49 protein-coding genes (2 of these 49 only partly in view) are annotated in these 57,182 nt (G+C 62.1%); 22 read left to right on the plus strand and 27 right to left on the minus strand.

Going from position 1 to position 57,182, the window contains the following annotated elements; translation table 11 throughout:
- Nucleotides 1-446, minus strand: partial view of an alpha/beta hydrolase gene (locus tag ACSSVQ_RS02915; protein WP_454180754.1) — the 5' portion only. It extends 211 nt beyond the left edge of the window; 446 of the gene's 657 nt are visible here — the first part of the coding sequence; it begins with the start codon at nt 444-446; the stop codon falls past the left edge of the window.
- Nucleotides 447-481: 35 nt separating this feature from the next.
- Here ACSSVQ_RS02915 and ACSSVQ_RS02920 point away from each other — a divergent pair, with 35 nt between their 5' ends.
- Nucleotides 482-1,108 carry a hypothetical protein gene (locus ACSSVQ_RS02920; RefSeq protein WP_454180755.1) on the plus strand — a complete coding sequence of 209 codons (627 nt, stop codon included), beginning with the start codon at nt 482-484 and terminating at the stop codon, nt 1,106-1,108.
- 10 nt (nt 1,109-1,118) lie between these two features.
- On the opposite strand, the gene ACSSVQ_RS02925 is transcribed toward ACSSVQ_RS02920, so the two are convergent.
- A complete protein-coding gene (locus ACSSVQ_RS02925) occupies nt 1,119-2,297 on the minus strand; it encodes an aminotransferase (RefSeq protein WP_454180756.1) in 1,179 nt (392 codons plus the stop codon).
- A gap of 344 nt (nt 2,298-2,641) precedes the next feature.
- On the opposite strand from ACSSVQ_RS02925, the gene ACSSVQ_RS02930 reads away from it, so the two are divergent.
- Entirely contained in the window at nt 2,642-2,980 is a 339-nt protein-coding gene (locus tag ACSSVQ_RS02930) for a P-II family nitrogen regulator (protein WP_293329084.1), read from the plus strand.
- Nucleotides 2,981-3,175: 195 nt separating this feature from the next.
- Complete coding sequence (gene glnA / locus ACSSVQ_RS02935) at nt 3,176-4,585, plus strand: type I glutamate--ammonia ligase (protein WP_293329085.1); 1,410 nt, start codon at nt 3,176-3,178, stop codon at nt 4,583-4,585.
- A gap of 87 nt (nt 4,586-4,672) precedes the next feature.
- Here glnA and ACSSVQ_RS02940 read toward each other — a convergent pair whose 3' ends face one another.
- The 4 genes from ACSSVQ_RS02940 to ACSSVQ_RS02955 form a co-directional block, all read right to left on the minus strand.
- On the minus strand, nt 4,673-5,470 hold the full coding sequence (locus ACSSVQ_RS02940; protein ID WP_454180757.1) for an N-acyl homoserine lactonase family protein: 798 nt from the start codon (nt 5,468-5,470) through the stop codon (nt 4,673-4,675).
- Nucleotides 5,470-6,237 (minus strand): VOC family protein, encoded by a 768-nt coding sequence (locus ACSSVQ_RS02945; protein WP_454180758.1) that lies wholly within the window; start codon nt 6,235-6,237, stop codon nt 5,470-5,472. The genes ACSSVQ_RS02940 and ACSSVQ_RS02945 overlap by 1 nt, the downstream gene beginning before the upstream one ends.
- Before the next feature lie 522 nt (nt 6,238-6,759).
- Nucleotides 6,760-8,259 carry an SLC13 family permease gene (locus tag ACSSVQ_RS02950; RefSeq protein WP_454180759.1) on the minus strand — a complete coding sequence of 500 codons (1,500 nt, stop codon included), beginning with the start codon at nt 8,257-8,259 and terminating at the stop codon, nt 6,760-6,762.
- Between the two features lies 1 nt (nt 8,260).
- Nucleotides 8,261-9,571 (minus strand): NADH:flavin oxidoreductase/NADH oxidase family protein, encoded by a 1,311-nt coding sequence (locus ACSSVQ_RS02955; protein ID WP_454180760.1) that lies wholly within the window; start codon nt 9,569-9,571, stop codon nt 8,261-8,263.
- 140 nt (nt 9,572-9,711) lie between these two features.
- Here ACSSVQ_RS02955 and parE point away from each other — a divergent pair, with 140 nt between their 5' ends.
- Nucleotides 9,712-11,781 carry a DNA topoisomerase IV subunit B gene (gene parE / locus ACSSVQ_RS02960; RefSeq protein ID WP_454180761.1) on the plus strand — a complete coding sequence of 690 codons (2,070 nt, stop codon included), beginning with the start codon at nt 9,712-9,714 and terminating at the stop codon, nt 11,779-11,781.
- Between the two features lie 280 nt (nt 11,782-12,061).
- Nucleotides 12,062-13,606, plus strand: coding sequence for a DEAD/DEAH box helicase (locus ACSSVQ_RS02965; protein WP_454180762.1), 1,545 nt, complete (start codon nt 12,062-12,064; stop codon nt 13,604-13,606).
- An 82-nt stretch (nt 13,607-13,688) separates the two neighbouring features.
- Here ACSSVQ_RS02965 and ACSSVQ_RS02970 read toward each other — a convergent pair whose 3' ends face one another.
- Nucleotides 13,689-15,152, minus strand: a complete 1,464-nt coding sequence (locus tag ACSSVQ_RS02970) for a coniferyl aldehyde dehydrogenase (protein ID WP_293328247.1) — start codon at nt 15,150-15,152, stop codon at nt 13,689-13,691.
- A 330-nt stretch (nt 15,153-15,482) separates the two neighbouring features.
- On the opposite strand from ACSSVQ_RS02970, the gene ACSSVQ_RS02975 reads away from it, so the two are divergent.
- The 3 genes from ACSSVQ_RS02975 (at nt 15,483) to ACSSVQ_RS02985 (ending at nt 18,269) form a co-directional block, all read left to right on the plus strand.
- Complete coding sequence (locus ACSSVQ_RS02975; RefSeq protein WP_454180763.1) at nt 15,483-16,517, plus strand: diguanylate cyclase; 1,035 nt, start codon at nt 15,483-15,485, stop codon at nt 16,515-16,517.
- 127 nt (nt 16,518-16,644) lie between these two features.
- On the plus strand, nt 16,645-17,448 hold the full coding sequence (locus ACSSVQ_RS02980) for an enoyl-CoA hydratase-related protein (RefSeq protein WP_454180764.1): 804 nt from the start codon (nt 16,645-16,647) through the stop codon (nt 17,446-17,448).
- A gap of 29 nt (nt 17,449-17,477) precedes the next feature.
- On the plus strand, nt 17,478-18,269 hold the full coding sequence (locus ACSSVQ_RS02985) for an enoyl-CoA hydratase/isomerase (protein WP_454180765.1): 792 nt from the start codon (nt 17,478-17,480) through the stop codon (nt 18,267-18,269).
- Between the two features lie 15 nt (nt 18,270-18,284).
- Here ACSSVQ_RS02985 and ACSSVQ_RS02990 read toward each other — a convergent pair whose 3' ends face one another.
- The 10 genes from ACSSVQ_RS02990 to ACSSVQ_RS03035 form a co-directional block, all read right to left on the minus strand.
- Nucleotides 18,285-18,749, minus strand: a complete 465-nt coding sequence (locus ACSSVQ_RS02990; protein WP_454180766.1) for a DUF411 domain-containing protein — start codon at nt 18,747-18,749, stop codon at nt 18,285-18,287.
- Nucleotides 18,746-19,135 carry a TfoX/Sxy family protein gene (locus ACSSVQ_RS02995; RefSeq protein WP_454180767.1) on the minus strand — a complete coding sequence of 130 codons (390 nt, stop codon included), beginning with the start codon at nt 19,133-19,135 and terminating at the stop codon, nt 18,746-18,748. Before ACSSVQ_RS02995 ends, ACSSVQ_RS02990 begins: the two co-directional genes overlap by 4 nt.
- A gap of 1 nt (nt 19,136) precedes the next feature.
- Complete coding sequence (locus tag ACSSVQ_RS03000; protein ID WP_293328253.1) at nt 19,137-19,499, minus strand: HesB/IscA family protein; 363 nt, start codon at nt 19,497-19,499, stop codon at nt 19,137-19,139.
- A gap of 52 nt (nt 19,500-19,551) precedes the next feature.
- Nucleotides 19,552-19,920: an SUF system Fe-S cluster assembly protein gene (locus ACSSVQ_RS03005; RefSeq protein WP_454184639.1), complete on the minus strand. Its 369-nt coding sequence runs from the start codon at nt 19,918-19,920 to the stop codon at nt 19,552-19,554.
- 31 nt (nt 19,921-19,951) lie between these two features.
- Nucleotides 19,952-21,199: a cysteine desulfurase gene (locus ACSSVQ_RS03010; protein WP_454180768.1), complete on the minus strand. Its 1,248-nt coding sequence runs from the start codon at nt 21,197-21,199 to the stop codon at nt 19,952-19,954.
- Nucleotides 21,196-22,539, minus strand: a complete 1,344-nt coding sequence (gene sufD, locus ACSSVQ_RS03015; protein WP_454180769.1) for a Fe-S cluster assembly protein SufD — start codon at nt 22,537-22,539, stop codon at nt 21,196-21,198. Before sufD ends, ACSSVQ_RS03010 begins: the two co-directional genes overlap by 4 nt.
- A 49-nt stretch (nt 22,540-22,588) precedes the next feature.
- Nucleotides 22,589-23,341 carry a Fe-S cluster assembly ATPase SufC gene (gene sufC, locus ACSSVQ_RS03020; protein ID WP_454180770.1) on the minus strand — a complete coding sequence of 251 codons (753 nt, stop codon included), beginning with the start codon at nt 23,339-23,341 and terminating at the stop codon, nt 22,589-22,591.
- Nucleotides 23,342-23,359: 18 nt separating this feature from the next.
- A complete protein-coding gene (gene sufB / locus ACSSVQ_RS03025) occupies nt 23,360-24,808 on the minus strand; it encodes a Fe-S cluster assembly protein SufB (RefSeq protein ID WP_293328257.1) in 1,449 nt (482 codons plus the stop codon).
- A 1-nt stretch (nt 24,809) separates the two neighbouring features.
- Entirely contained in the window at nt 24,810-26,027 is a 1,218-nt protein-coding gene (locus ACSSVQ_RS03030; RefSeq protein WP_454180771.1) for a cysteine desulfurase family protein, read from the minus strand.
- 76 nt (nt 26,028-26,103) lie between these two features.
- Nucleotides 26,104-26,586, minus strand: coding sequence for an Rrf2 family transcriptional regulator (locus ACSSVQ_RS03035; RefSeq protein ID WP_293328258.1), 483 nt, complete (start codon nt 26,584-26,586; stop codon nt 26,104-26,106).
- A gap of 307 nt (nt 26,587-26,893) precedes the next feature.
- Between ACSSVQ_RS03035 and ACSSVQ_RS03040 the strand changes: the two genes are divergently transcribed.
- Nucleotides 26,894-27,550, plus strand: a complete 657-nt coding sequence (locus ACSSVQ_RS03040) for an alpha/beta hydrolase (protein ID WP_454180772.1) — start codon at nt 26,894-26,896, stop codon at nt 27,548-27,550.
- Between the two features lie 28 nt (nt 27,551-27,578).
- On the opposite strand, the gene ACSSVQ_RS03045 is transcribed toward ACSSVQ_RS03040, so the two are convergent.
- Complete coding sequence (locus ACSSVQ_RS03045; protein ID WP_454180773.1) at nt 27,579-28,700, minus strand: anhydro-N-acetylmuramic acid kinase; 1,122 nt, start codon at nt 28,698-28,700, stop codon at nt 27,579-27,581.
- 97 nt (nt 28,701-28,797) lie between these two features.
- Here ACSSVQ_RS03045 and tyrS point away from each other — a divergent pair, with 97 nt between their 5' ends.
- Nucleotides 28,798-30,054 carry a tyrosine--tRNA ligase gene (gene tyrS, locus ACSSVQ_RS03050; RefSeq protein WP_454180774.1) on the plus strand — a complete coding sequence of 419 codons (1,257 nt, stop codon included), beginning with the start codon at nt 28,798-28,800 and terminating at the stop codon, nt 30,052-30,054.
- Nucleotides 30,055-30,069: 15 nt separating this feature from the next.
- Here tyrS and ACSSVQ_RS03055 read toward each other — a convergent pair whose 3' ends face one another.
- The 3 genes from ACSSVQ_RS03055 to ACSSVQ_RS03065 all read right to left on the minus strand — a co-directional run bounded on the left by ACSSVQ_RS03055 (nt 30,070) and on the right by ACSSVQ_RS03065 (nt 35,363).
- Nucleotides 30,070-30,468 (minus strand): hypothetical protein, encoded by a 399-nt coding sequence (locus tag ACSSVQ_RS03055; RefSeq protein ID WP_454180775.1) that lies wholly within the window; start codon nt 30,466-30,468, stop codon nt 30,070-30,072.
- A gap of 177 nt (nt 30,469-30,645) precedes the next feature.
- The gene (locus ACSSVQ_RS03060; RefSeq protein WP_454180776.1) at nt 30,646-31,779 is read right to left on the minus strand and encodes a ferritin-like domain-containing protein; all 1,134 of its coding nucleotides are present in this window, start codon (nt 31,777-31,779) and stop codon (nt 30,646-30,648) included.
- Nucleotides 31,780-31,880: 101 nt separating this feature from the next.
- Nucleotides 31,881-35,363: a YhdP family protein gene (locus ACSSVQ_RS03065; RefSeq protein ID WP_454180777.1), complete on the minus strand. Its 3,483-nt coding sequence runs from the start codon at nt 35,361-35,363 to the stop codon at nt 31,881-31,883.
- Between the two features lie 234 nt (nt 35,364-35,597).
- Here ACSSVQ_RS03065 and bcp point away from each other — a divergent pair, with 234 nt between their 5' ends.
- The 4 genes from bcp (at nt 35,598) to ACSSVQ_RS03085 (ending at nt 39,186) form a co-directional block, all read left to right on the plus strand.
- Complete coding sequence (gene bcp, locus ACSSVQ_RS03070) at nt 35,598-36,233, plus strand: thioredoxin-dependent thiol peroxidase (protein ID WP_454180778.1); 636 nt, start codon at nt 35,598-35,600, stop codon at nt 36,231-36,233.
- Between the two features lie 5 nt (nt 36,234-36,238).
- Nucleotides 36,239-37,075: a ferritin-like domain-containing protein gene (locus tag ACSSVQ_RS03075; protein WP_454180779.1), complete on the plus strand. Its 837-nt coding sequence runs from the start codon at nt 36,239-36,241 to the stop codon at nt 37,073-37,075.
- Nucleotides 37,076-37,226: 151 nt separating this feature from the next.
- The gene (locus ACSSVQ_RS03080) at nt 37,227-38,597 is read left to right on the plus strand and encodes a M23 family metallopeptidase (protein WP_454180780.1); all 1,371 of its coding nucleotides are present in this window, start codon (nt 37,227-37,229) and stop codon (nt 38,595-38,597) included.
- A complete protein-coding gene (locus ACSSVQ_RS03085; RefSeq protein WP_454180781.1) occupies nt 38,575-39,186 on the plus strand; it encodes a bactofilin family protein in 612 nt (203 codons plus the stop codon). Before ACSSVQ_RS03080 ends, ACSSVQ_RS03085 begins: the two co-directional genes overlap by 23 nt.
- Before the next feature lie 124 nt (nt 39,187-39,310).
- Here the strand turns inward: ACSSVQ_RS03085 and prfB are convergent.
- The 3 genes from prfB to ACSSVQ_RS03100 form a co-directional block, all read right to left on the minus strand.
- Nucleotides 39,311-40,439, minus strand: a protein-coding gene (prfB, locus tag ACSSVQ_RS03090; RefSeq protein ID WP_454180782.1) for a peptide chain release factor 2 whose coding sequence is annotated in 2 segments (ribosomal slippage) — nt 39,311-40,369 and nt 40,371-40,439 — 1,128 coding nt in all. Because the reading frame shifts where the segments join, the coding sequence is not laid out codon by codon here.
- Nucleotides 40,440-40,511: 72 nt separating this feature from the next.
- A complete protein-coding gene (locus ACSSVQ_RS03095; protein WP_454180783.1) occupies nt 40,512-43,031 on the minus strand; it encodes a penicillin-binding protein 1A in 2,520 nt (839 codons plus the stop codon).
- 144 nt (nt 43,032-43,175) lie between these two features.
- A complete protein-coding gene (locus ACSSVQ_RS03100) occupies nt 43,176-44,648 on the minus strand; it encodes an N-acetylmuramoyl-L-alanine amidase (protein WP_454180784.1) in 1,473 nt (490 codons plus the stop codon).
- 973 nt (nt 44,649-45,621) lie between these two features.
- Here ACSSVQ_RS03100 and ACSSVQ_RS03105 point away from each other — a divergent pair.
- Entirely contained in the window at nt 45,622-48,345 is a 2,724-nt protein-coding gene (locus tag ACSSVQ_RS03105) for an Rne/Rng family ribonuclease (RefSeq protein WP_454180785.1), read from the plus strand.
- 82 nt (nt 48,346-48,427) lie between these two features.
- On the opposite strand, the gene ACSSVQ_RS03110 is transcribed toward ACSSVQ_RS03105, so the two are convergent.
- Nucleotides 48,428-49,951: a gamma-glutamyltransferase gene (locus tag ACSSVQ_RS03110; protein WP_454180786.1), complete on the minus strand. Its 1,524-nt coding sequence runs from the start codon at nt 49,949-49,951 to the stop codon at nt 48,428-48,430.
- A 230-nt stretch (nt 49,952-50,181) separates the two neighbouring features.
- On the opposite strand from ACSSVQ_RS03110, the gene ACSSVQ_RS03115 reads away from it, so the two are divergent.
- The 4 genes from ACSSVQ_RS03115 to ACSSVQ_RS03130 are packed head-to-tail and all read left to right on the plus strand — an operon-like array spanning nt 50,182 to nt 54,284.
- Complete coding sequence (locus tag ACSSVQ_RS03115) at nt 50,182-51,558, plus strand: M48 family metalloprotease (RefSeq protein WP_454180787.1); 1,377 nt, start codon at nt 50,182-50,184, stop codon at nt 51,556-51,558.
- A gap of 36 nt (nt 51,559-51,594) precedes the next feature.
- Nucleotides 51,595-52,371: a DsbA family protein gene (locus tag ACSSVQ_RS03120; protein ID WP_454180788.1), complete on the plus strand. Its 777-nt coding sequence runs from the start codon at nt 51,595-51,597 to the stop codon at nt 52,369-52,371.
- 21 nt (nt 52,372-52,392) lie between these two features.
- Complete coding sequence (locus ACSSVQ_RS03125) at nt 52,393-53,382, plus strand: zinc-dependent alcohol dehydrogenase family protein (RefSeq protein ID WP_454180789.1); 990 nt, start codon at nt 52,393-52,395, stop codon at nt 53,380-53,382.
- Nucleotides 53,383-53,396: 14 nt separating this feature from the next.
- On the plus strand, nt 53,397-54,284 hold the full coding sequence (locus tag ACSSVQ_RS03130; protein ID WP_454180790.1) for a pPIWI-associating nuclease domain-containing protein: 888 nt from the start codon (nt 53,397-53,399) through the stop codon (nt 54,282-54,284).
- 35 nt (nt 54,285-54,319) lie between these two features.
- Here ACSSVQ_RS03130 and ACSSVQ_RS03135 read toward each other — a convergent pair whose 3' ends face one another.
- Nucleotides 54,320-55,126 carry a thiazole synthase gene (locus ACSSVQ_RS03135; RefSeq protein WP_454180791.1) on the minus strand — a complete coding sequence of 269 codons (807 nt, stop codon included), beginning with the start codon at nt 55,124-55,126 and terminating at the stop codon, nt 54,320-54,322.
- A 13-nt stretch (nt 55,127-55,139) separates the two neighbouring features.
- On the minus strand, nt 55,140-55,352 hold the full coding sequence (thiS, locus tag ACSSVQ_RS03140; RefSeq protein ID WP_454180792.1) for a sulfur carrier protein ThiS: 213 nt from the start codon (nt 55,350-55,352) through the stop codon (nt 55,140-55,142).
- 296 nt (nt 55,353-55,648) lie between these two features.
- On the opposite strand from thiS, the gene aroQ reads away from it, so the two are divergent.
- The 3 genes in view from aroQ to accC are tightly spaced (at most 54 nt apart) and all read left to right on the plus strand, a layout consistent with a single transcriptional unit that may run on beyond the window.
- On the plus strand, nt 55,649-56,098 hold the full coding sequence (gene aroQ, locus ACSSVQ_RS03145) for a type II 3-dehydroquinate dehydratase (protein WP_339613795.1): 450 nt from the start codon (nt 55,649-55,651) through the stop codon (nt 56,096-56,098).
- Between the two features lie 54 nt (nt 56,099-56,152).
- Nucleotides 56,153-56,602, plus strand: coding sequence for an acetyl-CoA carboxylase biotin carboxyl carrier protein (gene accB, locus ACSSVQ_RS03150; RefSeq protein WP_339613796.1), 450 nt, complete (start codon nt 56,153-56,155; stop codon nt 56,600-56,602).
- Nucleotides 56,603-56,619: 17 nt separating this feature from the next.
- Nucleotides 56,620-57,182, plus strand: partial view of an acetyl-CoA carboxylase biotin carboxylase subunit gene (gene accC / locus ACSSVQ_RS03155; RefSeq protein WP_339613797.1) — the 5' portion only. Its footprint extends 781 nt past the window's final position; 563 of the gene's 1,344 nt are visible here — the first part of the coding sequence; the start codon lies at nt 56,620-56,622; its stop codon lies off the right edge, out of view.

Consider the following 57,182-nt stretch of genomic DNA (forward strand, 5'->3'; position numbering starts at 1 on the left):
TTCGACTTCATATCATCGGCCAGCCTGTCCGCACCGACGAGGCCGCCCGCATAGCCCAGGATCGCCGCCGGGGCCTCCCCGCGCCTGAGACCGACGTGGAGCGCCATCACCGTGCCCTGGCTGAAGCCAACCAGCACGAGGCGGGAGCCGTCGAGCCCGAGCCGGGAAAGTTCCTCGTCTATCAGCGTGTCGATGCCACCGCGCACGGCGTCCGCCTCATCGAACATGCGGGGATGGCCGGCGGGCAGGCGCTGCATCCATTGATAGCCGCCATCGGGGCATGGCGTGGGCGCATCCGGCGCGACGAAAGCGATATCGGGCATCGAGCCCTGCCAGTAATCGGCAAAACTCATGAGGTCGGCCCCGTTGGAGCCGAGGCCGTGCAGGAAAACGACCAGCCATTTCGCCTTGCCGCTGGCGGCGTCGCGACGGAGAGTATCAGCCATGGTTCCTCCCTTCAGGCTTCTTACTAACAGGCCCTATGCAAATCGAACTCGTCAAACTTCTAGCAAACCGGCTTATCCGTCACCCCGGCCAAATCGAGCAGTTCTATTGGAGCGGTGACGGTCTTCACATTGGTATTCGGGGATATCCGTGGTGGCTCGACGCTGAGGCAGACCACGATGCAACCGGCAAGATCGAGTTCCATTTTCGGAACATATTTGACGGCGTTATTCGACCGGAAGGCATTGATTTCGATTCAGATGAAATCCTGGAAGACTTCGAGGTAAGTTCGAGCAAGCAGGTCGGATGGACCCAACCGGCAGCCTGGTCCATCTACTGCTCCGGACCAATTCCCGACCCTTTACGGCTATATCGTCGCCTCAACGATTTCCTGTCTCAGGAAGCGTCATTCAGAAGGCCGGATGATTTCTTGAATGGCGCATCGACAATCTCCGGCTTTGAGCAACTTTGCTCGGAACGCTCATTCCTGCTCGTTCGAGGGCCTGACTGCATCAGAGAACTCTTATGCGACGAATTGAAAGCACAATCGGTGTCCTTCAGTGAGGTAAGGACACTCATTCCCCAGCAGAAAGCCTACCTAGTGCGTTTCGGCGATTCGTCGTTCCTCTGTCGGGATGCGGTTGCGGAATTCTCTCAAGAATGACTTGCGGCGCTCATGCGGCGCGGGCTTTCGCCCAGTCGGCGAGGCGCTTGCTCGCTTCGGTCAGGATGCCGTCCTGCTTGCAGAAGCAGAAGCGGGCAAGATGGGTCGGCGCATCGCCGGAATCGTTCGAGTAGAACGCGCTCATGGGCACGGCGGCGACCTTGGCCTGTTCCGTGATCGCGCGGCAGAACTCTTCGTCGGTGCCGTTGAACCCGAGAGGCCGGAAATCGGCAGTCACGAAATAGGTGCCGTCGGCGGGCAGGACTTCGAACCCGGCCTCGGCCAATCCCTTCGAGAGAATGTCGCGCTTTGCCTCCAGCGCGCCGGCAAGCCCTGCGAAATAGTCGTCGTCCTTCCCCAGCCCGTAGGCGATGGCCGATTGCAGGCCGGGGGCCGTGGTGAAGGTCACGAATTGATGCGTCTTGGCGATGACCTCCATCAGCGCCGCGGGCGCGGTGACATAGCCGATCTTCCAGCCCGTCAGGGAAAAGGTCTTGCCCGCCGAGCCGATGCGCACACAGCGCTCGCGCATGCCGGGCAGCGTCATCAGCGGAATATGCTCATGGCCGGAAAAGACCAGATGCTCATAGACCTCGTCGCAGACGGCATAGGCGTCGTATTTTTCCAGAAGCCCCGCAATCGCCGTCAACTCCTCGCGGGTGAAGACCTTGCCGATGGGGTTCATGGGTGTGTTGAGGACGATGAGCTTGGTCCTGTCGCTGAAAGCCGCCTCCAGCGCCTCCACCGGCAGCGACCAGTGCGGCGGCTGGAGGGAGACGGCCTTCACCGTCACGCCCGCCGCCTCTATCACCGGCCGGTAGCTGTCGTAACAGGGCTCGATCAGGATCGCCTCGTCGCCGGGCTGGAGGAGCGCCGTGATACTGTCATGCAGCGCTTCCGTCGCGCCGGAGGTGACCATCACTTCTTTCTGCCAATCGACATCGAGGCCGTAGAAGCGCCTGTTGGCCTCACCCACTGCTTCGCGCAGCGCGGGCAGCCCCATCATGGGCGGATACTGGTTGGGGCCGTCGAGGATCGCCTTCGCCGCCGCCTCCCGAATATCGGCCGGCCCTTCATCATCCGGAAACCCCTGTCCGAGATTAATGGCGCCATGTTCGTTCGCCAGGGCGGACATCACCGTGAAAATCGTGGTGCCGAGAGAGGCGAAGACGGGATTGGCGGGTTTCATATCGGCTCCGTATCCGTGCCATTTCGTTTGCAGGGACCGCTTTTCGCGGCCTGCTGTCCTTGTCGCGGGCGCCGAAAACACTGTCAACCGCGCGCCGATACCCTTCCTGGTCAAAGGCCGCTGGAACGAGCGCAAAACCATTGATATGTTATTGCCTGTAAATTGTTCATTTCGCCTTTTTTATGTGCATCCACGCTGCTCAACAAAAAGGCAAGGCATCGGGTGATGTGCCACTAACCAGCTGAAAAATATATGAAATCGTGCCGCGTCCCAGTTGGCACGGCCCATGCTATTCAGACATCACATGACGGCGGGCACTGAGGCCCAACCACAAGGAACCCCGGATGAAAAAGATCGAGGCGATCATCAAGCCGTTCAAACTCGACGAGGTAAAGGAGGCCCTTCAGGAAGTCGGTCTTCAGGGCATTACAGTTACGGAGGCGAAAGGCTTCGGCAGACAGAAAGGCCATACGGAACTTTATCGAGGTGCGGAATATGTCGTCGATTTTCTCCCCAAGGTGAAAATCGAAGTCGTGCTGAATGACGATACGGTCGGCAAAGCCGTGGAAGCCATCCAGGCGGCTGCCCGCACGGGCCGCATCGGCGACGGCAAGATTTTTATCTCCAATGTCGAAGAGGCGATCCGCATCCGTACCGGCGAGACCGGCTCGGAAGCGATCTAACAGAGCGTAACGGCCGGCCAACCGGCGACATGGCTCACAAGGTCCCAACCGGTGAACTCCGGGACCTCAAAAATATTGGAGGCACATCGCAGCATCCTTGCAGGGGGAACAGCCCCCGGGTTGCTGTATCGTTTCAAGTTGAGGGGGCGGCCAGATCATGAGCAGCCCCCATCGAGAACAGGGAAAGAGGATCAAATGGCTGACTTCAATTCGGTCCAGGCGCTGATCAAAGAGAAGGACGTGAAATACGTCGATCTGCGCTTCACCGATCCGCGCGGCAAGATGCAGCACGTCACGTTCGACGTGAACATGTGCGACGAAGACTTTTTCGCCGAGGGCACGATGTTCGACGGTTCGTCGATCGCCGGCTGGAAGGCGATCAACGAGTCCGACATGATCCTGCTCCCGGACATCGAAACCGCGGTAATCGACCCCTTCTACGCCCAGACCACGCTCGCGATTTTCTGCGACATTCTGGAGCCCTCCACCGGCGAGCCCTATGGCCGCGACCCGCGTGGCACGGCGAAGCTTGCCGAGGCCTATCTCAAGTCCACCGGAATCGGCGACACGGTCGTGTTCGGCCCGGAAGCCGAATTCTTCGTGTTCGACGACGTGAAGTTCTCCACCGAGCCCTACAACACGGGCTTCGCGGTGGACAGCGTCGAGCTGCCGACCAATTCCGACACGGAATACGAGACGGGCAACCTCGGCCATCGTCCGCGCACCAAGGGCGGCTATTTCCCGACCAACCCGATCGATAGCGGTCAGGACCTGCGCGGCGAAATGCTGACGGTCATGGGCGAGATGGGCGTCGAAATCGAAAAGCACCATCACGAAGTCGCCGCGGCCCAGCACGAGCTCGGCATGAAGTTCCAGACCCTCACCAAGGTCGCCGACCACCTGCAGATCTACAAGTATGCGATCCACAACGTGGCGCATGCCTTCGGCAAGTCGGCCACCTTCATGCCGAAGCCGGTCTTCGGCGACAACGGCACGGGCATGCATTGCCATCAGTCGATCTGGAAAGAGGGCAAGCCGCTCTTCGCCGGCAACAAGTATGCCGACCTTTCCGAGGAATGCCTGTGGTACATCGGCGGCATCCTGAAGCACGCCAAGGCGCTGAACGCCTTCACCAACCCGTCCACCAACTCCTACAAGCGTCTGGTGCCGGGTTACGAAGCGCCGGTGCTGCTGGCCTATTCGGCCCGCAACCGTTCGGCCTCCTGCCGTATCCCTTACGGCACGTCGCCCAAGGCCAAGCGCATCGAGATCCGTTTCCCGGATCCGACGGCGAACCCCTATCTCGCCTTCGCCGCGATGATGATGGCCGGCCTTGACGGCATCGATAACAAGATCGATCCGGGCGCGCCGATGGACAAGAACCTTTACGATCTTCCGCCGGAAGAGCTGAAGGACATTCCGACCGTTTGCGGCTCGCTGCGCGAAGCGCTTGTCGCGCTCGACGAGGACCGCGACTTCCTGAAGAAGGGTGGCGTGTTCACCGACGACCAGATCGAGGGTTACCTCGAGCTCAAGTGGGAAGAAAACATGCGGTACGAAATGACGCCGCATCCGGTCGAATACGACATGTACTATTCCTGCTAATCCTGTCGGATATGCAGAACGGCAAGGGCCGGAGCGAAAGCTCCGGCCCTTTTCGTTTGCGGGGTCGTCTGCAGGCTGCTTGCGGGGTCAGGCCGCACCGGCGGCGCCCTCTTCCCAGAGCAATGTAACGGCGGGTCTCGTTTCCCAGAGAGAAGGCTCGTGATGGATGAGGATGGTCGCACCCTCCTCGCCCAGATCCGCCAGCCGGTCGGCACTTGCCTGCGCTTCCTTCTTGTCGAAGGTCAGCCCCGGCGGTTTGCGGGCCGCGAGCTGTCCGGCCGTATAAAGCGCATCGCCCGTCATCACGAAACGGCGGCCCGAGGGGAATGTCACCTGAAGGCTCTGATGGCCGGGCGTATGGCCCACCGTCGAGATCAGCACCAGCGCGCCGTCGCCAAACACATCGAAACTGTCGTCATATTCGATCAGCTCCAGCGACTGGCCGTCGCCGAAAAAGTCGTCGCGTACATAGCCATGCTTGCCGGTGTCCATCAGCCCCGTGGCGTGCTCGTATTCGCTGCGGCGCGCCAACACGGTCGCTTTCGGAAAGAAGCGGTTCATGCCGCAATGATCGTTGTGGAGATGGGAGTTGATGATGAAACGAATGCGCGAGGCTTCGATGCCCGCCTGCTCCAGACGCGCAAGCAGCGTCTCGCTCTCTTCATAGTCCGGCACGGTGACCGTGGTCGCGAGCTTGCCCCAATAGCCGATCGGATCGGTGCAGACACAAGGATGCATGCTGGTATCCCAGACGACCAGACCTTCGGGATGCTCGATCACGAAACACATGGAGGGTACGCGGCGCAGTTCGCCCCGGATACCGCCCCCTTCGAGCAGGCCGGTATCGACGCCGATATGACCGCAGCAGGCGGAAAGGAGCTTCATCAGACCGCCTCCAGCAAAGCGAAATCCACGCCGCCTATCCGCACCGTGTGCCCGCTCACCGGCAAGCCGAGCTGACGGGCCTTCTCCAGCGCCTTGCCGCGGTCGCGCATGGCAATGTCGATGCCGACGACCCCGGTGCCATCCTCATCCACCGGATCGACGAAACGGATGACGCCGCGCGCCAGGCGCACTTCCGGGCCGTCATCGGCCATGGCCACTTCGCCCTGAAGAAGCTCGCCCCATCTCTCGGCGAGTTTGCCCGGTGCGCGAGACTGGATGGAGACGGCGCGAATGCCGGTCGCATTGTCGCTGCGCGCATTCCGCCAATCCTTGCCCGCAGGCGGCCAATCGCTGTCGGGATCGAACCAGTCTTCCACACCGGTGACGGAATCGACCGAGGTCAGCACGCCGCCAAAATCGCCGGGATGGAAATGGGTAAAGACATAGGTTCCGTCATGCTCGGCGATCTTGCGTGCCCCGAGCCCCAGAATGCGGTCTCGATGCGCATGGGCATCGTCGGATTGCAGGATGACCATGTACCCCGCATCGCCGCCCCGCCTGTGGAGGTAGCGCCGCGCCGAGGCGTCGTCCTTGATCGGCTGCACCACCTCCAGAAACTCGCCGCCCACCGGCATGACGGCATTGACGAGACCGAATATGCCGACGCCCGGATCGTTATAGGCGACCGTCAGACCCAGCACGTCGCAAAGCGGCTTCACCACCGGATCCAGATCATGCGCAACCAGCGCAATCTGCCTCAACCACATCTCGCCCTCCCTTTTTATTCCGTATACGTTTTTTCTTTTAGTTCGTGTACATCTCTTTTTTCTGCATCCCGTTCGGTCAGCAATGTTGACCAACAAAATTGTCGCATCCCACTAATTTCGTTGACGTTTTCGCCGCGACGGGCGTAGCATTTACTCATCAATCAACGGAGGAGGTTTCGAAGATGACCCCACCGGCGCAGGAAATCTCCTGCTGAATATGACACTACACTCACCGTCCCTCGACGCGCATCTAATGCGCCGCCGCGCCAGCCAATCATATAGGCCTTTGCGCGAGGAAATTGCTGGTGTCGGAGGTCCAGACCAGACGAGCGCCACTGAGCGTGCGACAATGACGATGAGCCTATATTCGGGTTTACATCCCCGAAGGAGTGCGGAAAGCACATCCAGATAGCAACCCCGCAAGGAACGCCCGACAGGATGACCGGGGCTTCCGATTGAGCGGGGTTGCGCCGTTGACGTCTCATCATCCGCTACCCCCTCCCTTCTCTCTCCTCTTCAGCTTCATGCGGCCCAGTCCGGCACCACGCCGTGCTGGATGCCGAACACGATGGGCGCCAGCCAATAGGTCATGGCAACGATGAGGACAAGAAAACCGATATTGAGCCAGACGCCCGCCCGCGCCATTTGCGGCAGGGTGAATTTGCCACTGCCGAAAACGATGGCATTGGGCGGCGTGCCCACCGGCAGCATGAAGGAACAACTGGCCGCCAGCGCCGCCGGCACGGCCAGCAGCAACGGGTTCTCGCCGAGGCTGATCGCCATGGCGGCGATGACCGGCAGGAATGTCGCCGCCGTCGCCGTATTGCTAGTCAGTTCGGTCAGCAGAAGAATGCAGACGCAGACCAGCGCAACCAGCGCCAGAAGCGGCATGGCACTTGCCCCGTCGAAGAGACTGCCGATCCAGCTCGCAACGCCCTGCCCCTCGATCGCCGCGGCAAGGCTGAGCCCGCCGCCGAACAGCAGGAAGACATCCCATGGCAGGCGCTTTGCGGTCTGCCAGTTCATCAGGAATTCGCCCTCGCGCAGATTGACCGGGATCAGGAAGAGCGCGATGCCGCCTGCCATGGCAATGGTGGTGTCGTTGAGAAGCGGCAGCCAGTCCTGCAACAGGGGCCGAAACACCCAGGCGGATGCTGTTGCCGCGAACACGATGGCGACATGCTTTTCCGGGCGGCTGATGCGCCCGAGATTTTCACGTTCCGCCGCGATCAGGCCGTCGACGCCCGACATCTCCACCCTGTCCAGCCGGAAGAGGACCCGCGTCAGGAACAGAAAGGTCAGCGGCAGGCCGATCAGCACGATCGGAATACCGAGTAGCATCCATTGGGCAAAGCCGATCTGATAGCCATAGGTCTGGTTCAGAAAGGCGGCGAGCAATGCATTGGGCGGCGTGCCGATCAGCGTGCCCAGCCCGCCAATGGTCGCGCTATAGGCAACCGACAAGAGCAGTACCAGCGAGAAGTCAGCCGCGCCCGACTTGGCCTCCTTGCTCACCGCCTGGTCTTCCACCAGCGCGATGACCGACATGGCAATCGGCAGCATCATGAGAGAGGTCGCGGTATTGCTCACCCACATGGAAAGCATCGCGGCCGCGAGCATGAAACCGGCAACGATATGGCTCGCCTTGTGGCCCATAATGCCGATCAGCGCGAGGGCGATACGCCGGTGAAGGCCCCACCGCTCCATCGCCAGCGCGATCAGAAAGCCGCCGAAGAAGAGAAAGATCAGCGGATGCGCATAGGGGCTCGTCACCTGCTTGATCGACGCTACATCCAGCGCGGGCAACAGGACCATCGGCATGAGCGAGGTCACCGGGATAGGCACCGGCTCGCAGATCCACCATGTCGCCATCAGCGCGGCGACACCGGCGACCAGCCAGCCTTCCCCGCTCAGGCCCGCGGGCGCGGGCAGCACGAATGTCAGCAGGAGCAGAGCCGGGCCCAGTATGAGCCCCAGCTTCTGCCGCCCGCCATAGGCCGGTTCCGTTGCCGCCGAGGTCATATCAGCTCCGCTTCATCGCTTTGGCGGTTTTCGTCTCGTTCTTCTGATAGTTCCGGAAGGCGGAGAAGGCCCCCATCTTCAGGTCCGGGTCCTTGCCGTCGCCCATGCGGATGATCTGGAGACAGAACCAGCCCTGCTGCCCCCAGCCGTTCAATGCCTTGATGAGGTTGATCGGGCTGTTGGGACCGAGCGGGCCGGGCCCGATGCGAAGCGTCTTTTCATAGGTCGGAGTTTCCTCCGCCTGGCCGGAAAGGAGCTTACCGGGAATGGCCGAATCGACGCAGAGCGGCCTTGCAAGGCCGACCACATCCATCTCGCCGCTCGCCAGCGCCGCATTCATGCCGGCAACGCTCCTGAAGCCGCCCGTAACCATAAGCGGCATGGCGACCGTCTTGCGGATATCGGCGGCATATTCGAGGAAATAGGCTTCGCGCGCCACGGTGCTCTCGCGCCGCGTCTCGGACTTTTCAGGATGGAGCGTCATGTCGTCGGCGCCGATCATGCGCGGCTGCTCATAGGTGCCGCCGGACACTTCGAGCAGATCGACTGCTTCGTCGTTGAGCCAGCCCGCGACCTTCATCGATTCCTCATGGCTGAAACCGCCGCGCTGGAAGTCTGCGGAGTTGAGTTTCACCGAAACCGGGAAATCGCCGCCGACGGCCTTGCGCACGGCACGCACGGTTTCGAGCAGCAGGCGGGCACGGTTTTCCAGTTTCTCCCCGCCCCATTCATCGTCGCGCGTGTTCACATCGGGCGAGAGAAACTCGGAAATGAGATAGCCATGCGCGCCATGGATCTGAACGCCACTGAAGCCCGTGTCGCGCGCCACAGTGGCCGCATGGGCAAAGCGCGCGATCACATCGAGGATTTCATCGCCCGTCAGCGCCTTGGGCTTGCCGAACTGCGCGCCGGGCATATCGAGCGGCTTGTCGGTCGGCCCGGCAGGCGTCGGGTTCACCAGCGCGGGCGTCTGGCGGCCCGCATGGCTGATCTGCATCCACAGATGCGTGTCGTTGACGGTGCCCGCCTCCGCCATGGCGCGGAGCCTGTCCAGCGCGTCGCTCGATTGCGGGCCGTCGATGGCGATATTGCCGGGACGCTCCAGATAGCGGCGATCCACCTGGACGTTGCCGGTCAGCAGCATTCCGGCCCCGCCCTCCGCCCATCGGCGGTAAAGGCGCACATGGCGCTCCGTCGCCCGGTTTTCCGGATCGGCGAGCCCTTCCGTCATGGCTCCCTTGGCAAGGCGGTTTTTTAGCGTGGCGCCGCAGGGCAACGTCAGGGGCGTGGCGATGGTCGGCTTTTCCGTCATGAGTTCCTCCCGATTTCCTTGTTACGGGCATTTTGCACGGGTCATCGCGAAACGAAAGCGCGGGACGCGCATTGCCGCTATGCCCACCCGCGCCGTACAATCGGGCTCGATTCGTTTCACCCCAGCATTCCGTAGAGTTCATGGCCGCCCGCAAGCCGTCCAAATCCGCCCCCGACGATACCGACGATCTTTTCTCGGCCTCCCCGGCCAAGAGCGAGAGCAAGCCGGCCAAGGCGCCCGCAAAGCGCAGCCGTGCCAAATCCGCCAAATCGTCCGACGGCGATGACGGGTATTCGGCCAAGGATATCGAGGTCCTTGAGGGGCTTGAGCCCGTCCGGCGGCGCCCCGGCATGTATATCGGCGGCACGGACGAGAAGGCGCTGCATCACCTCTTCGCCGAAGTCCTCGACAATTCGATGGACGAAGCGGTCGCGGGCCATGCGGACTGGATCGAGGTTTCGTTTCACGAAGACGGAAGCCTGACGGTCGCCGATAATGGCCGCGGCATCCCGGTGGACGCGCATCCGAAATACAAGAACAAGTCGGCGCTGGAAGTGATCCTCACCACGCTGCATTCGGGCGGCAAGTTCGGCGGCAAGGCCTATGAAACCTCCGGCGGCCTGCATGGCGTAGGTATTTCTGTCGTGAATGCGCTGGCCGACCGTTTCGAGGTCGAAGTGGCGCGCGAGCAGCAGCTCTGGACGCAGGCCTATGAGCGCGGCACGCCGCAGACGAAGCTCGAAAACAAAGGCAAGGTGCACAACCGCCGCGGCACAAGGATCACCTTTCATCCGGACCCGGATATTTTCGGCAAGGGTGCCGCCTTCTCGCCCAAGCGCCTCTACAAGATGGCGCGGTCCAAGGCCTATCTTTTCGGCGGCGTCAAAATCCGCTGGAGCTGCGCGTCCGAGCTCATCAAGGACGACACGCCCGCAGAAGAGGAACTCCACTTTCCCGGCGGCATTCTCGACTATCTGAAGATCGCCATCGAGGGCGCGGACAATGTCACGCCCGAACCCTTTTACGGGAAGCTTTCCAAGGCGGGCAGCCACGGGTCCGTCGAATGGGCGATCGCCTGGATCGGCAATCGCGATGGCTTCGTCAGCTCCTACTGCAACACGGTGCCCACGCCGGAAGGCGGGACGCATGAACAGGGCATGCGGCAGGCGCTCACCAAGGGGTTGCGCGCCTATGGCGATCTCGTGGGCAACAAGAAGGCGAGCCAGATTACGGCGGACGATATGCTCTCCAATGCCTGCGTCATGCTCTCCGTGTTTATCCGCGAACCGGAATTCCAGGGCCAGACCAAGGAAAAGCTCGCCACGGCCGAGGCAACCAAGCTGGTGGAACGCGCCATTGGCGACCATTTCGACCATTGGCTGACCGCCGCGCCCCAGCAGGCCAACAAGCTGCTGGAATGGGTGATCGACCGCGCCGAGGAACGGCTGCGCCGCAAGCAGGAAAAGGACGTCGCGCGCAAGACCGCGACGCGCCGGCTGCGGCTTCCAGGCAAGTTGGCCGATTGCAGCCAGTCGGCGTCTCAGGGGTCTGAAATCTTCCTCGTCGAGGGCGACAGCGCCGGCGGTTCCGCCAAGCAGGCCCGCGACCGTGCGCGGCAGGCCGTGCTGCCGCTTCGCGGCAAGATCCTCAACGTCGCCTCAGCCAGCGGCGCCAAGATGGCGCAGAGCCAGCAGATCCAGGATCTGATCCAGGCGCTCGGCGTGCGGACCGGCTCGCATTACCGCGACGAGGATCTGCGCTACGACAAGGTCATCATCATGACCGACGCCGATGTGGACGGGGCGCATATCGCCTCGCTCCTCATCACCTTCTTCTATAGCGAGATGCCGCAGCTTATCCGCAACGGGCACCTGTTTCTCGCAGCCCCTCCCCTCTACAAGCTGAGCCAGGGCGGCAAGACGGCCTATGCGCGCGACGACGCACATAAGGACGAGCTGATGGACAAGGAGTTCAGCGGCAGAGGCAAGGTCGAGGTGAGCCGCTTCAAGGGCCTTGGCGAAATGCTGCCCGCCCAGCTCAAGGAAACCACCATGGCGCTCGGCAAGCGGACGCTGCTCAGGGTCGTGGTGCCTGAAGAGGATACCGCGGAAACGTCCTCCGCCATCAACCGTCTGATGGGGAACAAGCCCGAGATGCGCTTCCAGTTCATCCAGGAGCATGCGGCCTTCGCCACGGACCTCGATATCTGATCCTGACGTCATTACCGGCCAATTCTGAGGCAATGCCGCCACAGGTAGCTACCAAGTCCCTATGAGGGACAGGGTTACCGGCCCATTCGGTTGACAATTTCGCGGAAAACCGTATTTTCCGGCACAAATTCGCTGAATGCGCGGGGCTTCATCCGCGCGACAGGCTGCTCACTCGCCAGACCCTGGCCGCAGCATCGGGCCAACGAAACAGCGGCGTCGGAGGGAGACGAATTCCCCATCGACGACTTTCAGGCCCGGAAACACGCAAACAGGTTGATGTATGACATTTGACGAACTCGGTCTCACGCCGGAAGTGCTCAAGGCTGTTGTCGAAACCGGCTATACCGAGCCCACGCCGATCCAGGCCCAGGCCATTCCCCATGTTCTCGCCGGCAAAGACGTGCTCGGCATCGCCCAGACGGGGACGGGCAAAACGGCCTCCTTTACCCTGCCGATGATCGACAAGCTGTCGCGGGGACGGGCCAAGGCGCGGATGCCGCGCTCTCTCATTCTCGAGCCGACGCGCGAACTCGCCGCGCAGGTCGCGGAGAATTTCGAGAAATACGGCAAGTACCACAAGCTCTCCATGGCGCTGCTGATCGGCGGCGTTTCCTTCGGCGACCAGGAAAAGAAGCTCGATCGCGGCGTGGACGTGCTGATCGCGACGCCGGGCCGCCTGCTCGACCATTGCCAGCGCGGCAAGGTGCTTCTGACGGGCGTGCAGATCCTCGTCGTGGACGAAGCCGACCGCATGCTCGATATGGGCTTCATCCCGGACATCGAGGAAATCTGCCGCAAAATTCCCTTCACCCGGCAGACGCTTCTCTTCTCGGCGACCATGCCGCCTGAAATTCAGCGCCTGACGGAAAACTTCCAGCATGCGCCCGAGCGCATCGAAGTCGCCCGCGCCTCTTCCGCCAATGAGCGGATCAAGCAGGCACAGGTCAAGATTTCGCGCCGGGACCAGAAGCGCGACGCGCTGCGCCATCTCATCGATACCGAGAATGTGAAAAACGCGATCATCTTCTGCAATCGCAAGCGCGATGTGTCGGTACTCCATCGTTCGCTCGACAAGCATGGCTATTCGGCCGGCGCCATTCACGGCGATCTCGACCAGAGCACCCGCACGAAGACGCTGGAAGGCTTTCGCAACGGCACGATCCGTCTGCTGGTGGCCAGCGACGTGGCGGCACGCGGGCTCGATATCCCCGATGTCAGCCATATCTTCAATTTCGATCCGCCAACCCATGCGGAAGACTATGTCCACCGTATCGGCCGCACCGGACGCGCCGGCAAGGAAGGCGCCGCCTTCACGCTGGTGACGCCTGAAGACCGGAAATATATCGAATCCATCGAAAAGATGCTCGAAACGACGATCCCGGTGCACGACCTCAACGCCGACAAAGAGCCTGCCAAAGCAGAGACGGCCGAGAGCGAGCCTGCCGAGAAGGAAACCGCCAAGGAAGAGGCACCGGCCAGTGCAGCTTCGGGCGACGAAGACGAAGGCGAGACGAAGTCCCGCCGCCGCGGCAGCCGGGGCGGACGGAGCCGCAAGAAAAAGACCGACGATGCGCAGCCCGCCGCAGAGGCCAGCGCGCCGGAAGAAGCCGAGGCTGAAAAGCCCGAGCCCGTGGCGGAAGAAAAGCCGCGCCGTGCACGCGGCGGACGCAATCGCCGCCGGGACCGCGACGATGACGACGACAACAAGGTCATCGGCATGGGCGACCACGTGCCCGCCTTCATGCTGCGCGAAGTGAAACTGCCGCGACGCCGCAGTGCCGAGGAAGAAGACGCTTCGGCGGAAAAGGAAACGGAAGAGGCCTGAGGCCACCCGTTTCATCCGCGCCGTCGGCCACAAGATATGAAAAAGGGCGATCCCTCGGGATCGCCCTTTTCGCTGTTCGGCCCTATTTCTTGATCATGCCCATCAGGCGCTTGCGCGACTTCGAGGTGTAGGGCGGACGGAACATCTCGGCGACCATCTTCGCGTTGGACTGCTTGTAGACGGCCTTGGCGTGGCTGAAGGTGCGGAACCCGTCAATGCCATGATAGGCGCCCATGCCGCTCGGGCCGACGCCGCCGAACGGCAGGTCTTCCATCGAGACATGCATGATGACGTCATTGACCGTCACACCGCCGGATGTCGTGCGATCCAGCACGGTGCGTTCTTCCTTCTCGTCCTCGCCGAAATAATAGAGGCCGAGCGGACGGGCATGACCGTTCACATAGTCCAGCACCTCGGTTACCGAGCGATAGGACTTCACGGGCAGTACCGGACCGAAGATTTCGTCCTGCATGACCTTCATGTCGTCGGTCGGGTTCACGACGATCGTCGGCGGGATCTTGTGGGTCGGCTGCTGGCTGAAATCTTCATTGGCCGGATTGATCTCGACGATCTTCGCGCCCTTCTGCTTCGCATCGTCGAGATAGCTATTGATGCGGTCATAGTGGCGCTGATTGACGATCGAGGTGTAGTCCGGGTTTTCCTTGATGGTCGGATACATCTTGGTGATCGACTTCTGGGCTTCGTCCACGAAGCTGTCGAGCTTGGCTTCCGGCACGAAAACATAGTCGGGCGCGAGGCAGATCTGGCCGGCATTGAGGGTCTTGCCCGTCATGACCTTGGCCGCCGCCTCGTCCATCTTCGCGGTGTCGGAAATGATGACCGGCGACTTGCCGCCCAGCTCCAGCGTCAGCGGCACGAGGTTTTCGGCCGCGGCGCGCATTACGTGATAGGCGATCGAGGTCGCACCGGTGAAAAGCAGATGATCGAAGGGCTGCTTGGAGAAGGCCTGGCCGACCGCCGGGCCGCCCGTGATCACCGCCACTTCCGTCTCGTCGAAGGCGGAGCGGAACATGCGCGCCATCAGTTCGGATGTCGCCGGCGTGAACTCAGACGGCTTGATCATGGCGCGGTTACCGGCGGCGAAGACGCCTGCCAGCGGCGTGAAGGTGAGGTTCACCGGGAAGTTCCAGGGCGAGATGATGCCCACCGTGCCCAGCGGCTGATATTCGACCCGGGCCTTGGCGCCGAGCAGGCCGAGCGGGAACTGAACTTTCCGCTTTTCCGGCTTCATCCACTGGCGCAGATGCTTCTTGGCATGCTTCAGCGGATTGACGGAGCCCATCACATCGGCCATGAGCGACTGGTCATGGCTGCGATGACCGAAATCGGAGGCCATGGCCTCCACGATTTCCTTCTGGTTGTCGACAACCAGCGCGATCGCCCGGTCGAGCCATTCGATGCGCTTTTCGGCGCTGATCGGCCCTTCGGCGATATGCGCCGCCTTCTGCTTGTCGAGAATCGCACGGATCGACTGGGAAATGGCTTCTATATCGGCTTCCTGAGAATTCTGTTCCGCAACGCTCATTGGCGCCCTCCTGTCCCCGCCGCGTGGTCTCGCGGCACGTTTGAAATGCTTCCCGATTGTCCGGCGCTGCATGCCGGCTCGTTTACCGGGATAATACATAATTCACGGGCCATTGAGAGCCCCTCGCATTTTCCAGCACCAGGATGGGCTTTAAGACCGCTCAACGAAAAAAACAGCGATTTTCCTCACGATTTACCTGGCTGTAACCGTATCGACCTAGGCTTCTTCTTATGAGAAGCGACCGCAGGGTACGGTCAGCCGATGGGGCATTCGATGACATCCGAGAAAATCCTTTCAGCCAGCGAGTGCAGCGCGCGGGCTATTGAACTCATGGCAGAGCACGGCGTTGCGCCTGTGCCTGAAAACTATGCTCTCTGGTACCGCTATGCCTCGGGCCAGACCCCCGATCTCAACCAGGCGCTGGACGAGCGCGTATCGGACGGCCTGCCGATCGATCCTGCCGCCGTCGACGAGCTTCGCGAGCGCTATCTGAACGACGCCAAGCTCACCGCCGTCACGCTGGATACCGGCGAGAAGCTGAATTCCGAACTGAACCAGATTATCGAGATCATCGAATCCTCCAGCGGCAATTCAACGGCTTTCGGCCATTCGGTGCGCGAAGCCAGCGCCGGGCTGTCCGCCAAGTCTACCCCCACCGATGTACGCAACGCCGTCAAATCGATCCTCGAAGCCAGCCGGGACATGGAAGCTCGCAGCCAGGAACTCGAAGAACGGCTGAAGGCGACCAGCTCGGAAGTAACCGAGCTTCAGCAGACGCTGGAAGCAGCCCGCAGCGAGGCCCGTACCGATGCCCTGACAGGCGTGGCCAACCGCAAGGCGTTCGACGAAACGCTGTCGCGCGAAATCTCTCAGGCCCGAGAGAGCGGCCAGCCGCTTTGCCTGCTGATCGGCGATATCGACCATTTCAAGAAGTTCAACGACACCTTCGGCCATCGCACGGGCGACCAGGTCTTGCGCCTTGTCGCAAGCTGCCTCAACAACGGGACGCGCCAGAGCGATATGGTGGCGCGCTATGGTGGCGAAGAGTTCGGCGTCGTCCTGCCCTCCACGACCACCGAGGAGGCCGAGCAGATCGCCAACAAGATCCGCGAGGCGGTCCAGTCGCGCGAACTCGTCAAGCGCTCGACGGGCGAGTCCCTCGGCCGGGTGACAATGTCGCTGGGCGTGGGCAGCTTCCGGCCTTCCGACGAATCCGCCAGCCTGATCGAACGCGCCGATGCCTGCCTTTATGAGGCAAAGCGAAACGGCCGCAATCAGGTCCGAAGCGAGTTGAGTGCCCCTGCCGGCGCGCCCGCCAGCACACCCGCCCGCGCGCCTGCCTCCGCCCGGGCCATGGCCGGCTGATCCGGCCCTTCCGATTTTACGCAACGTCTCTCTAAGGCCGCTTCGCCCCTGGCAAAGCGGCCTTTCGCCCGTGCGCGCAGGCGACTATCCTCCCCCGCAAACAAAGCCTTCAGGGAGGGAACGCCCCATGAAAACCGACGGGGAAACGATCAAGCTCGAAATCGCGGATGGCATCGCCCTCCTGACGCTGAACCGGCCCGATGTGCTGAACAGCATCAACATGAAGCTGATCGAGGAAGTGCGCGAAGCCGTCGCCAAGGTCGCGGCCACGCCGGATGCCCGTGTGCTTGTCCTCACAGGCGCTGGCCGGGCCTTCTGCGCAGGCGCCGACCTCGCCGCCCAGGGACAGCGCGAGGAAGGCATGAGCATCGGCCAGGGCGTCGCCCATGGCATGACGGTCGGCTTCAACCCCATGGTGCGGGAACTGGCAGAACTCGAAAAGCCGAAGATCGCCGCCGTGAACGGCACGACGGCGGGCGGCGGCGTCGGCCTTGCGCTCTGCGCCGACATCGTGATCGCGGCAAAGTCGGCCTCCTTCATTCAGGTTTTCGGACCAAAGCTCGGTCTCATTCCGGATATGGGCTGCACATGGTTCATGCCGCGGCTGGTGGGCCTTGCGCGCGCCCGTGCGCTGGCGCTGACGGGCGACAAGCTGCCTGCCGAGACGGCGGCGGATTGGGGCCTCATCTGGAAATGCGTCGAGGACGATGCGCTGATGGACGAGGTTATGACGCTGGCGGGCAAGCTCGCCAAGGGACCGACCAATGCCTTCGGCGAAATCGTGAAGGCGCTCGACGTGTCCGAGCGCCATACGCTGGCCGAGCAGCTCGACTATGAGCGCGACATTCAGGGACAGCTTGGCGACCATCCGAATTTTGCGGCGGGCGTGAAAGCATTCCTTACCAAGACGAAACCGGAATTCCAGCCATAAGAACCGAACTGCAATCAGGGAGTAGAGATATGGATTTCGAACGGGTCAAACTCGACATCGAGGGCGGCGTCGCCAAGCTGACGCTGAACCATCCGGAAGTGATGAACGCGGTTTCGCCGGAGATGCTGGGCGGGCTGATGAACGCGATGGACGAGGTCGAGGACAAGTCCAACGGCGTGCGTTGCCTGCTGATGACCGGCGAAGGCCGTGGCTTCTGCACCGGCGCGAACCTTCAGGGCCGGGGCGACAATTCCGGCAAGGTACCGGATGCGGGTGCCGCGCTGGAATCCCTCTATCACCCCTTCCTGCGCCGCCTGCGCAACCTCAAGGCGCCCTTCATTACCGCGGTGAACGGTCCGGCCGCCGGCGTCGGCATGAGCTTCGCGCTGATGGGCGATATGGTGCTTTGCGCGAAATCGTCCTACTTCCTGCAGGCCTTCCGCCGCATCGGCCTTGTGCCGGATGGCGGCTCGACATGGATTCTGCCGCGTCTCGTCGGCAAGGCGCGCGCGATGGAGCTTTCGCTGCTGGGCGAAAAACTGCCCGCCGAGACCGCGCTGGAATGGGGCCTCGTGAACCGCGTCTATGACGATGAAAAGCTGATGGACGAAGCCATGGCGCTGGCAAAGGATCTCGCCAGCGGCCCGACCAAATCGCTCGCCGGCATCCGGCAGCTCTACTGGGAGAGCACGGATAACACCTATGAAGAGCAGCTCAATCTGGAGCGGCAGCTTCAGCGCGATATGGGCTATTCTTCGGATTTCCGGGAAGGCGTGAAGGCCTTCCTGCAGAAGCGTCCTGCCGAATTCAAAGGCGAGTAAACCAGCAAAGGCCGGTCAGAAGGTTGCGTAGACCTTCGGCCGGCCGTTTCCGAAGGCCAGCACATCGACGGGCCCTGCTTTCGGCCCCGGCATTCCGGGTGTGCCGACAGGCATGCCCGGCACGGAAATACCCGCGACGCCTTCGGGCCGCTCGTTCAGAAGGCGGCGAACGAACTTGGCGGGCACGTGACCTTCCACGACATACCCATCGATCAGCGCGGTATGGCAGCTTGCCAGATCGGACGTGATGCCATGGCGGATTTTCCGGACAGCCAGATCGCTGTCCTCGAGCATACGAATGTTGAAGCCCGCCTCGCGCATATGGTCCGCCCATAGATCGCAGCAGCCGCAACCCGGCGCTTTGTAGGCCGTGCCTTGAATGATCGCGGCGCGGGCCGTCTGGCTTGCGAGCGGTGAAAGCGCTGCGACGCCGACTGCCAGCATGCCGCCCAGAAGCAATTTCCGCCTGTCGATGTTCATCCCGCTCTGCTCCGCTTTTTCGTTTTCGGTTTCTTGCCGGCCTTGGCCCGCATGGCCGCGCTTACCGCATCGCGCGCCCAGACGACCATTTCATCCGGGTCGTCGTAGAGCCGTTCCGGCACCTCATAATAGGACATTGAAATGGCTTTGCGCGCCTGCCCGTCTTTCGGCGGCGGCTGGTACATGAAGGGCTCCTGCCCTTCTTCCTCGAAGGCGGCGCGGTTTTGCGCATCGGCCTTGAAGTAGAGCGTTTCGCCTACGATGAGGCCGAACATCAGATCGTCGAAATAGACGCCAGCGCCGCCGAACATGGCGCGGATACGCACGGGGCCCAGGGCTTCGAGCTGCTCGCGCACAAAGGCCTTGTACTCCGCGCTGACGGCCATGTCAGTCGGCCTGGGCGGGAACGATGGTCACGCTCTCGCCGCAGCCGCACGCATCCGTCACATTGGGATTGTTGAAACGGAAGCCGCTGGAAAACTTGTCGGTCTCGTAATCCATCTCGGTGCCCAGCAGGAACAGGATCGCCTTGGGGTCGATCAGGATCTTGATGCCGTGATCCTCGACCACCTCGTCCATGGGGTTCGCCTCTTCGGCATAGTCCATGGTGTATTCCATGCCCGCGCAGCCGCCATTCTTTACGCCGATGCGTACACCGACATATTTGCCTTCCGAGGCCGACATGATCGCCTTCATCCGCTCCGCGGCGCGATCGGTCAGTGAAATAGCCTTGGGCCTTTCGCGTTGCATTGCCGTTCTCCTTAACCCTTGAAATGGCGTTTCACGGGGTCTGCTTCAAGCCTCAATACATGTTGAGCGCGACGCGCGCCTCGTCCGACATGCGGCTCGGGTCCCAGGGGGGATCGAACACCATGTCGACATCGACATCGTTGACGCCCTCGACAGTGCGCACGGCATCGGCCACCCATTCGGGCATCTGGCCGGCGACCGGGCAGCCCGGCGCGGTCAGCGTCATATCGACTTTGACGTCGCGGTCGTCGGAAACATCGACCTTGTAGATGAGACCCAGCTCATAAACATCGACCGGGATTTCCGGGTCATAGACGGTCTTGAGCGCTGCGATGATGTCATCGGTCAGCCGCTCAAGCTCCTCGGGCGGGATAGCGGAAGGCTTCTCAGCCTCCTCTCCCGGTGTCTCCGCTCCGTCCATCGCTTTCACATCTTCGGTCGTCATTCTGTCCTCATCCGAAGAATTTCCTGGAGTCGATCAGCGCGTCGACCAGCGCATCGACATCGTTCGTCGTATTATACATGGCGAAGGAAGCGCGCGATGTCGCCCCCACGCCGAAACGGTCCATCACCGGCTGGGCGCAATGGTGCCCCGCGCGCACGGCAACACCCGCGCGATCGATCACGGTCGCGATGTCATGCGCATGCGCATTGTCCATCACGAAGGAGATGATGCTGCCCTTCTGCTTCGAGGTCCCGATAATGCGCAGGCCCTCGACATCCGACAGACGCCGGGTCGCATAGTCCAGCAGCGCCATTTCATGCGCGAGAATGGCCTCACGGTCCGCTTCCATCATGTAGGCAAGCGCCGCGCCGAGCCCGATGGCCTGCGCGATGGGCGGCGTCCCGGCCTCGAAGCGATGCGGCGGATCGGCATAGGTGATCTCGTCCATCGCCACTTCGCGGATCATTTCGCCGCCGCCGCGATAAGGACGCATGGCATCGAGATGTTCGCGCTTGCCGTGAAGCAGACCGATACCGCTCGGCCCGTAAAGTTTGTGTCCCGAGCAGACATAAAAATCGCAATCCAGGGCCTGCACATCGGTCGGCAAATGCACCGCGCCCTGACAGCCATCCACCAGCACCGGCACGTCATGGGAATGCGCGATGTCGATCATTTCCTTCAGCGGCGTAATGGTGCCGAGCGCGTTGGACATCTGCGACATGGCGACGAATTTCGTGCGCGGGCCGAATGCGGCCTTGTAAGCGTCGAAATCGACATCGCCTTCATCGGTCAGCGGTATCCATTTCAGCACCGCGCCGAAGCGTTCGCGCAGGAAATGCCAGGGCACGATGTTGGAATGATGCTCAAGCTGGCTGAGGATGATCTCGTCGCCTTCCTCGATGCGCGGCTCAAGCCAGGACGACGCGACCATGTTGATCGCATCCGTCGCGCCCGCAGCGAAGATGATTTCCTCTTCCTGCGCGGCATTGAAGAATGTCCGGGCCGTCCTTCGCGCTTCCTCGTATTTCTCCGTCGCCGCATTGGAGAGATAGTGCATGCCGCGATGAACATTGGCGTATTCATGCGAATAGACCTCGTTCACCGCATCGATCACAACTTTCGGCTTTTGCGCCGAGGCCGCACTGTCCAGATAGACGAGCGGCTTGCCATAGACCTCGCGCGCGAGGATGGGGAAGTCGGCTCGGACCTTCTCCAGATCGAGGGCCGGTTTCTTGTTCAATGCAGGCGCGTTCATAGGATGTCCTCCGCCGAAAGGTTGCCCGCTTCGAACCAGCCGGCCACCAGCGCCTTAAGCTCGGCGCGCGCTTCCTCATGGGGTGCATAATCCAGCGCCTCGTCGAGAAAGGCCGAGATCAGCAATTGCCGCGCGGTCATCTCATCGATCCCGCGCGAGCGCAGATAGAAGAGCGCGTCCTTGTCCAGTTCGCCAATGGTCGAGCCATGCGCGCATTGCACGTCGTCGGCGTAAATTTCGAGTTCCGGCTTGGCGTTGATCGAAGCGTCGCGCGACAGCAGCAGCGCATTGGTCATCTGGCGCCCATCCGTCTGCTGCGCATCGGGCCGCACGACCACCTTGCCCTGGAAGATGCCCTGGGACTCGTCGTCCAGCACGCCCTTGAAATGGGTGTGGCTGGTGCACTCCGGTACGGCATGATCGACAACGCAGAACTGGTCGGCATGCTGTTTTCCCCGCAGCGCATAGGCGCCGTTCACGTGAGCTTCAGCCGCCCTGCCCTCGAACTCCACAAAGGTCTGGCCACGCGAAACGCCGCCGCCTGCGATCAGCGTAAAGCTGTCGAGTTTCGCTTCGTCCGCCAGCGCGGCGCGCATGGTGGCGAGATGAACGGCGTCCTCCGCCTCGTCCTGCAACTTGATGTGATTGAGCGTCGCGCCGACACCCAGCGACACTTCCGTCACCAGATCGACAAAATAATGCGCCGCCCCTGCCGAGGCATGGGTCTCGAAGACGGTGGCTTGCGCCTGCTTTTCCAGCCGGACAAGGGTCCGCATGTGGGACGCACCGTCATCGGCGGCGAGGAAGATGAGATGCACCGGCTTGTCGAGCGTCACGCCCTCCTCGACATGCAGCGCCACACCATCCGCCATCAGCGCCATGTTGAGCGCCGAAACGGATTGGGCCTGCCAGTTGATCTCGAAACGGCGTTCGATAAGCGCCTTCGTCCAGGCCTCGCCCAGCACATCCGAGAAGGGCTTGAGCACGACACCTTCGGGAAGGTCTTCCATATCGGAGAGCGCCCGGTTGAGACGGCCGTTTACGAAAACGATCTTGTAACGATCGATCGCATGGAAAAGAGCTGCGCCGTTGCGGGTATCCTCTTCCGACAGGAACACCGCACCCTGATGAACCGGTGCCGGGGTGAAAGCGGCTTTTTCCAGCACGTCGCGCAGGTCGGTATATTTCCAGTCTTCCAGACGGCGGTGCGGCAGGCCCGCATCGGCCAGTTCCCGGACCGCGGCTTCGCGCCGCGCAGCCAGCCAGCCATCCGCGCCGGGCAGCGATGCACGCTCCCGTTCGAAAGTGTCGATAAAACTCTGCGCTGTCGCGTCGGTCATTGTGTTACTCAAAAAAACGTCAATTCAGTCGGCTCCGGAAACGCCCTGATCAGGCAGCTTCGTCGGCGCCATATTCCGCGTAACCCGACTTTTCGAGTTCGAGCGCCAGGTCCTTGCCACCGGTCTTCACGATGCGGCCCCGGGACAGGACATGCACCTTGTCGGGCACGATGTAGTCGAGCAGGCGCTGGTAATGCGTAATCACCAGCATGGAGCGCTCGGGCGACCGCAAGGCGTTCACGCCTTCCGACACCACTTTCAGCGCGTCGATGTCGAGACCGGAGTCGGTTTCGTCCAGGATCGCAAGCCAGGGTTCCAGGATCGACATTTGAAGAATTTCGGCGCGCTTCTTTTCGCCACCGGAAAACCCGACATTGAGCGGGCGCTTCAGCATCTCGTCGCTCACATTGAGGGGCTTCGCCTTTTCGCGCACCAGCTTCAGGAACTTCACGGCGTCCAGCTCTTCCTCGCCGCGCGCCTTACGCTGCGCGTTCAGCGCCGTCTTGAGGAAAGTCATGGTGGTGACGCCGGGAATTTCGATCGGGTACTGGAAGGCGAGGAAGATGCCCGCCGCCGCGCGCTCGTCCACGCTCATCGCCAGCGCGTCCTGCCCCTTATAGGTGATGGAGCCTTTCGTGACCTCATAGCCTTCGCGGCCCGACAGCACATAAGAGAGCGTCGATTTGCCGGAGCCGTTCGGCCCCATGATGGCATGCACTTCGCCTGCGCCGATCTGCAGGTCGATCCCCTTCAGGATCTCTTTGCCACCGACTTCCACATGCAGGTTCTTGATCTCAAGCATTACTCTGTTCCTCTCGCGTCAACCGACGCTGCCTTCAAGACTGATACCGACAAGCTTCTGCGCCTCGACGGCAAATTCCATGGGGAGCTGCTGCAACACGTCGCGGCAGAACCCGTTGACGATGAGCGCCACCGCTTCTTCCTCCGGCACGCCGCGTTGCATGCAATAGAAGAGCTGCTCGTCGCTGATCTTCGAGGTCGTCGCCTCATGCTCCAGAATGGCGGTCGGGTTCTTCGCCTCGATATAGGGCACGGTGTGCGCGGAGCATTTGTCGCCGATCAGCAGGCTGTCGCATTGCGTGAAGTTGCGGACGTTCTCCGCCTTCTTGTGCACCGAGACGAGACCGCGATAGGTGTTGGACGAGCCGCCGGCGGAAATGCCCTTGGAGACGATCCGGCTCGACGTGTTCTTGCCGAGATGGATCATCTTGGTGCCGCTATCCACCTGCTGCTTCGTGTTGGAAATGGCGATGGAATAGAACTCGCCGCGCGAATTGTCGCCGCGCAGGATGCAGCTGGGATATTTCCAGGTGATGGCGGAACCCGTCTCCACCTGCGTCCAGGAAATTTTCGAGTTCTTGCCCCGGCAGTCGCCGCGCTTCGTCACGAAGTTGTAGATGCCGCCCTTGCCGTTCTCGTCGCCGGGATACCAGTTCTGAACGGTGGAGTATTTGATCTCCGCATCGTCCATCGTCACCAGTTCCACGACGGCAGCATGAAGCTGGTTCTCGTCACGCTGCGGCGCGGTGCAGCCTTCGAGATAGCTTACATAAGAGCCTTCTTCCGCAATGATGAGCGTGCGTTCGAACTGGCCTGTCTGCTTCTCGTTGATACGGAAATAGGTCGACAGCTCCATCGGGCAGCGCACGCCCTTGGGGATGTAGACGAACGACCCGTCGGAGAAGACGGCGGAGTTGAGCGTCGCAAAGAAATTGTCCGTCACCGGAACGACGCTGCCGAGATATTTCTTCACCAGATCCGGATAGTCGCGGATGGCCTCCGAAATCGGGCAGAAGATGACGCCCGCCTCTTTCAGCTTTTCCTTGAAGGTGGTGACGACCGACACGCTGTCGAAAACGGCATCCACCGCGACGCCCGCCAGCATCTTCTGCTCCTCGAGCGGAATGCCGAGCTTCTCATAGGTTTCGAGAAGCTTGGGATCCACCTCGTCGAGGCTTTCGGGCCCGGCGGTCTGCTTGGGCGCGGAATAATAGTAAGCGTTCTGATAGTCCATCGTCGGATAGAACACCTTGGCCCATGTCGGCTCTTCCATGTTCTTCCAGCGGCGGAACGCTTCCAGACGCCATTCCAGCATCCATTCCGGTTCGTTCTTTTTCGCGGAGATGTAGCGAACGGTATCCTCCGTCAGGCCAATCGGCGCCTTTTCGGATTCGATCTCGGTCGAGAAGCCGTATTTGTACTTCTCCACTTCGCCAACGGTTTCGACTGTCTCCTTGACGGCCGCCATTTCAACTCTCCACTTCCGCGAGCGCCGCGTTGCGCCCGCTCGTCTCACTTCCGTCCGTCCCGTGCCGCTTCTTCGCCTTCATATAGGCGCGCGACCAGCTTTCGACGAACCGGTTCACATCATCCTCGGTGCTGTTCCAGCCCAGGCTGACCCGGACCGCACCCTTTGAAATTTCGTCCTCGATGCCCATCGCATCGAGGACATGCGGGCGCCCCACCTTGCCGGAAGAGCAGGCCGCGCCGGCACTGACGGCGATCCCCTCGAGGTCCAGCATCATGACCAGCCGCTCGGCATCGAGGCCGGGGGCCGAAACATAGCTCGTATTGGGCAGCCGCGCCGCCCGGGCGCCGAAAAACACCGCATCGGGCGCGATGTCGGCAATCCGCTCTTCCAGCATGTCGCGGAGAAGCGAGAGGCCCGAAAATCCATCCAGCGCCGCATCCGCCGCCGCCGCCGCCGCCCCGAAGCCTGCAATGCCCGGGACGTTCTCGCTGCCGGCCCGGCGGCGCATTTCCTGTCCGCCGCCAAGCTGAAGCGCCTCCAATGGCAGGCCCTTGCGGAACACAAGAGCGCCGGTGCCCAGAGGACCGCCCAGCTTGTGCCCGGCCAAAAGCATCATGTCCACGTCCGCCGCCGCGAAATCGACGGGCAGCTTGCCCGCCGCCTGCACGGCATCGGTGAGAAGCAATCCGCCCGCCGCATGCGTCAGGTCGGCCGCGTCCTTTACCGGCTGGATCGTGCCGGTTTCGTTGTTCGCCCACATCAGCGCCACCAGCGGCTTGCCGGGCTCGGCCAGAAGCGTCTTCAGGGCTGTGAGATCGGCCACACCTTCGCCGTCCACGGGAAGCCATGAGAGCGGCAGGCCGACTGCCTCCGCCGGGGCCCGCACCGCGCTGTGCTCCACCGAACAGACGATCAGCCGCTCGATACCCGCGCCGGCCTTTGCCGCATGAAGGGCAAGATGGGCGGCCTCGGTGCCACCGCTCGTGAAGACGAGATCGGCGTCGTTCGCCCTCACCAGCGCCTTGACCTGGGCCCGCGCCTTCTCGACCAACTTGCGCGCCGCGCGCCCTTCCGCATGCACGGAAGAGGGATTGCCAAGTCCCATGCCCGGCGCGGCCAGCGCACGCATCACCGCTGCCGCGGCTTCAGCCCGCAGCACGGTCGTGGCGTTATGGTCCAGATAGGCGCGTTTCACCGTCATCGCCTTGTTTGTCACCTTGCGACGTTCATTCCGGGCCCCGATCAGTGCTGACAAGAGCCAGAGGCTGGAGCGGCCCGGAGGTCAGGGATTTTCAGCTCGCGGCGGCTACCGGCCGGTCGGAAAGCTCTTCGGTTACGGGCCGCGTCACCATGGCGCCGCCTGCGAGACGGCCGTCAATCACATCGCCCAGCGAAACCGAATTCAGATAGACGTGAATCTGCTGGCTCAGGCCTTCCCACAGATCATGCGTGATGCAACGTCCGGAAGAGGCAAGGCAGCCCTTGGGGGACCCAAGTTCGCAGCGCGTCGCCTTGATCGGCTCATCCACAGCCATGATGACGTCGGAAATGCGGATGACGTCGGCGCCCCGGGCAAGCAGATAGCCGCCGCCGGGACCGCGCACGCTCTTGACGAGACTACCGCGGCGCAATTTGGCGAAAAGCTGCTCCAGATAGGACAGCGAAATTTCCTGGCGTTCGGCAATTTCCGCAAGAGCGACCGGATTGCCGGCGGAGTGGCGCGCCAGATCGGCCATGGCCATGACCGCGTAGCGGCCTTTCGTTGTCAGCTTCACGACATACTCCTTTTACATCGGCACCGGGTGGAGAGCGCGAAAAGCTTGCAAACCAGTCCGATGCCTGTGTTAAGAACATGCGCCCTGAGACATGGCGATGCCCTATCCTGCTTCCGCAGTGCAGCACAAAGGCCGTCAGACCTCTCGGAAGCTGTTTCCATGGGACGGGATTTCCCGACCTCTTAAGTCAACTATCTAGCACCTCGTACCGATTTTTCCAGAGGAAACAGGCGTAAAAGCCGAAAATAATTCCCAGACACAGCATCGGGAATTGCCCTCTCCCAGCATTAATGCCGAGAAAGCACACATGCCTGAAGTGATTTTCAACGGTCCCGCCGGCCGTATCGAAGGCCGTTACCATCACAACAAGACGCCGAATGCGCCCGTCGCGCTGGTCCTGCACCCGCATCCGCAGTTCGGCGGTACGATGAACAATTCAGTGACGCTGGCGCTTTTCCAGACCTTCCTGGAGCGCGGCTTTTCGGTCATGCGCTTCAATTTCCGGGGTGTGGGCCGCTCCCAGGGCACGTTCGACTCGGGCATTGGCGAGCTTTCGGACGCCGCCTCGGCGCTGGACTGGCTGCAAGCGCAAAACCCGGATGCCGGCCAGTGCTGGATCGGCGGCTTCTCCTTCGGCGCCTGGATCGCCATGCAGGTGCTGATGCGCCGCCCGGAAATCGAGGGGTTCATCTCCGTTGCGCCGCAGGCCAACATGTACGACTTCTCGTTCCTGGCGCCCTGCCCCTCATCGGGCCTGATCCTCAATGGCGGGGCCGACCAGGTCGCGCCGCAGGCCGATGTGCAAAAGCTCGTCGAGCGTCTCAAGACGCAGAAGGGCATCACGATCGAGCATCAGACGATCGACAGCGCCAACCATTTCTTCGAGAAGCATCTGAACGAACTGGTAGATGTTGTCGGCGGTTATCTCGACAAGCGTCTCGCCCAGGAGCCCGAAAAGGGCTGACCCCTCTCCAAGGCATCTTTTTACCGGCTCAGGCCAGAGCCCTGCCGGCGCGGTGCAGTTTTCCGCCCGTCATGGGCTCGGGCACGCCCGTCGTGCCGGGCTCGCTCAGGGGCAGACCGCGCAGGGACCTGACCGCCAGATAGGCGAAGGCCTCCGCCTCGATATTGTCGCCCTCCCAGTCCACATCCTCCGCCCGGACGACGCGCGAGGGGATCCGCGCGCGCAGCTCCTCCATCAAGACGGGGTTATGGCGCCCGCCGCCGCAGATGATGAAATTGCGCGGCAGCTCGGGCATATGCAGGAGCGAACGCGAGATCGCCGCCGCCGTGAAGGCCGTCAGCGTGGCCGCCCCGTCGGCGGGCGAGAGATGGGCGACCGCCTCGTCGGTAAAGTCGAACCGGTCCAGCGATTTGGGCGGACGGCGCAGGAAGAAGGGATGGTCCATCATCTGCGCCAGCACCTGCTCGTCGACATCGCCGAGACGCGCCAGCTCGCCATTGGCGTCCATCGGCTCGTTCAGATGGCGCTGCGCCCAGTCGTCGACCAGCGCATTGCCGGGGCCGGTATCGAAGGCGATCAGCGTCCCGTCCTCGCCGATGAAGGTCACATTGCCGACGCCGCCGATATTGACGACGGCGACCGTGCCCGGAAGCCCCATATTGCGCACCAGCGCCCGGTGATAGAGCGGCACGAAGGGCGCGCCCTGCCCGCCCGCGGCCACATCCGCGCTCCGAAAGTCGTTGATGACATCGATGCCGGCAAGGCTCGCCAGAACCTCGCCCAGGCCGATCTGGACGGTCCGCCGCCTTTCGGGCTGGTGCAGCACCGTCTGGCCGTGAAAGCCGATCAGGTCCACCTCATGCGAGGCAAGACCGGCCTTTTCGAGCAGGGCCTTCACCGCCTTGGCGTGGACGAATGTCAGATGGCGTTCGGCCTCCGCGATCACCTCCGGCATGGGCTTATCCGGCTCCCAGCTCATCGCCTCTTCAAGCGCCATACGCAGCAAAAGCCGCTCTTCGCGTGTATAGGGGGTGGACATGGCGGCGCCGCGCTTCAGCAGGCCCTCGCCATCCGTTTCCAGCAGGGCGGCGTCCACGCCGTCCAGGGAAGTACCACTCATCAGGCCTATGGCACGGATTGCACGGGGCATCTTCTTCTCACGTCCGTTTTGCGTCTCGTGAAACCATGCTACATGACCACGGCTCCCGCAGCACCCTATCCGACACGAGAACCGATCGAGCCCGACAATGACAGCCTACAAGTCCGATTTCCTGCGCATCCTCTCGGAGCGCGGTTTCATCCATCAGCTTTCCGACGAGGCCGCCCTCGACGAGGCGGCCATGGAGAAGGCTGTGGCGGGCTATATCGGCTTCGATGCGACGGCGAAAAGCCTTCATGTCGGCAGCCTCGTCCAGATCATGATGCTGCGCTGGCTCCAGAAGACCGGGCACAAGCCGATCACCCTGATGGGCGGCGGCACGACCCGCATCGGCGATCCGAGCTTTCGCGACGATGCGCGCCCGCTCCTGACCGATGAGCAGATCGACGACAATCTGAACGGCATCAAGCAGGTCTTCGCCAAGTTCCTTACCTTTGGCGACGGGCCGACCGATGCCGTCATGGTCAATAATCGCGACTGGCTGGACGAACTGAAATATATCGATTTCCTGCGCGACTATGGCCGTCACTTCTCGGTCAATCGCATGCTCAGCTTCGACAGCGTGAAGATCCGGCTGGACCGTGAGCAAAATCTGTCCTTCCTCGAATTCAACTACATGATCCTTCAGGCCTACGACTTCGTGGAACTGAAGCGGAATTATGACTGTACGCTGCAGATGGGCGGCTCCGACCAGTGGGGCAATATCGTCAACGGCATCGAGCTCGCCCGCCGCGTGGACGGGGCGCATCTCTACGGCCTGACGAGCCCGCTCCTGACGACGGCCTCGGGCGCGAAGATGGGCAAGAGCGCGGACGGCGCCGTCTGGCTCAATGCGGAGATGCGCAGCCCCTATGATTACTGGCAGTACTGGCGAAACACGGAAGATGCCGATGTGGGCCGCTTCCTCAAGCTCTTCACGGAAATGCCGCTGGACGAGATTGCCAGGCTCGAAAAACTCGAGGGCGCGGAGCTGAACGAGGCGAAGAAGATCCTCGCCACGGAAGCGACCGCCATGTGTCATGGCCGCGACGAAGCGGAGAAAGCCGCGGAAGCCGCCCGCGTCGCCTTCGAGATGGGCGCGACGAGCGCCGACATGCCGACGGTGGAAATTGCCTCTGCCGATCTCGATGCCGGGATCGGCGTGCTGAGCGCTTTCGTGACGGCGGGGCTGTGCAGCTCCAATGGCGATGCGCGGCGCCAGATCAAAGGCGGCGGCGCGCGCGTCAACGATGCTCAGGTGACGGATGAAAAGACGTCTCTCACGAAGGAGAGCCTGACCACGGACGGCGTGATCAAGCTCTCCATTGGCAAAAAGAAGCATGTACTCCTCAAGCCCGCAGGCTAAGGAGCACCGGCCTCTTTAGCGGCTCCCTCGCCCGGCGCCGCTGCCATTGCCGCCACCCATGGCGGAACCGGACCCCATACCGCCACCGGCATAGTCGGCAGAAAGGCCGCCGCCGGCGTTTTCGGAGGGCGTCATCAGAAAGGCGACATCATCCTCGAAGGAGGAGCCGCCATCGGTATCGATCGTGTCGGGCCTGCTCTGGGTGATTTCGAAGTCGGCATCGCCGCCTTCTACCGTCTCGCCCTGGAACTTGCTCATGTCGCCGTCTTCGGCGACCGTATCGAAGCGATCATTGTGCACACCCTGCGGGTCGAGCGCCGTGCCCTCACCCCAGAGGCTGTTGTGGTCGGCCATGGCCGCGCCCGCAAAACCGCTCACTCCCAGTGCAATTGCCGCAGCAAACAGTGTCTTCATTTCTATCGACTCCTGATTACGCCTCTCCCAAGCCAGAGCGAAACATCCGTTCCAGCTGCCCTGCGTGAATCAGTAGCAATATATAAGATATTTCTAATATGATTTAGATCATACGGGAATGCAGAAAGCGGGGGAAATTCACTCCCCCGCTTTCCATAAGCTAACGAATGCCCATAACTACTCGGCGGCGCTGCCGGTCAGGGCGAAAACGGCATTGCCTCCGCCGGCCCCGTTCAAATCCTGCAGATATTTGATGCCCTCTTCGGCGATGTCGTCGCCGACCATGCGGTCGCCTTCGCCATAGAGTTCCTGCATATCCACATAGGCCGCATATTTGGGCGCCGTGCGCTCGGTGATGATCCCGGCCTTCAACAGCGTCTTGATCAGAACACGGAACACATTGGTCGATTCCTGCAGGTCGGCGCGCATATTGCGATCCGTCAGCGCTTCGGCCAACGCACCCTGCACCCAACGCCAGTCCAGACCGAGCCGCTCGTAGATTTCCTTCTTCTGCTCGGGGCCCGAGGAATTGCGCATCAGCGTCATGAAGACTTCAAGCGCCCAGTCCTCGATCAGCTCGCGTTCGGATTCCGGCAGGCGCGGCACGGTGCGGTCCGCCCATATCTTGCCGAATTTGTGGTGGAAGGCCTCGTCTGTCATGACAAGCTGCATGAGGCGGCGCAGCAGCGGATCGTTGGTCTTGGCATAGAAGGTCGCGAACGTGCCCATGGCGAGCCCTTCCACGATCATCTGCATGCCGACGAGTTTTTTCCAGACGAGCGGCGACGCCACGATCTCGGTGAGGAGCTGTTCGAGCACCACGCCGCAGGCGGTCGGCTTGCCCCAGCGGGCCTGAATGTATTTCGCAAAGCCCGTCACATGGCGCGCTTCCTCGCGCGTCTGATTGGCGGCGTATTCCTGCGCGCCCGGGTCCTTCAGGATGTGGCAAAGGCTAGCGGAGAGCGCCAGCGCGCCCTGCTCCCCATGCAGAATGGAGGACATGGTCCAGCGCACATTCTCGTTCACCAGATAGATTTTCTGTTTCTCGTCCAGCTTGTCGGATACGGCCGTCTTCAGTTCCATGTTGAAGTCGGACGGCATCAGCAATTCGCGTTCGAGATCGAAGGGCTGTCCGTAATCGATATATTTCTCGTCCAGCGGATCCCAGAAATGATCGTGCGTAGCGGAAATGATCTTATCGAAGGCGGTGGACCTTGCGCCGTAGCGATCGACATCCATCATTGCCGGAAAGTCTTCCGGTGCGACCGCCTCATAGGCGGAATCCACCGTCATCTTTTCATTGCTGCTCATCTTCTTACTCCTCCCAGAGCGATATCTCCCTGAGACAGAGAATAGCATTTGCGGAGCCGGACTACGCAATAGCCAATTTCATCATTCTGTGAGGTGGAAAATCAGGGTGTGACGGGCGCAGGCGCCTTTTCGGCGGGTTTTTCCGCCGTATCGGGCGCGGGTGCTTCCGACTGGCCGGTTTCGGCCTTCTCTTTCTTGTCGGGGACCTGGCTGCCGAATTCAAAGAGGCGACGCAAGAATCCCGGCGCCACGACCGAAAGCGGGTTCACCAGAACGTCGGGATTATCGGCAGACCCGCGAATGCGATAGGTGAAGCCGAAGATCCCCTCCCCCTTGCGGCCCACGATCAGCGGACCGAGCAACGGCACTTCGCCCAGAATGGAATTGATCGTATAGGCGGGCACGAGCGTTCCTTCCAGGCTCAGCACATTATCCGCCATCTCCACGGTGCCGGATGCCGTGATGCCGATTGCCGGGCCCGAGGCGCGCGCGTCGTCGACCTTCACCTGGGATCCATCCAGGACGAAAGGCATTTCCATGCGCTTGAAGAAAATCCCTTCGCCCGCCAGCGTGTCCCGGATACCGGTGAGAGACCCCACCGTCAGGAGGTTCGCCAGCACCGGCGCGTTGACGATACGAAATTTGTCCATCGTCACACGCCCCACCAGCGACGGCGAGATTTTGTCGTCCAGAAAGACGCCTTCCGCCATCAACTCGCCGCCCGAGACACTTTCGGTAATCCCCAGCACACCGATCAAGGCGCCGGCACCCAACGCATCCAGGCGTAACCGCCGTTTGCCCTCCGCATCGATTTTCACGCTGCCCGAGATCTTCTTGCCGTCCGGATCGGTCGCGCTCAAATCCGCGAGATATAGCCGCCCATCTACAAAGGTGAGATCCGCGGCAGGAGCTTTCAGCAGCAAATCGCCCTCGCCTCTCAACTCCGCCAGCCGGGCGACGACCCGGATGCGCCGCGCCGCATCCTTCGCCGCCTCGCGGATCGGCAGTTCCGGCTTTGCGTCCTTGCTGTCTTCTTCACCGGCGCCGGCGCCCAAAAGGCCGGTACTGTCGATGCTCCTGCCCGTGATATCGATGCGCAGATCGGAAGCGGTTCCCTTGCTCGTGCGGAGCATGAAGTCGTTTTTCGGCCCGAGCTTCACCACGGGCAGATCGGCCGCCCGCAACTCACCTTCCGCACCCAGCGTCAATGACCCGCGCAGGTCGATCCGGTCGCCCTTCATGTCCAGACCGGCAATCCGGTATCCGCCGTCGTCAAGCAAGGTGATGTCCGCGCTGACGGTTGCCGCCCGGCCGGGCTTCTTCGTCCAGCCCAGCACAGGTGCGCGCACGGTGCTTTTCGTGACATCGGCGGCGACGCTTACATCCTTGACGGACTTGCCATTGCCGGAAAGCGACGCATCGATGTTCATCGGTCCGGATATGACATTGCCCAGCGAAAGATCGAGCGCCTTGCGCCCCGCATCGTCCAGCACACCGATGAGACGATATTGGGAAGACGGCCCCTTGCCGCGTGTGAAGCGTTCCTTCCACTGAAGGTCGAAAGGGCCTGCCCCGTTGAGCGACACCTTACCGGTGGCTGACATACCGCTGCGCGTCACATCGATGGAGAGCGCACCGCCGGTGACGGAAATATCCGGCTGGATGTTCGGGATCGCGATATTGGCCGCCTGCGCCTTGCCGGAGAAATCGACGTCGTCGAACGTCACTTCCTTGACGAGCGGCAGGACAATATGACCGTTGATGCGTCCCGTCCCCGCTACCTTCATCGGGTCGAGGCCGAACTTCCCGATGAGGTTGAGCGGGTCGTGGTCCAGCAGGCCGAGCAGGTCGCTGGTCTTCCCGGCCACCGTAAAATCGATGACGCCCGGCTTTTTCTTGTTGTCCAGCTCATGCTTGATGAAGTGGCCCTCGCGAAGCGCCACGTCGCGTGCTTCATCCAGCTGAATCGTGCCGCTGTCGATCCATGCCTCGAATGTGTCGCCGGTAAGCTTTGCGTGGCCGGACACATCGCCGACGGGCGGCATGCCGTCGATATAATTGACGTCGGTACCGTCCATCCGGAAGGTGAAGTTCACCGCCTCCTCGGGCAGCGGCGTACCGTCATCCAATCGGGCCAGCATTCCGTCGGGAATATTCACGGCATATTGCCCGTCGAAAACGCGCCCGCCCTGCATGTTCTCCACCACCCATTCCCGGGCGCCGTCGGCTACCGGCAGCGGCCAGACATCGAGCAGTTCGGGAAGGGTCAGATCGTCCAGCGTACCTTTCAGGTCGAGCACGGGCGAGGTTTCGCCCATTGCCAAATTCCCCGACATGGTAATTTTGCCGCTTCCCGTATCGACGGCGAGACGGTCGACTTTCGCGGCCAGGGTTTCCAGGTCGAACTGGCCCCGCAGCACCATGGTGCTCGCCTCGACGGGGCCCTCGAAGAAGCCCGGCACTTCGGTGCGGAAGCCGGTGACCTTGAGGTCGAGGCCCAGTTCGGACGGGCTGAACCCGTTGAGATTGCCGTAGGTGAGCGTGCCCGCCGCGTCGGCGCTGTGAGGCCCGGCGCGCAGCGAGAGGGTCTTGAGCGCGATCTCGTGCCTGTCGCCGTCGAGGGTCAATTCCGCATGCGCCATTTCAAGCGGCAGCGAGGCGTCCCACGGTTCGGGCAGATCGATCCGTCCCTCACCCGCATCGATGGCGAGCTTGGCGGCCTCGATCCGTCCATCCCGGAAAATTTTCAGATCCCCGTTGAGCCCCAGCGGCGCATCGAAAATGCGATAGGCATCGAAAGCGGGCGACATCTGCGCCAGACGGGCGGGGTTGAGATTGTCGAGCCGGGCCGCGACCGTCGCCACTTGCGCGTCCGGCGGCAAGGTGCCGTTCAATTCGAGATGCGCGGTGGTATCGCCGACCTTGAGGTCCGTTCTCAGTGCGCCGGCAAGCGCCTGCCCGTTGCGGGCGACATACATATTCGCATTGGGCGCCACGAACTCGACGCCGTTCACCTTATCGACGAAATGCATCGTGCCCTGCCGGACGCCGACCCGACGCAGATGGCTGAGGAACGGCAGCTGCGGATCGTCGCCCGCCAGCGACGCCATGAGCATGGCAAAGAGGCCCGCGGACTGCCCTTCCTGTGTTTCCGGCTCTTCGAGTCCCTTGTCGGACAGGCCCAGCGTGATGCCGCTGGCGTTGCGGATGATGGCGAATTCGACGCCGTAGAGACGGATCGTCGTCGGTGCAACCGTGCCGACCAGCAGCGCCGGGACGCTGAGGCGGAAGGAGAGCTGCGGTACGCGGGCGATCACATTGCCTTGCGCGCCTTTCAGCTCCACATCGACCAGACGAAGCGAAAGACGCCGGTCCTCGGCCGACCAGGCGATGACCGTATCCTTCAGCGACAGCTCGCCGCCGTTCAGCGACGGGTTCACCGCATCGACGATGGTCTGGTTGAGGAGAGAAACCGGTACCGGCCCGGTGCTGAGGCGCCAGGCGAAAACCGCCAGCAGAACCGCCGCGGCGGCGACGGCCACGCCCACGACTTCCAAAAGAATTTTACTGGTACGGCGGATCAAGACAGGCTCTTCGGAAGAAAACACAATCGGGGTAATTCAAGACATCAAAAATACGGCGAAAGCGAGTCCCGTCGGGACAGAAATCCCCGTATCCGCCTGCGGGCCAGATCGACGCAATGCATGCGGGCTCTGGCTTCGCGAGGCAGCAAATGCATATTAGGGATCATTCGGAAGATCAGAGTTAATAACCCGCTTTCCGATGGAGGCGGGCCAACGGGGTAACGAGAGGTCGAAATGGCGACAACACCGGGCAAGAGCGCATCGAAACCGAAGGCAAAGGCCGGCACGGGCACCAGGAAGGCGTCTGGAGTATCTACGACAAAAACGGGCAGCGCAGCCAAATCCGGCGCCCCGGCGGCGAAAAAAACCGCGCCCTCCAAGGCTGCGGCAAAAGCGGCCGAAAGCCCCTTCCCGCCCGAAGGCAAGAAGGCCCCTGCCTTCTCGCTGCCCGCGGACGATGGCAGCACGGTCAAGCTCAAGGATCTCGCGGGTCAGAAGGTCGTGATCTATTTCTATCCGAAAGACAACACGCCGGGCTGCACGACCGAGGCCATCGCCTTTTCGGCTCTCAAGAAGCAGTTCGACAAGGCCGGGACCGTGGTTCTGGGCGTCTCCAAGGACAGCATTCAGAAACACTGTAATTTCCGCGACAAGCACGATCTGACGGTGCGTCTCATCTCCGACGAGGACGGCACGATGATCGACGCCTATGGCGCGTGGCAGGAGAAGAGCCTCTATGGCCGCAAATTCATGGGGATCGTCCGCAGCACGCTGCTTCTCGATGAAAAGGGCGTGGTGCGCCGGGTCTGGCCGAAAGTGAAGGTCAAAGGCCATGCGGAAGAGGTTCTCGAGGCGGCCAAGGCGCTCTGACCCCGATGACGATCCGCGACTTCCCTTCACTGGTCCATGCGGCCTGCGCCGTCCTCGCGACCCGGGACGCTGATGCCAAGGCCGCGCTGGCGCGGGAGGCGGCTGCTGCCTGGAAAAGCGGCACACTGGCGCTTCTGCCCGCGCAAGGCGATGCGCCGACCCCGCCCCTCCGGCCCGGTCGGCCCGACGCTCCTCAATTGCTGCCGCCCGCGGAAATGCCGCGCAGAAGCTTCAAGGGCGAGCGGGGCCGGTTCGCCCTCCTGCACGCGGTCGCCCATATCGAGCTGAACGCCATCGACCTTGCTTTTGACATCGCGGCCCGGTTTGCCGGGCAGGATTTGCCGCGGGCCTTTTTCGACGACTGGGTGAGTGTCGGCGATGACGAGGCCCGGCATTTCGGCCTGCTTCAGGCCCGGCTGGCCGCTATGGGCGGTCGCTATGGAGACCTGCCGGCGCATGACGGGCTGTGGCAGGCGGCGGAAGAGACAAGGCACGACCTGATGGCCCGGCTGGCCGTGGTGCCAATGGTCCTTGAAGCGCGCGGCCTCGACGTCACGCCGGGCATGATCGACCGGCTGGAGGCGGCCCGGGACACTGAAAGCGCGGCGGCGCTTCGCGTCATTTATGAGGAAGAAAAGAGCCACGTCGCGGCGGGGTCGCGATGGTTCCGCCATCTCTGCGAAAAGGAAGGCCGGGAGCCGGAGGCGGTTTTCCATGAAACCGTCAGGCGACATTTCCGGGGCGACCTCAAACCGCCCTTCAACGATGCGGCGCGGCTGGAGGCGGGCATGCCCTCCTCCTTCTACGAACCGCTGGCCCAAATCCTGCGTGACGAAGCGTGAAATGAAAGATTCAACGAATTGCTACAAATCAACGCTCTATGAACGCCTGTTAACCATTAACATCAATACGAAACGCGGCTATGTTGAAATTCTGTCTCAAAATGGGTGAGATAGCCGCGAGCATCATGGGGGACTTGGGGCATTGAGGGGCATGCACCATCAGAATGTCGGCTGGTTCAGCCGCATCCTTACGTATTGGCGCCACCACTACACGGAACGCCAAGTCTATATTCGCAGCCATGGACAGGTTCAGTTCATGTCGCTGTCGCCGCTCACTCAAGCGGCATTCGCGGCCATCGCCTTCGTGTTCCTTGGCTGGGTGGCCTTTGCGTCGGTCAATGTGGTGTTCAAGGAACAGATCATCGCATCCAAGGACCAGCGCTACCGCAAGATGCAGGGTGCGTATGAAGAGCGCATGGCGCAGCTCCAATCCGCCTATGACGAGCTGAACGGTCAGCTTGTCATCTCCGAGGAGCGTTTCCTTGCAACGACCCGTCAGCTTGAAGAAAAACACAACCAGCTAGCCGCTCTGATGGCCGCTCGGCAGACCGCTTCCAACGAGCTGGACGTGATGCGCCAGCGCTACGCGGCGACGAGCAAGCCCCCCAGCGACAGCGACCGCGGCAATTCGCTTCTGATGCGCGCCGACCAGGCGTCGACCAAGACCACCGTTCTCAACACGACCACCCGCCCGCAGCAATCGGCGGAGCTGGAGGCGGTCGGCGGCCCGGCCCAGAGCGAGAGCGGCATCGACTTTTCCAGCCTGCTCCGCAGTTATCAGAATGAGACGGCGTCCCATATCGAGACCCGCCTGGACGCCCTCGCAGAGGCCCAGCAGTCCTTCATCAACACGGTCGAGGAAAAGACCGACCGCCGGGTTCGCGAACTCAAATCCATCATGCGCATGACCAAGGTCATCGATCCCGACACCTTCGTCGGGCGGAATTCTTCCGATGACGACGAGACAGGCCAAGGCGGTCCGTTCATCAGCCTGACCGGCAACGCGGATGGCGAAGGCGAAGGAAACACCTCCTTCAACCGCCAACTCTTCAGGGTTAGTCGGAACCTTAAGGAAGAGGCAAAACTCACTGAATCTATTTCCAGAATTCCTCTGGCATCACCGCTGACACACTATCGTATCACCAGCGATTTCGGGCCCCGTCGGGATCCGTTCAACGGTCGCATGGGGTTCCACCCGGGCCTCGATATGGCGTCGGCCTACGGGGCGCCGGTCTATGCACCGGGCGAAGGCGTTGTCACATTTGCCGGCTGGAAGAGCGGCTATGGTCGTTTTGTCGAAATCAGCATGGGGAACGGCTTCAGCACGCGGTACGGCCATCTGAGCCGCATCGACGTCAAAGCTGGCCAGAAAGTTGCATTCCGACAGGTCATAGGCAGGGTTGGGTCAACCGGCAGAAGTACCGGTCCTCATCTTCACTATGAGGTGAAGTATGACGGCATTGTCCGGGACCCGTTAAAGTTCATTGAGGCAGGGCAATATGTTTTCTCGAAGCAAGGATAAAGACGCCGCCGCCAGCAACGGCAGCGCAACACCGAGCATGGCGCCGACACCTGCGCCCTCTTCGTCCCGTCGTCCGTCGTCGGGCGTGCGAACCGCACCGTCCATCATTTCCAGCGACCTCGTCGTGCATGGCAATCTGACGGCGACCGGCGACATCCAGGTCGACGGTACGATCGAGGGCGATATTCGCAGCCAGTCGCTGACCATCGGCGAGAAGGCGTCCATCACGGGCGAGATCGTGGCCGAGGACATCGTCGTCCGGGGCCGGGTGCATGGCACCATTCGCGGTCGCCGTGTACAGCTCGCCTCCACCAGCCATGTGGAAGGCGACATCCTTCACGAAGCGCTGGCGGTTGAAACCGGCGCGTTCTTCGAAGGCGCCTGCCGTCATTCCGACGACCCGATCAGCCAGCCCGATGCGTCGTCGACGCCGCGCCCCGCGCCGCGCCCGGCCGAGGCCAGCCACATGTCCAGCAACGATACCGGATCGCGCCCGGCGGCGGCTTCCTCGTCCGCCGAAAAACCCGGCGAAAGCCCGGTCGTGGTCAAGGATGGCGGTGTTGTCGTGAAGCGCCCCGCGGCGCAGTAAACGATACGCTCCGGTCTACCGCGCCCCGCCCCCCTGCAAGGGCCGTAGACAGGAAGACTGAATCGAAAAGGCCTCGCCGGTTATCCCGGCGAGGCCTTTCTCGTTTGCGTCCGGCAATGCCCTATCAGGCAATATCCTCAACGGCCTCGTTCTGGCCCTCGATGCGGGCGGCAAGCGATGCGGCCATGAACTCGTCGAGATCGCCATCCAGAACGGCCTGCGGGTTGCCGCTTTCAACGCCCGTACGCAGATCCTTCACCATCTGATAGGGCTGCAACACATAAGAGCGGATCTGGTGACCCCAGCCGATATCGGTCTTGCTGTCGGCCTCGGACTGGGCCGCATCCTCGCGCTTTTGCAGCTCGGCCTCGTAGAGCCGGGCGCGGAGCATGTCCCAGGCGGTTGCGCGGTTCTTGTGCTGCGAGCGCTCGTTCTGGCAGGCGACGACGATGCCGGTCGGGATATGCGTGATGCGCACGGCGCTATCGGTCGTATTGATGTGCTGACCGCCCGCGCCGCTGGCCCGGTAGGTGTCGATGCGCACATCGCTCTCGCTCACCTCGATATCGATCTTATCGTCGATGACCGGATAGACCCAGACGCTGGAAAAGCTCGTATGGCGGCGCGCGGCGCTGTCATAGGGTGAAATGCGCACCAGCCGGTGAACACCGCTTTCGGTCTTCAGCCAGCCATAGGCATTGTGGCCCTTGATCTGGAGCGTGGCGGATTTGATGCCCGCCTCTTCGCCATCATGGCGCTCCATCAGCTCGACCTTGTAGCCCTTGCTCTCCGCCCAGCGCGTATACATGCGCAGAAGCATGGAAGCCCAGTCCTGGCTTTCCGTGCCGCCCGCGCCCGCATGGACTTCGAGAAAGGCATCGTTGGAATCGGCCTCGCCCGACAGCATGGTCTCGATCTGGGCGGCCTGAGCGTCGGCCAGCGCCGTCTTCAAAGCCTGCTCGGCCTCGCCCACGATGCTGTCGTCGTCTTCGGCCTCGCCGAGTTCGATCAGTTCCACATTGTCGGTAAGGGCGGCTTCGAGCGAGCGGTAGCGCTTGATCGATTCTTCCAGCCGGGTGCGCTCGCGCATCAGCTCCTGCGCACTGTCCGGGTCGTTCCAGAGATCGGGATCTTCGGCCTTCGCCGTCAGCTCGTCGAACCGTTTGAGGGCGTTATCCCAGTCAAAGATGCCTCCTCAGCAGTTCGAGCGACTGCTTGAGTTCGTCAATCGTGACCTGGGTTTCGGCGCGCATGGATTCTCGTCTCCGTTGAAGAGGGCCGGAAAATAGGCGTTGGGGCGGATGCTGTAAAGGCGTGGGAAGCGCCTAATAAAGACCGCCCGTCCCCGCGCCGACGGAACCGTCTCCATAGGAGCTGCCGGACGAGGCATCAGGTCCGGTATCGTCCTTGCGCTGTCCCAGCCCGCCGACGACATCCGGCTGCCCGTCATTGTCGTTACCGGCGGTCGGCGCGGTGCCGGTCTTGAAGGCTTCCAGCACGACATGCTTCGTGCCGGGACCGGCGAGCTTGCCGGTATCGCCATCGATCTTCACGAAGTTGATGCCGGGCGGAATGCGGAAGGGGATGGCCGGCTTGTTGGCCAGCGCGCGCTGCATGATGTCTGCAAAGATCGGCGCGGCCACGCGCCCGCCGGTTTCCGCACGGCCCATGGGAATGGGGTCGTCGAAACCGACATAGACGCCAACCACCAGATTGGGCGAATAGCCCATGAACCAGGCGTCGCGTTCCTCGCTCGTGGTACCGGTCTTGCCCGCCAGCGGCTTCTTGACCTTTCGGGCGGCGGACCCGGTGCCATGCTGGATAACGCCTTCCAGCAGCGAGGTGATCTGATAGGCCGTTTGCGGGTTTTCGACCTGGGGACGGTCGTCGGGCAGTTCGGGCGGCTGCAGGCCCGGCTCCCAAGGCTCGTCGCAATCGGGGCAAGCGCGCTTGTCATGCTTGTAGATGGTGCGGCCGCGGCGATCCTGCACACGGTCGATCAGCGTCGGCACGACCTTCTTGCCGCCATTGTCGAGAATGGCATAGGCCGACGTCATGTGAAGCAGCGTCGTGTCGCCCGCGCCCAGCGACATGGAGAGGACCGGCATCATGTTTTTCATGACGCCGAACTTCTCCGCATAGGCGGCGACCTTATCCATCCCCACATATTGAGCGAGGCGGACGGTCATCACGTTGCGCGAATGAACGAGGCCGTAGCGCAGGGTCGAAGGTCCGTGGAAATTATGTTCGTAGTTCTGCGGCTTCCAGAGTTCCTGCCCCGGCCCGGGATCGAGTACGAAGGGCGCGTCGAGAACCAGGCTCGCGGGCGTGAACCCGCTGTCGAGCGCAGCGGCATAGACGAAGGGCTTGAAGGAAGACCCCGGCTGGCGCATGGCCTGCACCGCGCGGTTGAACTCAGACAGGCCGTAGCTGAATCCGCCCTGCATGGCGAGGACGCGGCCCGTATGCGGGTCCATGGCGATGGCGGCGCCGTTCACCGCCGGCACCTGCCTCAGCGCATAATGGTCGGGCTTGGCGTCGCCGTCGATGGATTTGCCATTCTTGTCCACCGGTTCGACATAGACGACATCGCCCACTTCCAGCACATCGCCGGCCTTCTTCACCTCGGGGCCGAGATAGACCTTGTTGATCGTCTTGCGGGCCCATTTCATTTCGCTGAGCGGGATCGTGCCTTTCGGCGTTTCGTCGGCGAACTTGCCGCTGGGCAGCCTCTTCGGGCGGATTCCGATCTGTGCCTTGTCGGCTTCCACGCCGAGCACCACCGCAAGCGTCCAGGGCTTGAGATCGTCGGGAAGATCGATGCCGGTCAGCTCGTCGCGCCAGACCGCCCCCGCCTCCAGCTTTTTCAGCGGCCCGCGCCAGCCGTGACGCCGGTCATAGGCCTCGAGCCCCTTGCGCAATTCCTCGGTGACGATCTGCTGTAGACCGGTGTCGATGGTTGTGCGGACGGACAGGCCGCCCTTGAGCAGCTTGTCATTGCCATAGCGGTCCACCAGCTCGCGGCGGACCTGCTCCACGAAATAGCTGGCGTCGGCGATCTGCACGCCGGCGTCGCGCATATCGACGACGAGGTCGGTGGCCTGCGCTTCCTTTGCCACTTCCGGCGTGATGTAACCGTCTTCCTCCATGCGGCCGATCACCCAGTTGCGGCGGGCGACGGCGCGATCATGATGACGATAGGGATGGTAATTGGCGGGGCCCTTGGGCAGCGTCGCCAGATAAGCGGCTTCGGCGACGGTGAGGTCGTCGAGCGACTTGTCGAAATAGTTCAGCGCCGCCGCGGCCACGCCGTAGCTGCCCGCGCCCAGATAGATCTCGTTCAGATAGAGCTCGAGGATCTGGTCCTTGGTGTAGGCATGCTCCAGCTTGATGGCCAGAAGCGCTTCCTTGATCTTGCGGTCGAAGCTCACTTCATTCGTCAGCAGGAAGTTCTTCGTGACCTGCTGCGTGATGGTAGAGGCGCCGACCAGACGCCGCCCCCTGAAGACATTCAGGATGTTGTCGAACACGGCGCGCACGATGCCCTTGGCGTCGATCCCGCCATGCGAATAGAAGTTCTTGTCCTCGGCGCTGAGAAAGGCGTGGATCACGCGGCGCGGGATAACATCGATGGGCACATAAAGACGGCGCTGCTCGGCATATTCTCCGATCAGGCGGCCATCCGCGGCGTGAACGCGCGTGACCACGGGCGGCTCGTAATTCGCAAGCTTGGTGTAATCGGGCAGGTCCTGGTTCAGCCGCCAGACGACGTAACCGCCCGCCAGCAGCCCCACGAACATGAGCGTCAGGAAAAACGCCGATATAAACGCCAGAATTCTAACCATCGGGCTCCACGCCCCACCCTTGTTCGTCAGCCCGCCGGCAGATGGTCTCCATTCGGCGAGACGCCCTGCCCTCATGCTCTGCTAGATAGCAAATATGGCACCTGCATGGCAGCACTGAATGCCGCCATGGTGAACGCGCCGGTCTTATTCGGGCGCTTCTGCCAGTCTTTCACCGAAATAACGGTCCACGGCCTTCACAAAACTCCGCGATACTTTCTTGCGCCATGACGATGACGTTAATTCGCGTTCATCGCCGGAATTCGTCAGGAAGCCCAGTTCGACCAGCACGGAAGGCACATCGGGCGCTTTCAGCACGGCGAAGCCCGCGAAGCGATGGCTCTTCTGGAGCATATGGGTCTGTGCGCTCGCATAATCGACCAGCGAACGGGCAAAGCGGGACGAGAAATTCTTGGTCTCGCGCTGCGCAAGGTCGATCAGGATGCCCGTCACTTCCGGGGACTCTCCGCCAAGATCGACACCGGCGATGATGTCGGAGGCATTTTCCTTGCGGGCAAGCGCGGCGGCCTCCTTGTCCGAAGCTGTTTCGGACAGGGTATAGACCGACAGGCCGCGCACGCTGGGCTTGCTGATGGAATTGGCGTGGATCGATACAAAGAGGTCGGCTTTGTATTTCCGTGCAATCGCGACGCGCTGGCGCAATTTGATGAAGCGGTCGGTGCTGCGGGTCATGCGCACGTCATAGCGGCCCGTCGCCCGAAGCTGCCGCGCGAACTCTTTCGCGAAGGCCAGCACCACATCCTTTTCCTTCACGCCGGAACGGCCGATCGTGCCGGGGTCGACACCGCCATGACCGGGGTCGATGACGACGACGCGGCGGCCGATCACGCCTGCGACGGGCCGCTCGATCGGGACCATCGTGTCGGGCAAGTCGGCTGCCGCCTTATCCTCGGCGGGTTTGTTCTGCGCGACGAAGGTGGCCATATCGGTGGAGGCGATATCCAGCACGATACGGCGTCCGAACCCGGCCTGGGGTTCAAGCTCGAATTTGCGGTCCACGACCGCGGGGCCCGTCAGGTCGAGCACGATGCGCGAGCTGTCGGCACCGAAGCGGCCATAGCGGAAACCGGCCACGACCCCGACCGCCTGTTTGCCGGTGCCCTCGGGCAGCCTGAAATCCACATGCTGAAGGTCGATGACAAGACGATAGGGATTGGAAACGGTCGAGACCTCATAGGCGACCGGGGCGGTGCCGCTCAGTTCGAGGACGAAGCGGGTCTCCCTGCCGTGATCGCCAAGCCTTGCGTTGGTTATTGCGCCGACCGGGCCGGAGGATTTCTCGGGCGTCGAGACCGGTTGCGCGGCGGGCGACGCCTGGGACCCGGGAAGGGCCGCGTCCCGGGCCGGCATATCGCCCGGCTCCGCCTCGGCCTCTTTCAGCGCCCCCAGCACGAGATCTCTCAATTCGTCGCTGTCCATTTGCGGCGCGGCGGCCTGCGCATCGGGCGCGGCCAACGGCACCGGTTTCTCGGCGGAAGCCGGAACGGACGTGAAAATCTGGAGGGTAATGAACAGGATCGCAGACAGGATAAAGCGCAGGGCGGCGCGCAATTTGCGCCCTTCCGCCCCGTCAGGCCGGTTCGGCAGGCTCGAACTCATGATCGCTTCTGTCACAGGCGCAATCCCGATCCCATCCGGGTTATGCCGGATTCCTCGTCTTCCAGGGGGTGCATCTCGTCCCGGACGGAAGCCGGGCGGCACGCCGCATCGAAAGACGGCACAGGCCTCAATAGGGGTTTTTCGCAATGTGCGAAGCACCCTCGTCGAAAAGATTAAAGCAAGGATACTTCAAAATCGGTTAACACGTCCAAAATTAAAGGAATTTCAATGAACAAGGTGGTTAATAGCCCCTACCCGACGCCAGCTCGACTATTGGCGCCCCCTGAAAAGGCGTGCTTGCCAAATCGGACCGGCAAACGGTAAAAACAGCATATTGGCCGAGATGGATCCGCAGTCGCAGATTCGGTCGGCTTCCCCGAGGAATTCGGGCAGACAGTTTCGCGCAGCCAAGTATGGCCCAATCCCGCATCGCTTCAACGCATGCCGTTTTGCACCGCTTGGGTTGCTTCGTTTCAGCCTCGCCCGCATCCGTCATCGCCCATCCGGGCGCGACCGCTTGAATATGGCGGCAGGGCGCTTTCAAAGCGCATGGGGCCACACCGGCCCCCACCGCCGCAAAGATCTGCCAGACGGCAGCTTCGAGCGCACCCGGATTTCGGCCAGGACGGAAAAGCGCCGGCACCCCGGCGCGCCGCCGCAAGGCGCGAAATGGGTGCAAAGGAAGAGATGCTAAACGCGGTTACGGAGCGAATCGACGAGTTCGGCAGAAGCGCCCCAGAGACATGGGGCTGCCGCCCTGTCGCGCCGGTTTCCGGCACGCAGGCGCGCCGCGCACTCGCCCGCCACCGCGATTTTTACCGAGTAAATCACACCCAGCTTGCAGCTCCGTCACCGCGCCAGACAGGCGCCGGGCGGACGCATGCCCAAACATCAGGCGCCCTCGCGCCGCGTTTCCCCATAGCCAATTCGCTATCGGAAGCCGGCCTTCGAAGGCGCTGTGGAGAATTTCCATATGGGAAAGAAGATGCTTATCGATGCGGCCCACCCGGAAGAAACCCGGGTCGTGGTCGTAGCCGGCAATCGTGTCGATGAATTCGACTTTGAATCCGAAAGCAGGAAGCAACTCAGAGGAAACATTTATCTGGCCAAGGTGACGCGTGTGGAGCCCTCGCTCCAGGCGGCCTTTGTCGAATATGGCGGTAACCGCCACGGTTTCCTCGCTTTCAGCGAAATCCATCCCGACTATTACCAGATCCCGGTCGCCGATCGGGAAGCGCTGATCCGCCAGCAGGCCGACGAAGCCCGCCAGGCCGCGGCGGAAGAGGATGCCGAGGACGAAGCCCCGCGCAAGCGACGCGGCGCCAAAGCCGCAAAGCAGAAGAAGGCGGAGGAAACCGCGGAAGCGGTGGCGGACGACAACGAGGCCGAGGACGAGACCGGCTCCGAAGAAGGTCTGTCGGATTCCGAGGAAGACTACGTCGAGGAAGACACCGCCGAATATGGCGATGAGGAAGACGCCGTCATCGAGCTGGAAGAAGCCGATACGAACGGCAATGACGACACGGAAACCGTGCTGTCCGACGAGACCGTCGAGAGCATGGGCGACGAAGACGCGCTGGAAGAGGCCGAACCGCGCAAGAAGCGTTTCAACTACCGGTCCTACAAGATCCAGGAAGTCATCAAGCGCCGCCAGATCATTCTCGTGCAGGTGGTGAAGGAAGAGCGCGGCAATAAGGGCGCGGCGCTGACGACCTATCTGTCGCTCGCCGGACGTTATTGCGTACTCATGCCCAACACCGCGCGTGGCGGCGGCATCTCCCGCAAGATCACGCAAGCCACGGACCGCAAGAAGCTCAAATCCATCGCCGAGTCGCTGGATGTGCCGGAGGGCATGGGCCTTATCATCCGGACCGCGGGCGCCAAGCGCACCAAGGCGGAGATCAAGCGCGACTATGAATATCTGCTGCGCATGTGGGAAAGCGTCCGCGAACTCACCCTGCGCTCCAGCGCCCCCACCCTTGTCTATGAGGAAGGCAGCCTCATCAAACGGTCGATCCGCGACCTTTACGACAAGGATATCGACACCATCCAGATCGAGGGTGACGAGGGCTACAAGGAAGCCAAGAACTTCATGCGCATGCTCATGCCGAGCCATGCGAAGAACGTACAGCCCTACAAGGATCGCCAGCCGCTCTTCCAGCGTTTCCAGGTGGACCAGCAGCTCGATTCCATGCTGGACCCGGTGGTGACGCTGAAGTCCGGCGGGTATGTGGTCATCAACCCGACGGAAGCGCTCGTCTCCATCGACGTGAACTCGGGCCGCTCCACCAAGGAACGGAATATCGAGCAGACCGCGCTCAGGACCAATCTGGAAGCGGCGGAAGAAATTTCGCGCCAGATGCGTTTGCGCGACCTTGCCGGTCTCATCGTGATCGACTTCATCGACATGGATGAGAACCGCAACAACCGCGCCGTGGAACGCAAGCTGAAGGAATGCCTGAAGCATGACCGTGCGCGCATCCAGGTCGGCCGGATCAGCCATTTCGGCCTGATGGAAATGTCGCGCCAGCGCATGCGCTCCGGCGTGCTGGAAAGTTCCACCGTCACCTGCCCGCATTGTAAGGGCACGGGACTTATCCGCTCCGTGGAATCCATGGCGCTGCATGTGCTGCGTGCCGTGGAAGCCGAGGCGATCAAGGCCAAGGCGGAAGCCTTCACCGTGCGCGTACCGACGGAAGCCGCGATCTATATCCTCAACCAGAAGCGTGCGACGCTGCTCGACATCGAAGACCGCTACAACGTCTCCATCTATGTCGAAGGCGACGCGACCCTTTCCGGTTCCGAGCATGACGTGCAGGTCGCCGAGCCCCGCAAGCGGACGCGCACGCGCCCGGCCATGGGGGCGATCAACATCGAGAGCACCTATGCCGACGAGCCCGGCGAGGACGCAACAGCGGAAGCGGAAGAAGACCAGTCCGCGGACGATGAAGACGAACAGGCCGCCCGCGAGGATGAAGAAGACAGCGGACGCCGGAACGGCCGCCGCCGCCGTCGGCGTCGGAAGCCGCGCGACGATGCCTCCGCGTCTCCCGCCGAGGAGGCGTCCGCGCCTTCTGGCGATGAGGAGAGCGACGACCAGAAGGCCGATGCCGATAGCGACGCTGAGAGCAGCGACGAGGAAGGCAATGGCGAGGATGACGATCAGCCGCGCAAGCGCCGTCGTCGCGGCCGCCGCGGCGGACGCCGCAATCGCCGTCGCAGCGAGGAACAGGGCGATACGGAGCAGCAGGAAGGCGAGTCTTCCGGCGATGCCGTCGCCAGCGACGACAAGGATGCCGATGACGATAACGGCGATGAAGACAGCGCCGATAATGACGTCGACAATGACAATGACGGCGAGGAAGAAGAAATCCTTCTGTCCTATTCGCGCGACGAGGTTCACACCTCCGAGAAGGAAACCGACGAAGACGAAAACGATCTGACGCCGGAAGATTTCCAGGACGAGATCGAGACCGAGGACGAAGTCCCGGTTGATGTCTTCATGGAGGGCGAAGAAACCGTCGAAGAGCATTCCGACATGGAAGAGGAAAAGGCGGCGGAAAAGGCGGCGTCTTCCGAAGAGGAGCAGGAACCCGAAAAGGAACCCGTTACGGCAGATGCCGGTACGGGCGACGAGAGCGGCGATACCGACGAGCCGGACCGCCCTGCCCGTCGCGGCTGGTGGCAGCGCCGATAGGCAATTGCACGGATCGTTCCGTCACAAACGACAAAGGCCCGGCGTTTCCGCCGGGCCTTTTCTTTTGGTCTGCGAACGCCTGTCAGCCGCCGACGCCCACGGCGCTGACGCCCACACCGTCGCCTTTCGGATTGACGGCAAGCGAACAGCCGCCATCCGTCACGCCGGAGGGGCAGAAAACGGCGCTGGCCGGGGACGTCCGGGTGGCGGGCGTTGCGTCCAGTGCCTGAACCACGCTGTCCGTCGCCGTGCTGGCCTGTTGCGCGGCGTAGGCGATGGAGGCCGCGCCACGCGGCGCACCGGCTCCGGCACCCGAGAGATAGACCCGCTCGCCGTTGGCGCTCGTCACGATGAGCGGCATCAGGAAGGCCGATGCGAGACCTTGCGGATCGAGCGCGGGCGAGGCCGCGAGCGTCACGCCGGAGCTGCGCCCCGTGAGCGCCGACCCGAAGGCGCCGTTCATGGTCACGCCGCAGGCGACCGCGCCGCCCTTGCCGTCCACCGTCGCGAAAGCGGTCGAGCCGAAATCACGATCGATATCCGCCGGGACGCCGAGGCGCCGTGCCGTGGCATTCGCCGTGTCGAGCAGCGAGGACGGCGATGCGCCCTGCGTTGCCTTCCAGATCGCCTCGGCGAATTTGCCCGCGCCCAGGCTGCGCCCGGCCAGATAGGCCGTCGTGCTGCCCTCGGACACGCTTTGCGCCGGCATCGTCCCGGCACGATAGTCGCGCAAATCGTCCAGGGAGAGCTTGCCGCCGCCCGCCTTCGACGCGGCGACGAGATCGGCCGCCACCTGGCCCGCGTAAAAGCCGCTCACGCCCCGGCTGCGGATCAGCGCCAGCGTGGAGGCAAGATCGACCCGGTCGAAACTGTCGAGTTCGCGATAAACGCCGCCGCCGGGCTTCATGAAACCGTGCCGCAACCCGTCGGATCCGGAGATGGTCTGCGCATTGGCGGCGAGCTGTTTGGCAAAGGCGCGGGAAACAGGGACGCCAGTGGCTGCGAGGCGCTCGGCGGGCGCAACCACCGCGCTCCAGTCCAGGCTACCGAAACGGGCCTGAAGCAGGCCGAAACCGCGCACATTGCCCGGCACCGCGACCGCGCCACCTTCGCGCGGCCGGCGCGTGAGGAAGGACACGGTTTCCACCTTCTTGCTCTCGGCGTCGCGGACGAGGCAGACGCCGCCACCGCCGAGACCGGCGGATGCCGGATAGGTGACGGACAATGCGAAATAAAGGGCCGTGGCGGCATCGGCGGCGTTGCCGCCTTTTTCGAGAACCTCGCGCGCGGCGAGCGCGGCGCGGGGCTCGTCGGCGACGGCGGCGCCTGCGAAGGAAGAGGCGGAACTGTCCACTTCCGGACGGCGACCGGCCTCCCGCTCCGCCTTGCGGACCACACCATTGCTGCCGACCGTGACGCCCAGCGGCGCATCGGCGTCGGAGCCGCCCAGACCGAAATCGGAGCCGGAACAGGCCGTCAGCGACAAACCGACCAGAACCGCGGCGCCCAAGGCAGCGGGACGCCGCCAGGCCGGAACGGATCGCGCTTTGTTGCGCTGCGGTACGGCGATGCGCGCGCCGCTCTTCGGATCAAAGTTTGGCCTCATTCCCACGCTTTCTATCTTCCTGTTTATCTTTAGAAATTTGCGCCGGAATCGGCGCTCAGCTTCGTAGGCTAGTTACGTTGACGGTTCCGAGCCCTCCCCATAGGTTTCTAGGGAACCGGGGAGCGAAACGGGAGTCGCCAGAACATCGAGCGGCATCATGATAAGATTTGTCACGTTGGGCAAATGGCGAAAGCGTAATCCGGCGTACTGACCTGGGCAGGAAAAGAGAAATGGCATTCAGCCTGATGAAGAAACTTCCCGCAGCCGCGCGCATGACAGGCGCTGCCGTGCTGAGCGCTGCGCTCTGTTTCGCGCCGGTCTCGCAATCCTTTGCCCAGCAGCGTGGCATTTCTCTTATTCGCGACGCGGAGACCGAAGCGCTGATGAAACGCTTCTCCGCTCCCATCTGGCGTGCCGCCGGGATCGACGAGAATGCGGTGCAGATCCATCTGGTGAAGGATCAGGGGATCAATGCCTTCGTCGCGGGCGGTCAGCAATTGTTCCTCAATACCGGCCTCATCACCCAGTCCGACACGCCCGGCGAACTGATCGGCGTGATCGCGCATGAAGCCGGCCATATGGCGGGCGGGCATCTGGCGCGGACGCAGGATGCGCTGGGCAATCTGCAAATGCCGCTTATCGCCAGCATGCTGCTGGGCGTCGGCGCCATCGCCGCCGGACAGGCGGATGTCGGCGCCGCGGTACTGATGGGCAGTCAGCACATCGCCCAGCGCGGCGTCCTCGCCTATAGCCGCGAACAGGAATCGCGCGCGGACCAGGCGGGCGCGACTTTCCTGGAACGCGCGCATCTGTCCGGCGAGGGGATGCTCGAACTTTTCTCCAAGTTCCGCGATCAGGAAGTGCTGTCGGGGCGGAACCAGGATCCGTTCGTGCGCTCTCACCCCATTTCCGAAGATCGCCTCGCCTCATTGCGCGGCCGCGTTGAGTCTTCCCCCTATTTCGACAAGAAGGACAGCGCGAAGGATATTCACGACCTCAAGATGGTTCAGGCCAAGCTCACCGGCTTCCTCGAGCGGCCTTCCGTGACTTTCAACACATATCCGCCGTCCGACCAGAGCGACTATGCCCATTACGCCCGCGCCGTCGCCTATCACCAGCTCGGCAAAACGAACGAGGCGCTGAAAGAACTCGCGCCGGTTTTCAAGAACGAGCCCAAGAATCCCTATCTCTATGAATTGAAGGGACAGATCCTCTTCGAAAGCGGCAATATCGAACCCTCCATCGTCGCCTATCGCAAGGCGCTGGAACTCGATCCGCATGAGGCGCAGCTTCAGATGGCGCTGGGTCAGTCCATTCTCGCGCGCGATACGGTGCAGGCGGCGAAAGAAGCTTTGCCCTATCTGCAAGAGTCGACGCGCAATGTCAGCAACTACCCTTACGCCTATTACCAGCTCTCGCAGGCCTATGGAAAACTCAACAAGATCGGCCTCGCCGAGCTTGCGACCGCTCAGTATTACGACACGCTGGGCAATGCACGCGAGGCCACGCGCCATGCCCGCCGCGCCCAGAGGCATCTGAAAACCGGCACGCCCGACTGGCTGAAAGCGGAAGACATCGCTTCCCAGCAGGTCACGCCCCGCGGCTGATCCCATTCCATTTCCGCCTATCGAGGACACAAGTTCATGCGTTCAGTTCGTTCGCTTCTCCGCCTCCCCGTTCTTGCCGGCGTGGGCCTCGCGCTCGCCGTCACATCGGCCTTTGCTGCCGACAAGACCTTCACCGATGAACAGACAAGGGCCATCGAGGAGACCGTTCACAACTACCTTGTCACGCACCCGGAAGTGCTGATCGAGGCGATGCAGGCGCTCGACAAGAAGGAAGCCGCCGCCGCGCAGGCCCAGGCGCGCTCGGTGATCGAGAAGAACTCGGAAGTCCTCTTCCACGATCCCTCGACCTATGTGGCGGGCAATCCGAAGGGCAATGTGTCGATCGTGGAGTTCTTCGACTATCAATGCGGCTATTGCCGGGCGAATTTCGAGCCGCTGCGCGAGGCGGTGAAGCAGGACGGCAATGTCCGCTTCGTGCTCAAGGAATGGCCGGTGCTGGGCCCCGCCTCCCGGTTCGCCGCCAAGGCGGCCATGGCGGCCCGCCAGCAGGGCAAATATCTGGAATTCCACAATGCGCTGTTCGGCCTCAAGGGCGGGCTCACCGATGAGCGCGTTTTCGACACGGCGGCCAAGGTCGGTCTGGATGTGACGAAACTCCAGAAGGACATGGAAGACCCCGCCATCGAAAAGGCGCTCACGCGCAATGACTCGCTTGCCCGGGCGCTGGGCTTCGAGGGTACGCCGAGCTTCGTCATCGGCAAGGATGCCTATAAGGGCCTCCTGCACCCCGACGAGATCGGTGAATATGTCGCGAAGGCGCGCGACGAGTGCGGCCAGACGACATCCTGCTAGCCGGCATTCAAGGGGGCGAAGGTGAAACGGATCGATCTTACCGCTTACGACGTCCCGGAGATCGTCGCCCGATGCGTGGAGGTGCCCGATGTCGGCGCGCCCGCGCCGGGCGAAGTCGTGTTCGACGTGCTGGCCTTCCCCATCAATCCCGCCGATATCGGCTTTTGCCGGGGCAGCTATCGCTTGCGCCCGCCCCTGCCCGCCACACCGGGTGCGGAATGCGTGGGCCGCATCACCGCCATTGGCGACGGCGTGACCCATGTGACGCCGGGCGATCTCGTCATCAATCTCAAGCGTGAGAACTGGGCGCAGAAGCGCCGCGTGGCGGCGGAAGACGCAATCCCCATTCCGTCCAGTCTCGACCTCAAACAGGCCGCGATGCTGCGGATCAATCCGCCCACGGCGCTTTTACTGCTGAGCGACATCGTGGACCTCAAGCCCGGCGACTGGGTGGTGCAGAATGTCGCCAATTCGGCGGTAGGACGGCTCGTCATCACCTTTGCCCGGGAACGCGGTATCCGAACGGTGAATGTGACGCGGCGCGAGGATGTGTTCGACGAGCTGACCGCGCTCGGCGCCGATGTCTGCCTCACCGACGGGGATGATTTGCCGGAGCGGGTGAAAGAAGCCACGGGCGGCGCGGATATTCCGCTCGCCATCGACGCGGTTTCGGGAGCTGCGACGGCGCGCATGGCGGCCTGCGTCCATGACGAGGCGACCGTCTGCACCTATGGCGCCATGTCGGGCGCCGGGCCGGAGCTGCCGGTCGGTGACCTCATCTATCGCGGCGTCACGTTCACGGGCTTCATGCTGGGGCGTTTTCTGGAAAGGCGGAGCACGGACGACATCCGCGCCATCTATGCCGACCTTGCCGCGAAAATGGAAAAAGGCCTCATCCACGCACCGGTGGACAGCGTCTATCCCATCGAAGAAATCCGCGACGCCCTCATCCGCGCACAGACGGGCGGACGAAATGGCAAGGTGCTGGTGAGCCCGAACGGGGCGGTTTGAGGGATAGATGCTCGATGACCGACACTTCTCAACTTCTACAGCAAATTGATGATCTTAAAGAAAACGTTAGCGACAACTTTTCCCGCCAAGTTTTAGATGGTGCAAAAATAGCACTTCTTTCGGTCGAAAATCCACTACGGCTAAACTTCTTTGCCACCGCAGTTCGTATCTTGCTCGAACATTCACTTTCAAAGCTCGCTCCAACAGAGGAAGTCGTACGATGCGTTTGGTACAAGGATGAACGACCAAACCCAGATGGAACGTCCCAGCCAACGCGGCGGCAAAAAGCCATTTTTGCTATCCAGGGAGGGCTTTCTGATGTCTTTTTGGAGGAGGAACTGGGCCTCGATACGGCAAAGCTACACCAAGAACTGCTACGAGCGCTCAATGAACTCAGCAAGCACGTTCATGCTCGTGAAAATACGGCTGTCATAGATACAAATGAGCAGGATCAAATTGCAGCAACGCTTCTGAACAAAATCGCGGCTTTCTTCGGCGCAATTCATGACTGCCGCAAAGCGGTATTAGATCCTATTTTAGCCGCCCTCGATGAAGCTGCAGTGGATGCACTGCTAAGTGAAACAATATTAGAAATTGATGAACTTTCTTCCCATCACAGCATTGAGGATGTTTACGCGGAAAAAACGGAGATTTATTCAATAACATCGGATGAAATTATCTACAATGTATTTGGTTCCGTCGAAACAACATTACAGTGGGGCTCAAATTCAGATATTCGACGAGGGGACGGAGCAGAGATTGATCAGACCTTTCCATTTACTTGCAGTATCGCAGTCCCTTTAGAAGACCCATGGGATTTAGGCTTTGCAGAAATAGTCGTAGGTGTGGACACTTCATCTTGGACAAACGCAATGCGTCCAGATGAGTATGATTATCTCTAGATTCCAATTGAACTGAACACCAGCGTAGGCAGACCTCAGATCAGCCCCGCCAGCGGCGAGCTCGGGTCGGCGTATTTGCGCTTGGGCATGCGGCCTGCCAGATAGGCGTCGCGTCCGGCTTTGACGGCATATTTCATCGCGCGGGCCATGCGGATCGGGTCTTTGGCTTCGGCAATCGCGGTGTTCATCAGCACGCCGTCGCAGCCCAGTTCCATCGCGATCGCGGCGTCCGATGCGGTGCCCACGCCTGCGTCCACGATCACCGGCACATTGGCGTTCTCGATGATGATGCGGATATTGACCGGGTTCTGGATGCCGAGACCGGAGCCGATGGGCGCGGCGAGCGGCATGATGGCACTGCAGCCCATCTCTTCCAGCTTCTTCGCCATGATCGGATCGTCGGAGCAATAGACCATCACCTTGAAGCCGTCATCGAGCAGCTTCTCGGCGGCGCGCAGCGTCTCCACCATGTCGGGATAGAGCGTCTTCTGGTCGCCCAGCACTTCGAGCTTCACCAGATCCCAGCCGCCCGCCTCGCGCGCGAGGCGCAGCGTGCGGATCGCGTCTTCGGCGGTGAAGCACCCCGCCGTATTCGGCAGATAGGTTACTTTCTTCGGGTCGATATAGTCGACCAGCATCGGCTCGTCGGGGTTCGTCACATTCACGCGGCGCACGGCGACCGTCACCATTTCCGCGCCGGCGGCTTCCACCGCGGCGGCGTTTTCGGCCAGGTCCTTGTATTTGCCGGTGCCGACGATCAGGCGCGACGTCATGCGGCGGCCCGCCACCTCCAGAACATCCTCAGCCGATGCGTCCGTTACTGCCTCAGCACTGTCAGCCACCTTGCTACTCCTCTTAGCCGCCGCCCACGAAGCGGACGATTTCCAGCCGGTCGCCCGGCTTCAACGCGATCTCGGCATAGGCCGAGCGCGGCACGATCTCCAGATTGAGCTCGACCGCGATCTTGTCAGGCGCGAAGCCCAGCCGGTCGAGAAGCCCGCGGACGGTGAGCCCGGCGGCTTCCGCCTCGGGCACCTCATAGGGCTCGCCATTGATGGTGAATGTCATTCGACCCAGCGTCACGCTCGCAATTCATGCCCGGCACGGTTTCCGCGGGGCTTTTCAGGGATATTGGGTGAGCCGGATGGGTAATTCAACCCGGCCGCGAGAAGCCGTCTAGCGGCTAAGGCTTTCTGCGGCAAGGACTTTCGCAAGCGCAGGGCTTCGCGTATAAAAGGCCCGCATCGAATCGGGAGATGAGGGGGTTTCCGCGGATTACGGCGAACATATTTTTGCCTGCTTAACCCTCTATCCCCTAGCATTCCAATACACGATCCTGCCGCAACCCGGTCCGGCCCATCCTCATGTCCAGCCTTAAACCCATATATGTGCTCAACGGCCCCAATCTGAACCTGCTCGGGCAGCGGGAGCCGGAGATCTATGGACGCACGACGCTGGCCGATATCGACAAGCTCGTATCGGACAAGGCCGGCACGCTGGGCCTCGCCGTGGACTGCCGCCAGAGCAATCATGAAGGCGAGCTGGTGACCTGGATCCAGGAAGCGCGGGAGAAGGCGTCCGGCCTCGTTCTCAACGCGGCTGCCTATACTCATACATCCATCGCCATCCACGATGCGCTGGCGACGCTGGACATTCCCGTGATCGAGGTTCACATCTCGAATATCTTCAAGCGGGAAAGCTTCCGTCATCATTCAACCGTCTCCCCGGTCGCCACCGGGGTGATATGCGGCCTCGGTGTCACGGGATACGAACTGGCGCTCGACGCCATTCACCGGATACTGACCACCAACTGAAAACGCCTTGGCGCGTACCGGGCTCTGCCCGGCAACAGGGAAAAGCTAATCGAGATGAGCAATTCAGGTGTCGATCAGGAACTGATCCGCGAGCTCGCCGCTCTGCTGAAAGAAACCGAACTGAGCGAGATCGAAATCGAGACGGATAACCTGAAGCTGCGCGTGGCGCGCCACCTCCAGTCCGCATCCGTGTCCGTGGCGCCTGCCGCTGCGCCTGCGCCCGCCGCCGCACCGGCCGCGGCCCCCGCGCCGGCCGACATGGCCTCCCATCCGGGCGCGGTTCCCTCGCCCATGGTCGGGACGGCCTATCTCGCGCCTGAACCGGGCGCTGCGCCTTACGTCAGCGTCGGCTCGAGCGTGAAGGAAGGCCAGACCGTGTTGATCGTGGAAGCCATGAAGACCATGAACCACATCCCGGCGACACGCTCCGGCACGGTCAAAGAAATCCTCGTTGAAGACGGCCAGCCGGTCGAATTCGGCGAACCCTTGCTCATTATCGAATAAAGCGGGCGCCGCAGCCGATGTTTGAAAAGGTTCTCATCGCCAATCGCGGCGAAATCGCGCTCCGTATCCATCGCGCCTGCCGCGAAATGGGTATCAAAACGGTAGCCGTTCATTCCACGGCCGACGCCAATGCCATGCATGTGCGTCTGGCCAATGAAAGCGTCTGTATCGGTCCGCCGTCTGCGACCGACAGCTATCTGAATATCCCGGCGATCATCTCCGCCTGCGAAATCACCGGCGCCGACGCGGTGCATCCCGGCTATGGCTTCCTGTCGGAGAATGCGCGCTTTGCCGAAATTCTCGAAGCGCATGGCATCACCTTCATCGGGCCTACGGCGGCGCATATCCGCCTGATGGGCGACAAGATCCAGGCCAAATCGACGGTGAAGGATCTGGGCATTCCGGTCGTGCCGGGCTCGGACGGCGCCATCACCACCGATGAAGCCGCCTACAAGGTCGCCGAGGAGACGGGCTTTCCCGTTCTCGTCAAGGCGGCGGCGGGCGGCGGCGGACGCGGCATGAAGGTCGCCCAGACGCGCGAGGAACTTTCCGGCGCGCTGGCCAATGCGCGTTCGGAAGC

It is taken from the genome of Parvibaculum sp. MBR-TMA-1.3b-4.2 (assembly GCF_053628815.1).

Excerpts from the sequence above, each read along its gene's own strand:
- ACSSVQ_RS03105 (WP_454180785.1), top strand. The coding sequence starts at position 45,622 with ATGGGAAAGAAGATGCTTATCGATGCGGCCCACCCGGAAGAAACCCGG.
- ACSSVQ_RS02970 (WP_293328247.1), bottom strand. The coding sequence starts at position 15,152 with ATGAGCGTTGCGGAACAGAATTCTCAGGAAGCCGATATAGAAGCCATT.
- ACSSVQ_RS03110 (WP_454180786.1), bottom strand. The coding sequence starts at position 49,951 with ATGAGGCCAAACTTTGATCCGAAGAGCGGCGCGCGCATCGCCGTACCG.
- thiS (WP_454180792.1), bottom strand. The coding sequence starts at position 55,352 with ATGACATTCACCATCAATGGCGAGCCCTATGAGGTGCCCGAGGCGGAA.
- sufD (WP_454180769.1), bottom strand. The coding sequence starts at position 22,539 with ATGACCGACGCGACAGCGCAGAGTTTTATCGACACTTTCGAACGGGAG.
- accB (WP_339613796.1), top strand. The coding sequence starts at position 56,153 with ATGAGCAATTCAGGTGTCGATCAGGAACTGATCCGCGAGCTCGCCGCT.
- glnA (WP_293329085.1), top strand. The coding sequence starts at position 3,176 with ATGGCTGACTTCAATTCGGTCCAGGCGCTGATCAAAGAGAAGGACGTG.
- ACSSVQ_RS02940 (WP_454180757.1), bottom strand. The coding sequence starts at position 5,470 with ATGAAGCTCCTTTCCGCCTGCTGCGGTCATATCGGCGTCGATACCGGC.
- ACSSVQ_RS03120 (WP_454180788.1), top strand. The coding sequence starts at position 51,595 with ATGCGTTCAGTTCGTTCGCTTCTCCGCCTCCCCGTTCTTGCCGGCGTG.
- ACSSVQ_RS03055 (WP_454180775.1), bottom strand. The coding sequence starts at position 30,468 with ATGAAGACACTGTTTGCTGCGGCAATTGCACTGGGAGTGAGCGGTTTT.
- ACSSVQ_RS02985 (WP_454180765.1), top strand. The coding sequence starts at position 17,478 with ATGGATTTCGAACGGGTCAAACTCGACATCGAGGGCGGCGTCGCCAAG.
- ACSSVQ_RS02920 (WP_454180755.1), top strand. The coding sequence starts at position 482 with ATGCAAATCGAACTCGTCAAACTTCTAGCAAACCGGCTTATCCGTCAC.
- ACSSVQ_RS03040 (WP_454180772.1), top strand. The coding sequence starts at position 26,894 with ATGCCTGAAGTGATTTTCAACGGTCCCGCCGGCCGTATCGAAGGCCGT.
- ACSSVQ_RS02980 (WP_454180764.1), top strand. The coding sequence starts at position 16,645 with ATGAAAACCGACGGGGAAACGATCAAGCTCGAAATCGCGGATGGCATC.
- ACSSVQ_RS02950 (WP_454180759.1), bottom strand. The coding sequence starts at position 8,259 with ATGACCTCGGCGGCAACGGAACCGGCCTATGGCGGGCGGCAGAAGCTG.
- ACSSVQ_RS02930 (WP_293329084.1), top strand. The coding sequence starts at position 2,642 with ATGAAAAAGATCGAGGCGATCATCAAGCCGTTCAAACTCGACGAGGTA.
- tyrS (WP_454180774.1), top strand. The coding sequence starts at position 28,798 with ATGACAGCCTACAAGTCCGATTTCCTGCGCATCCTCTCGGAGCGCGGT.
- ACSSVQ_RS03060 (WP_454180776.1), bottom strand. The coding sequence starts at position 31,779 with ATGAGCAGCAATGAAAAGATGACGGTGGATTCCGCCTATGAGGCGGTC.
- ACSSVQ_RS03075 (WP_454180779.1), top strand. The coding sequence starts at position 36,239 with ATGACGATCCGCGACTTCCCTTCACTGGTCCATGCGGCCTGCGCCGTC.
- ACSSVQ_RS03100 (WP_454180784.1), bottom strand. The coding sequence starts at position 44,648 with ATGAGTTCGAGCCTGCCGAACCGGCCTGACGGGGCGGAAGGGCGCAAA.
- ACSSVQ_RS02965 (WP_454180762.1), top strand. The coding sequence starts at position 12,062 with ATGACATTTGACGAACTCGGTCTCACGCCGGAAGTGCTCAAGGCTGTT.
- sufB (WP_293328257.1), bottom strand. The coding sequence starts at position 24,808 with ATGGCGGCCGTCAAGGAGACAGTCGAAACCGTTGGCGAAGTGGAGAAG.
- ACSSVQ_RS03115 (WP_454180787.1), top strand. The coding sequence starts at position 50,182 with ATGGCATTCAGCCTGATGAAGAAACTTCCCGCAGCCGCGCGCATGACA.
- ACSSVQ_RS03095 (WP_454180783.1), bottom strand. The coding sequence starts at position 43,031 with ATGGTTAGAATTCTGGCGTTTATATCGGCGTTTTTCCTGACGCTCATG.
- ACSSVQ_RS02925 (WP_454180756.1), bottom strand. The coding sequence starts at position 2,297 with ATGAAACCCGCCAATCCCGTCTTCGCCTCTCTCGGCACCACGATTTTC.
- ACSSVQ_RS03010 (WP_454180768.1), bottom strand. The coding sequence starts at position 21,199 with ATGAACGCGCCTGCATTGAACAAGAAACCGGCCCTCGATCTGGAGAAG.
- ACSSVQ_RS03080 (WP_454180780.1), top strand. The coding sequence starts at position 37,227 with ATGCACCATCAGAATGTCGGCTGGTTCAGCCGCATCCTTACGTATTGG.
- ACSSVQ_RS03005 (WP_454184639.1), bottom strand. The coding sequence starts at position 19,920 with ATGGACGGAGCGGAGACACCGGGAGAGGAGGCTGAGAAGCCTTCCGCT.
- aroQ (WP_339613795.1), top strand. The coding sequence starts at position 55,649 with ATGTCCAGCCTTAAACCCATATATGTGCTCAACGGCCCCAATCTGAAC.
- parE (WP_454180761.1), top strand. The coding sequence starts at position 9,712 with ATGGCCGCCCGCAAGCCGTCCAAATCCGCCCCCGACGATACCGACGAT.
- ACSSVQ_RS02990 (WP_454180766.1), bottom strand. The coding sequence starts at position 18,749 with ATGAACATCGACAGGCGGAAATTGCTTCTGGGCGGCATGCTGGCAGTC.
- bcp (WP_454180778.1), top strand. The coding sequence starts at position 35,598 with ATGGCGACAACACCGGGCAAGAGCGCATCGAAACCGAAGGCAAAGGCC.
- ACSSVQ_RS02995 (WP_454180767.1), bottom strand. The coding sequence starts at position 19,135 with ATGGCCGTCAGCGCGGAGTACAAGGCCTTTGTGCGCGAGCAGCTCGAA.
- ACSSVQ_RS02975 (WP_454180763.1), top strand. The coding sequence starts at position 15,483 with ATGGCAGAGCACGGCGTTGCGCCTGTGCCTGAAAACTATGCTCTCTGG.
- ACSSVQ_RS03000 (WP_293328253.1), bottom strand. The coding sequence starts at position 19,499 with ATGCAACGCGAAAGGCCCAAGGCTATTTCACTGACCGATCGCGCCGCG.
- ACSSVQ_RS03045 (WP_454180773.1), bottom strand. The coding sequence starts at position 28,700 with ATGCCCCGTGCAATCCGTGCCATAGGCCTGATGAGTGGTACTTCCCTG.
- ACSSVQ_RS03085 (WP_454180781.1), top strand. The coding sequence starts at position 38,575 with ATGTTTTCTCGAAGCAAGGATAAAGACGCCGCCGCCAGCAACGGCAGC.
- ACSSVQ_RS02955 (WP_454180760.1), bottom strand. The coding sequence starts at position 9,571 with ATGACGGAAAAGCCGACCATCGCCACGCCCCTGACGTTGCCCTGCGGC.
- ACSSVQ_RS03130 (WP_454180790.1), top strand. The coding sequence starts at position 53,397 with ATGACCGACACTTCTCAACTTCTACAGCAAATTGATGATCTTAAAGAA.
- ACSSVQ_RS02945 (WP_454180758.1), bottom strand. The coding sequence starts at position 6,237 with ATGTGGTTGAGGCAGATTGCGCTGGTTGCGCATGATCTGGATCCGGTG.
- sufC (WP_454180770.1), bottom strand. The coding sequence starts at position 23,341 with ATGCTTGAGATCAAGAACCTGCATGTGGAAGTCGGTGGCAAAGAGATC.